Annotated in this window: 54 protein-coding genes, 4 tRNA genes and 3 pseudogenes (1 of these 61 running past the window's edge); 18 read left to right on the top strand and 43 right to left on the bottom strand. The window is 72.0% G+C overall.

Annotated elements, in window-relative coordinates:
* Positions 1-147 precede the first annotated feature (147 nt).
* The 19 genes from rplA to E1211_RS05140 form a co-directional block, all read right to left on the bottom strand.
* Complete coding sequence (gene rplA, locus E1211_RS05050; protein ID WP_132345889.1) at positions 148-864, bottom strand: 50S ribosomal protein L1; 717 nt, start codon at positions 862-864, stop codon at positions 148-150.
* Positions 865-944: 80 nt separating this feature from the next.
* Positions 945-1,376, bottom strand: coding sequence for a 50S ribosomal protein L11 (rplK, locus tag E1211_RS05055; protein ID WP_132345891.1), 432 nt, complete (start codon positions 1,374-1,376; stop codon positions 945-947).
* Positions 1,377-1,560: 184 nt separating this feature from the next.
* On the bottom strand, positions 1,561-2,283 hold the full coding sequence (gene nusG, locus E1211_RS05060) for a transcription termination/antitermination protein NusG (RefSeq protein ID WP_132345893.1): 723 nt from the start codon (positions 2,281-2,283) through the stop codon (positions 1,561-1,563).
* A gap of 38 nt (positions 2,284-2,321) precedes the next feature.
* Positions 2,322-2,714: a preprotein translocase subunit SecE gene (gene secE / locus E1211_RS05065; protein WP_076466683.1), complete on the bottom strand. Its 393-nt coding sequence runs from the start codon at positions 2,712-2,714 to the stop codon at positions 2,322-2,324.
* Between the two features lie 210 nt (positions 2,715-2,924).
* Positions 2,925-2,997, bottom strand: a tRNA-Trp gene (locus E1211_RS05070).
* Positions 2,998-3,149: 152 nt separating this feature from the next.
* Positions 3,150-3,542 carry a MaoC family dehydratase gene (locus tag E1211_RS05075; RefSeq protein WP_132345895.1) on the bottom strand — a complete coding sequence of 131 codons (393 nt, stop codon included), beginning with the start codon at positions 3,540-3,542 and terminating at the stop codon, positions 3,150-3,152.
* A gap of 1 nt (position 3,543) precedes the next feature.
* Positions 3,544-3,990, bottom strand: a complete 447-nt coding sequence (locus E1211_RS05080) for a MaoC family dehydratase N-terminal domain-containing protein (RefSeq protein ID WP_132345897.1) — start codon at positions 3,988-3,990, stop codon at positions 3,544-3,546.
* A 123-nt stretch (positions 3,991-4,113) separates the two neighbouring features.
* Positions 4,114-4,281, bottom strand: coding sequence for a 50S ribosomal protein L33 (rpmG, locus tag E1211_RS05085; RefSeq protein ID WP_007073056.1), 168 nt, complete (start codon positions 4,279-4,281; stop codon positions 4,114-4,116).
* A gap of 132 nt (positions 4,282-4,413) precedes the next feature.
* Positions 4,414-4,486, bottom strand: a tRNA-Met gene (locus tag E1211_RS05090).
* Between the two features lie 22 nt (positions 4,487-4,508).
* Positions 4,509-4,581 (bottom strand) — tRNA-Thr (locus E1211_RS05095).
* A gap of 94 nt (positions 4,582-4,675) precedes the next feature.
* A complete protein-coding gene (locus E1211_RS05100; protein WP_132345899.1) occupies positions 4,676-7,204 on the bottom strand; it encodes a bifunctional diguanylate cyclase/phosphodiesterase in 2,529 nt (842 codons plus the stop codon).
* Between the two features lie 30 nt (positions 7,205-7,234).
* The gene (locus E1211_RS05105; protein WP_132345901.1) at positions 7,235-7,603 is read right to left on the bottom strand and encodes a hypothetical protein; all 369 of its coding nucleotides are present in this window, start codon (positions 7,601-7,603) and stop codon (positions 7,235-7,237) included.
* Positions 7,604-8,299: 696 nt separating this feature from the next.
* Positions 8,300-8,836, bottom strand: coding sequence for a hypothetical protein (locus E1211_RS05110; protein WP_132345903.1), 537 nt, complete (start codon positions 8,834-8,836; stop codon positions 8,300-8,302).
* A gap of 59 nt (positions 8,837-8,895) precedes the next feature.
* Entirely contained in the window at positions 8,896-9,240 is a 345-nt protein-coding gene (locus E1211_RS05115) for a hypothetical protein (RefSeq protein ID WP_132345905.1), read from the bottom strand.
* A gap of 29 nt (positions 9,241-9,269) precedes the next feature.
* Positions 9,270-9,728: a hypothetical protein gene (locus tag E1211_RS05120; protein WP_132345907.1), complete on the bottom strand. Its 459-nt coding sequence runs from the start codon at positions 9,726-9,728 to the stop codon at positions 9,270-9,272.
* 56 nt (positions 9,729-9,784) lie between these two features.
* Positions 9,785-10,051 carry a hypothetical protein gene (locus E1211_RS05125; RefSeq protein WP_132345909.1) on the bottom strand — a complete coding sequence of 89 codons (267 nt, stop codon included), beginning with the start codon at positions 10,049-10,051 and terminating at the stop codon, positions 9,785-9,787.
* 540 nt (positions 10,052-10,591) lie between these two features.
* A complete protein-coding gene (locus tag E1211_RS05130) occupies positions 10,592-11,782 on the bottom strand; it encodes an ImmA/IrrE family metallo-endopeptidase (RefSeq protein ID WP_132345911.1) in 1,191 nt (396 codons plus the stop codon).
* A gap of 1,037 nt (positions 11,783-12,819) precedes the next feature.
* Positions 12,820-13,503 (bottom strand): HAD family hydrolase, encoded by a 684-nt coding sequence (locus E1211_RS05135; RefSeq protein ID WP_132345913.1) that lies wholly within the window; start codon positions 13,501-13,503, stop codon positions 12,820-12,822.
* A complete protein-coding gene (locus tag E1211_RS05140) occupies positions 13,500-14,366 on the bottom strand; it encodes a GntR family transcriptional regulator (protein WP_132345915.1) in 867 nt (288 codons plus the stop codon). The genes E1211_RS05135 and E1211_RS05140 overlap by 4 nt, the downstream gene beginning before the upstream one ends.
* Before the next feature lie 406 nt (positions 14,367-14,772).
* Here E1211_RS05140 and E1211_RS05145 point away from each other — a divergent pair, with 406 nt between their 5' ends.
* From E1211_RS05145 to E1211_RS05190, 11 genes are all read left to right on the top strand, one after another.
* Positions 14,773-15,018 carry a DUF6284 family protein gene (locus E1211_RS05145; protein ID WP_132345917.1) on the top strand — a complete coding sequence of 82 codons (246 nt, stop codon included), beginning with the start codon at positions 14,773-14,775 and terminating at the stop codon, positions 15,016-15,018.
* On the top strand, positions 15,018-15,392 hold the full coding sequence (locus E1211_RS05150) for an RRQRL motif-containing zinc-binding protein (protein ID WP_132345919.1): 375 nt from the start codon (positions 15,018-15,020) through the stop codon (positions 15,390-15,392). The genes E1211_RS05145 and E1211_RS05150 overlap by 1 nt, the downstream gene beginning before the upstream one ends.
* Positions 15,389-16,402: a hypothetical protein gene (locus E1211_RS05155; protein ID WP_132345921.1), complete on the top strand. Its 1,014-nt coding sequence runs from the start codon at positions 15,389-15,391 to the stop codon at positions 16,400-16,402. Before E1211_RS05150 ends, E1211_RS05155 begins: the two co-directional genes overlap by 4 nt.
* 91 nt (positions 16,403-16,493) lie before the next feature.
* Entirely contained in the window at positions 16,494-18,683 is a 2,190-nt protein-coding gene (locus E1211_RS05160) for a cell division protein FtsK (RefSeq protein WP_132345923.1), read from the top strand.
* Positions 18,684-18,823: 140 nt separating this feature from the next.
* A complete protein-coding gene (locus E1211_RS05165) occupies positions 18,824-19,075 on the top strand; it encodes a hypothetical protein (RefSeq protein WP_132345924.1) in 252 nt (83 codons plus the stop codon).
* Positions 19,072-19,362 carry a hypothetical protein gene (locus E1211_RS05170; protein ID WP_132345925.1) on the top strand — a complete coding sequence of 97 codons (291 nt, stop codon included), beginning with the start codon at positions 19,072-19,074 and terminating at the stop codon, positions 19,360-19,362. Before E1211_RS05165 ends, E1211_RS05170 begins: the two co-directional genes overlap by 4 nt.
* Positions 19,363-19,508: 146 nt before the next feature.
* On the top strand, positions 19,509-20,441 hold the full coding sequence (locus tag E1211_RS05175; protein WP_243709356.1) for a bifunctional DNA primase/polymerase: 933 nt from the start codon (positions 19,509-19,511) through the stop codon (positions 20,439-20,441).
* Entirely contained in the window at positions 20,438-22,036 is a 1,599-nt protein-coding gene (locus tag E1211_RS05180) for a YfjI family protein (protein WP_132345929.1), read from the top strand. Before E1211_RS05175 ends, E1211_RS05180 begins: the two co-directional genes overlap by 4 nt.
* A 356-nt stretch (positions 22,037-22,392) precedes the next feature.
* The gene (locus E1211_RS32340) at positions 22,393-22,560 is read left to right on the top strand and encodes a hypothetical protein (protein ID WP_165947177.1); all 168 of its coding nucleotides are present in this window, start codon (positions 22,393-22,395) and stop codon (positions 22,558-22,560) included.
* Positions 22,557-22,763, top strand: a complete 207-nt coding sequence (locus tag E1211_RS05185; protein WP_132345931.1) for an AlpA family transcriptional regulator — start codon at positions 22,557-22,559, stop codon at positions 22,761-22,763. Before E1211_RS32340 ends, E1211_RS05185 begins: the two co-directional genes overlap by 4 nt.
* Positions 22,760-24,151, top strand: coding sequence for a tyrosine-type recombinase/integrase (locus tag E1211_RS05190; protein ID WP_132345933.1), 1,392 nt, complete (start codon positions 22,760-22,762; stop codon positions 24,149-24,151). The genes E1211_RS05185 and E1211_RS05190 overlap by 4 nt, the downstream gene beginning before the upstream one ends.
* 649 nt (positions 24,152-24,800) lie before the next feature.
* On the opposite strand, the gene E1211_RS05195 is transcribed toward E1211_RS05190, so the two are convergent.
* Positions 24,801-24,884 (bottom strand) — tRNA-Tyr (locus tag E1211_RS05195).
* Between the two features lie 148 nt (positions 24,885-25,032).
* On the opposite strand from E1211_RS05195, the gene E1211_RS05200 reads away from it, so the two are divergent.
* A complete protein-coding gene (locus tag E1211_RS05200) occupies positions 25,033-25,527 on the top strand; it encodes a YajQ family cyclic di-GMP-binding protein (RefSeq protein ID WP_132345935.1) in 495 nt (164 codons plus the stop codon).
* Between the two features lie 486 nt (positions 25,528-26,013).
* Here E1211_RS05200 and E1211_RS05205 read toward each other — a convergent pair.
* From E1211_RS05205 to E1211_RS05245, 9 genes and pseudogenes are all read right to left on the bottom strand, one after another.
* A pseudogene (locus E1211_RS05205) lies at positions 26,014-26,882 on the bottom strand (GyrI-like domain-containing protein).
* A 139-nt stretch (positions 26,883-27,021) separates the two neighbouring features.
* A complete protein-coding gene (locus tag E1211_RS05210; protein WP_132345937.1) occupies positions 27,022-28,281 on the bottom strand; it encodes an MFS transporter in 1,260 nt (419 codons plus the stop codon).
* Positions 28,282-28,422: 141 nt separating this feature from the next.
* Positions 28,423-29,298 (bottom strand): zinc metalloprotease HtpX, encoded by an 876-nt coding sequence (gene htpX, locus E1211_RS05215; RefSeq protein WP_132345939.1) that lies wholly within the window; start codon positions 29,296-29,298, stop codon positions 28,423-28,425.
* Positions 29,299-29,443: 145 nt separating this feature from the next.
* Complete coding sequence (locus E1211_RS05220; protein ID WP_132345941.1) at positions 29,444-30,925, bottom strand: NADH-quinone oxidoreductase subunit N; 1,482 nt, start codon at positions 30,923-30,925, stop codon at positions 29,444-29,446.
* 106 nt (positions 30,926-31,031) lie between these two features.
* Positions 31,032-32,537: a NuoM family protein gene (locus E1211_RS05225; protein WP_132345943.1), complete on the bottom strand. Its 1,506-nt coding sequence runs from the start codon at positions 32,535-32,537 to the stop codon at positions 31,032-31,034.
* On the bottom strand, positions 32,534-34,507 hold the full coding sequence (locus E1211_RS05230) for an NADH-quinone oxidoreductase subunit L (RefSeq protein WP_132345945.1): 1,974 nt from the start codon (positions 34,505-34,507) through the stop codon (positions 32,534-32,536). Before E1211_RS05230 ends, E1211_RS05225 begins: the two co-directional genes overlap by 4 nt.
* The gene (gene nuoK / locus E1211_RS05235; RefSeq protein WP_132345947.1) at positions 34,504-34,848 is read right to left on the bottom strand and encodes an NADH-quinone oxidoreductase subunit NuoK; all 345 of its coding nucleotides are present in this window, start codon (positions 34,846-34,848) and stop codon (positions 34,504-34,506) included. Before nuoK ends, E1211_RS05230 begins: the two co-directional genes overlap by 4 nt.
* A complete protein-coding gene (locus E1211_RS05240; protein ID WP_132345950.1) occupies positions 34,845-35,381 on the bottom strand; it encodes an NADH-quinone oxidoreductase subunit J in 537 nt (178 codons plus the stop codon). Before E1211_RS05240 ends, nuoK begins: the two co-directional genes overlap by 4 nt.
* On the bottom strand, positions 35,378-35,995 hold the full coding sequence (locus tag E1211_RS05245; RefSeq protein ID WP_132345952.1) for an NADH-quinone oxidoreductase subunit I: 618 nt from the start codon (positions 35,993-35,995) through the stop codon (positions 35,378-35,380). Before E1211_RS05245 ends, E1211_RS05240 begins: the two co-directional genes overlap by 4 nt.
* A gap of 103 nt (positions 35,996-36,098) precedes the next feature.
* On the opposite strand from E1211_RS05245, the pseudogene E1211_RS33245 reads away from it, so the two are divergent.
* Together E1211_RS33245 and E1211_RS33690 are read left to right on the top strand one after the other, a co-directional pair.
* Positions 36,099-36,443: pseudogene (locus E1211_RS33245) on the top strand (Uma2 family endonuclease); the annotation flags it as partial.
* A 92-nt stretch (positions 36,444-36,535) separates the two neighbouring features.
* Positions 36,536-36,670, top strand: coding sequence for a hypothetical protein (locus E1211_RS33690; RefSeq protein WP_256371310.1), 135 nt, complete (start codon positions 36,536-36,538; stop codon positions 36,668-36,670).
* Here the strand turns inward: E1211_RS33690 and E1211_RS05255 are convergent.
* The gene (locus tag E1211_RS05255) at positions 36,651-37,082 is read right to left on the bottom strand and encodes an ester cyclase (RefSeq protein WP_132345954.1); all 432 of its coding nucleotides are present in this window, start codon (positions 37,080-37,082) and stop codon (positions 36,651-36,653) included. The genes E1211_RS33690 and E1211_RS05255 overlap by 20 nt on opposite strands.
* A 113-nt stretch (positions 37,083-37,195) precedes the next feature.
* Between E1211_RS05255 and E1211_RS05260 the strand changes: the two genes are divergently transcribed.
* Positions 37,196-38,260, top strand: coding sequence for a glutathione S-transferase family protein (locus tag E1211_RS05260; RefSeq protein ID WP_371686126.1), 1,065 nt, complete (start codon positions 37,196-37,198; stop codon positions 38,258-38,260).
* Positions 38,261-38,306: 46 nt separating this feature from the next.
* Here E1211_RS05260 and nuoH read toward each other — a convergent pair whose 3' ends face one another.
* Positions 38,307-39,269, bottom strand: coding sequence for an NADH-quinone oxidoreductase subunit NuoH (gene nuoH / locus E1211_RS05265; RefSeq protein WP_132345956.1), 963 nt, complete (start codon positions 39,267-39,269; stop codon positions 38,307-38,309).
* A 254-nt stretch (positions 39,270-39,523) separates the two neighbouring features.
* Positions 39,524-40,120: pseudogene (locus E1211_RS05270) on the bottom strand (NADH-quinone oxidoreductase subunit C); the annotation flags it as partial.
* Between the two features lie 250 nt (positions 40,121-40,370).
* Here E1211_RS05270 and E1211_RS05275 point away from each other — a divergent pair.
* Positions 40,371-41,417: a glucose 1-dehydrogenase gene (locus E1211_RS05275; protein WP_207915246.1), complete on the top strand. Its 1,047-nt coding sequence runs from the start codon at positions 40,371-40,373 to the stop codon at positions 41,415-41,417.
* Between the two features lie 31 nt (positions 41,418-41,448).
* Here E1211_RS05275 and E1211_RS05280 read toward each other — a convergent pair whose 3' ends face one another.
* From E1211_RS05280 to E1211_RS05300, 5 genes are all read right to left on the bottom strand, one after another.
* Positions 41,449-42,765 (bottom strand): DUF2252 domain-containing protein, encoded by a 1,317-nt coding sequence (locus E1211_RS05280; RefSeq protein ID WP_132345962.1) that lies wholly within the window; start codon positions 42,763-42,765, stop codon positions 41,449-41,451.
* Between the two features lie 97 nt (positions 42,766-42,862).
* Positions 42,863-43,444, bottom strand: a complete 582-nt coding sequence (locus E1211_RS05285) for an NADH-quinone oxidoreductase subunit B (RefSeq protein ID WP_132345964.1) — start codon at positions 43,442-43,444, stop codon at positions 42,863-42,865.
* 97 nt (positions 43,445-43,541) lie between these two features.
* Positions 43,542-45,026, bottom strand: a complete 1,485-nt coding sequence (locus tag E1211_RS05290) for an aminotransferase class V-fold PLP-dependent enzyme (protein WP_132345966.1) — start codon at positions 45,024-45,026, stop codon at positions 43,542-43,544.
* Between the two features lie 25 nt (positions 45,027-45,051).
* Positions 45,052-46,437, bottom strand: a complete 1,386-nt coding sequence (locus E1211_RS05295; RefSeq protein WP_132345968.1) for an MFS transporter — start codon at positions 46,435-46,437, stop codon at positions 45,052-45,054.
* Positions 46,438-46,469: 32 nt separating this feature from the next.
* Entirely contained in the window at positions 46,470-46,820 is a 351-nt protein-coding gene (locus E1211_RS05300) for an MGMT family protein (RefSeq protein ID WP_132345970.1), read from the bottom strand.
* A gap of 62 nt (positions 46,821-46,882) precedes the next feature.
* On the opposite strand from E1211_RS05300, the gene proB reads away from it, so the two are divergent.
* Together proB and E1211_RS05310 are read left to right on the top strand one after the other, a co-directional pair.
* Positions 46,883-47,992, top strand: a complete 1,110-nt coding sequence (proB, locus tag E1211_RS05305; RefSeq protein WP_207915248.1) for a glutamate 5-kinase — start codon at positions 46,883-46,885, stop codon at positions 47,990-47,992.
* A 191-nt stretch (positions 47,993-48,183) separates the two neighbouring features.
* A complete protein-coding gene (locus E1211_RS05310) occupies positions 48,184-49,428 on the top strand; it encodes a glutamate-5-semialdehyde dehydrogenase (RefSeq protein WP_132345974.1) in 1,245 nt (414 codons plus the stop codon).
* A 10-nt stretch (positions 49,429-49,438) separates the two neighbouring features.
* On the opposite strand, the gene E1211_RS05315 is transcribed toward E1211_RS05310, so the two are convergent.
* The 6 genes from E1211_RS05315 to E1211_RS05340 form a co-directional block, all read right to left on the bottom strand.
* Positions 49,439-50,281, bottom strand: coding sequence for a prenyltransferase/squalene oxidase repeat-containing protein (locus tag E1211_RS05315; RefSeq protein WP_132345976.1), 843 nt, complete (start codon positions 50,279-50,281; stop codon positions 49,439-49,441).
* Between the two features lie 91 nt (positions 50,282-50,372).
* On the bottom strand, positions 50,373-51,554 hold the full coding sequence (gene moeZ / locus E1211_RS05320; RefSeq protein WP_132345978.1) for an adenylyltransferase/sulfurtransferase MoeZ: 1,182 nt from the start codon (positions 51,552-51,554) through the stop codon (positions 50,373-50,375).
* Between the two features lie 169 nt (positions 51,555-51,723).
* On the bottom strand, positions 51,724-52,542 hold the full coding sequence (locus E1211_RS05325) for a DUF3152 domain-containing protein (RefSeq protein ID WP_132345981.1): 819 nt from the start codon (positions 52,540-52,542) through the stop codon (positions 51,724-51,726).
* Positions 52,543-52,672: 130 nt separating this feature from the next.
* Positions 52,673-53,506, bottom strand: a complete 834-nt coding sequence (locus tag E1211_RS05330; protein ID WP_243709355.1) for a DUF3152 domain-containing protein — start codon at positions 53,504-53,506, stop codon at positions 52,673-52,675.
* A 152-nt stretch (positions 53,507-53,658) separates the two neighbouring features.
* A complete protein-coding gene (locus E1211_RS05335; RefSeq protein WP_132345985.1) occupies positions 53,659-54,633 on the bottom strand; it encodes an alpha/beta fold hydrolase in 975 nt (324 codons plus the stop codon).
* A gap of 91 nt (positions 54,634-54,724) precedes the next feature.
* On the bottom strand, positions 54,725-57,179 hold the 3' portion of the coding sequence (locus E1211_RS05340) for a hypothetical protein (RefSeq protein WP_132345987.1). Its footprint extends 608 nt past the window's final position; 2,455 of the gene's 3,063 nt are visible here — the last part of the coding sequence; its start codon lies off the right edge, out of view; its stop codon occupies positions 54,725-54,727.

Consider the following 57,179-nt stretch of genomic DNA (forward strand, 5'->3'; position numbering starts at 1 on the left):
GAGGTGTATAAGAGACAGGGACCCACGGCCCCCGCCGGTGGTACCGGAGCCAGACGTTCTCCAGTCGCATGTCGCCGAGCCTGCCACATCGGAGACGCGACGGGGCGCCGCCACAGCCGTGGCGGCGCCCCGTACGAGTCGGTGGACTCAGGCCTCGGCCGAGCCCTCCTGCAGGTTCTTCACCACATTCGGGTCGACCGGGACGCCCGGGCCCATGGTGGTGGTGAGGATGACCTTCTTGAGGTACTTGCCCTTCGCGGCGGACGGCTTGGCCCGCAGCACCTCGTCCAGCACCGCCGCGTAGTTGTCGACCAGCTGCGCCTCGCTGAAGGAGGCCTTGCCGATGATCAGGTGCAGGTTCGAGTGCTTGTCCACCCGGAAGGTGATCTTGCCGCCCTTGATGTCCTGCACCGCCTTGGTGACGTCCATCGTCACCGTGCCGGTCTTCGGGTTCGGCATGAGACCGCGCGGGCCCAGGATCCGCGCGATCCGGCCGATCTTGGCCATCTGGTCCGGAGTGGCGATGGCCGCGTCGAAGTCGAGCCAGCCCTCCTGGATCCGGGCGACCAGCTCGTCGGTACCCACCTCGTCGGCACCCGCGGCGGCGGCCTCTTCGGCCTTCGCGCCGGCGGCGAAGACGATCACGCGGGCGGTCTTACCGGTGCCGTGCGGCAGGTTGACCGTGCCGCGGACCATCTGGTCCGCCTTGCGGGGGTCGACGCCGAGGCGCATCGCGACCTCGACCGTGGCGTCGAACTTGACGTTGGTGGTCTCCTTGGCCAGCTTCACGGCCTCGGCGGGGGTGTAGAGCTTGGACCGGTCGATGACCTCGGCGGCCTTGCGGTAGCTCTTGCTGCGCTGCATGTTCTGGTTACTCCTGTGGTCTCTGGCGGGCCGCTTCCGCGCGCCCTCCCACGATCCGTACGGGTTGCTGCCGGCTCTGATCAGTCGCCGACGGTGATGCCCATGGAGCGGGCGGTACCGGCGATGATCCGCTCGGCGTGGTCGAGGTCGTTGGCGTTGAGGTCGGCCATCTTCCGCTCGGCGATTTCTCGCACCTGGGCGCGGGTGACCGAACCGACCTTCTGCGTGTGCGGGACGCCCGAGCCCTTCTGCACACCGGCGGCCTTGATCAGCAGCCGGGCGGCGGGCGGGGTCTTCAGCACGAAGGTGAAGGACCGGTCCTCGTACACGCTGATCTCGGCGGGGACGATGTCGCCCCGCTGCGACTCGGTCTGCGCGTTGTAGGACTTGCAGAACTCCATGATGTTCACGCCGTGCTGACCGAGCGCGGGGCCGACCGGCGGCGCCGGGGTGGCCTGGCCCGCCGGCAGCTGAAGCGTGAACGTCTTGACGAGCTTCTTCTTCGGAGGCATGTCTCTTCCTGGGGCTTGACTGGATTGGTGCTCATCCGACAACCACCCTGCGGGCGCGCACGGTCAGCGCGGCGCGAGGCAGCGACGTTCAAGGGTAGCGCAGGCCGGACCCCGCCCGTTCGCCGAGGTCGAGCGGGAACGGCGTCGCCGGCGGCGGGACGCTGCCCACCGCCGGCGACCGGACTCAGATCTTGGCGACCTGGTTGAAGTTCAGCTCGACAGGCGTCTCCCGGCCGAAGATCGACACCAGCACCTTGAGCTTCTGCTGGTCGGCGTTGATCTCGCTGATCGTCGCCGGCAGCGACGCGAAGGCGCCGTCGGTGACGGTCACGGAGTCACCGACCTCGAAGTCGAGGACCTTGATCTCGGGCTTCGCCTTCTTCTGCTCGGTCTCGACCGCCGGGGCCAGCCACTTGAGCACCTCGTCGAGGGAGAGCGGTGCCGGCCGGTCGGCCCGGTCGGTGGCCCCCACGAAGCCGGTCACCCCCGGCGTGTTGCGCACGCAGGAGTAGGACTCGGCGGTCAGCTCCATCCGGACCAGGATGTAGCCCGGGAAGACCTTCGCCTGGACCTGGGACCGCTTGCCGTTCTTGACCTCGACCTCTTCCCGGGTCGGCACCTCGACCTGGTAGATGAAGTCCTCCATGTCGAGGCTGGTGATCCGGGTCTCGAGGTTGGTCTTGACCTTGTTCTCGTAGCCGGCGTACGAGTGCACCACGTACCAGTCGCCCGGCGCGTAGCGCAGCTTCTGGCGCAGCTCGGCGACCGGGTCGAAGTCCTCGTCCGACGGGGCTTCGGTGGTCGGGATTTCCGGCTCGCTGGCGGCCTCGACCGACTCGTCGTTCGCCGCCGTCGCCACCGTGGACTGCTCGTCCGCGGGACCGGCGGTCTCGTCGTACTCAGGCACGCTCGCTCACTTCCGTCACTATCGGCTGGTACAGCCGGTCAGCTGGGGTTGCCGAAGACCCACAGCACGCCCTTGGCGAAGCCGTAGTCCAGGACACCCACGATCGTCAACATCACCGCGACGAAGGTGACAACGACGGCGGTGTAGGTCAGCAACTCCTTGCGGGTCGGCCAGATGACCTTACGCAGTTCGGCCACGACCTCGCGGAAGAACCGGGCGATGCGGCCGAACAGGCCCACGCGGTCGGTCTCCGTCCGGGTCTTCGGCCGGCTGTCGGCCGACTCAGCCTTCGCGCGGGACCGCGTCGCGGTGCCGCCGCGGGAGACCGGCTCGTCCGCGTCGGTGGCGTCGTCGCCGGCAACGTCGTCGACGGTCTCGTCGTTCAGACGATCGTCGCCGGCATCCTCGCCGCGCCGCTTGCTCTCGGCCACTTCGCCCTCCGCGGGATCTCGGGTTCGCACGCCGGGCGGCGTGCGCGGCGCTGGTCACGCCGGCCGGGCCCAACCGTCCCGCGACGGGCCGCGGCCGGCGGATCGACCGGTGGCCCGAGCCTCCGAACCACCCCGCCGATGCCACCACCACGGGCCGGACGCCGCCTTCTCACGGCGGCGCGACCCACGGGAACGGTCAGGCCTGAGGCGCAGGGGTGACAGGACTTGAACCTGCAGCCTGCGGTTTTGGAGACCGCTGCTCTGCCAATTGAGCTACACCCCTGTGCGGCAACGTTCACCCCACCCGACCCGTGACAGGTCGAGCAGGGGTCACTTGCCCCACGGCGGACCAGTGTACGGGTAGCCGGCCGACTTTCCCAACCGGTCCACCCACAGCGCGTCGACGCCCCAGGTCAGCGCCGTCCGGCCGGAGGGTCAACCGGCCGTACGGACGGTCGCCCGAGCCTGCGAGAGCACCTTCTCACCGTGGCAGGTGGCCGTGACGTCGAGCCGGGTCAGACCCTCCTCGGTGACCTCGCGTACCACCGCCGTCACCTCGATCTCGGTGCCCTCGTCGTCGTCGGGCACCACGACCGGCCGGGTGAACCGGACCCCGTAGTCGACCACGGCGTCCGGTGAGCCGGCCCACTCCGTCACCGCGCGGCCGACCAGGGCCATGGTGAACATGCCGTGCGCGATGACGCCCGGCAGCCCCACCTTGGTGGCGATCCGGTCGCTCCAGTGGATCGGGTTGAAGTCGCCCGAGGCGCCGGCGTAGCGGACCAGGTCCGCGCGGGTCACCCGGAACGTCCTGGCTGGCAGCTCCATCTCAGGCCTCCCCACGTACGACGAGCTTGGACCAGACCGCGACGACCGGCTCGCCGGCGACGGTGGTGATGTCGGTGCGGGTGGTGAGGAAACCGTGCCCGCCCCGGCTGGTGATGTCCTCGATGGTGCTGACGCAGACCAGCTCGTCTCCGGCCACCACCGGCCGGGTGTACGCGAATCGCTGGTCGCCGTGCACGACGCGGCTGTAGTCGACGCCCACCGCCGGGTCCTCGACGATCTGCTGGTTGGCGGCCATCGTCAGCACGAAGGGAAAGGTGGGCGGCGCCACCACGTCGGCGTGACCGAGCGTGCGGGCGGCCTCGGGGTCGTGATGGGCCGGATCGGTGGCGCCGATGGCCGTCGCGAACTCACGGATCTTCTCTCGGCCCACCTGGTAGGGGGCGGTCGGCGGGTACGTCCGGCCGACGTAGGACGGGTCCAGGGACATGCCGCGAACCTACACGTAAAGCACGATCGCCGACCTGAGCGGCCGGCGGCGGCGAATGCCGCGCCGAAACGGTCAGATCGGCGATCGGGTGGAGCTTCGAGGCCGGACGGGGCCGGCCGGAGGTCAGCGGGTCTCGCGGTGGACCGTGTGCCGACCATCCCGGGGGCAGAACTTCTTCAGCTCGATGCGGTCCGGGTCGTTACGACGGTTCTTGCGCGTGATGTAGTTGCGCTCCTTGCACTCCACACACGCCAAAGTGATCTTCGGCCGGACATCGGTCGCCTTCGCCACGGCGGAGTGCCTTCCTCGCTACGGGTTACAACTACGACGCATCAGCCTACGCGATGCTGACGCGGACATGCAAAGTGGGCGCCTGCGGCGCCCTTCTCACTGACCACCGGGAACGCGCCCGGAGGACGAGAGTAGCGGTGGCCGGACTTGAACCGGCGACACAGCGATTATGAGCCGCTTGCTCTGCCATCTGAGCTACACCGCCGCGGTGGGTCAAGCGACCCTAGAGCCCCCTTACGGAATCGAACCGTAGACCTTCTCCTTACCATGGAGACGCTCTGCCGACTGAGCTAAGGGGGCCTGCGCGATCTTCCCCGTGGGGCGCGCAGAGGTAAGACTACACGGCCCTGCCCTGCACCGGAAATCGGATCCCCCGGGGCGGAGTTTCTCCAGGTCAGGGCACGACACGCAGCCGAGGGAGCTCCCCGCTGGAGATCGTCTCCGGGTCGACCTGGGCGCCGAACCACGCCTCCAGACGCTCGTACGGCAGCGGACGGCTGAACAGGAAGCCCTGGCCGATCTCGCAGCCGATGTCCTGGAGCAGCTCCAACGTCAGCTCGCTCTCCACCCCCTCGGCCACCACCGCCAGCCCGAACTGCTGGGAGAGGGTGACCACCGCGTTGACGATGGCCAGGTCCCCCGGGTCGGTCGCCATGCCCTGCACGAAGGAGCGGTCGACCTTCACCTCGTGTATCGGCAGCCGGCGCAGATGCGCCAGGGAGGAGTCGCCCGTACCGAAGTCGTCCACCGACAGGCGTACGCCGAGATCGCGCAGCCGGCGCAGCGTGGGGATCGGCCGTTCCGTGCCGTCGAGCACCCCGGCTTCGGTGATCTCCAGGGTCAACCGCTGCGGGGGCACGCCGTACTCGCCGAGCAGCTCCCGGACCCGGTCCGGGAAGTGTTGGTCGGTGAGGGAACGCGGGGAGATGTTGACCGCCACGGAGAGCGGCTGGTCGGCCTGGGCCCAGTCTCGGCTGCGCCGCAGCCCCTCACGGAGCACGAGCTCGGTGAGGCGGCCGAGCTGGCCGGTGTGCTCGGCCACGGCGACGAAGTCCTCCGGGGCCACCGTGCCGTGGGCCGGATGGTCCCAGCGGGCCAGGCACTCGACGCCGACCAGGCGCCGGTCCCGGAGCGTGACCTTGGGCTGGAAGTAGACCTCCAGCTTCCCCTCGTCCAGGGCTCGCCGCAGGTCACCGGCGAGGCCCAGCCGACGCAGCGACCGGGACTCCAGCGCCGGGACGAACAGCTGGACGTTGCCCGGAACCGACTTCGCCGCGCTGGCGGCCAGGTCGACCCGTTGCAGCAGCGTCGCCGCGTCACCGCCGTGGTCCGGGTACACGGCGACCCCGACCGCGGTGTCCACGTCCAGGGTGAGCGTGTCGAAGACCATCTCGTCGCGGATCTGCTCCCGTAGTTGGGCGGCGAGCTCCATCGCCGCCTCGACGCTCTCCAGCCGCATGGTCACCAGGAACTCGTCACCGCCCGCCCGGCCGACCAGGGCCGACGACGGCGCCGACGCCCGGAGCCGGGCGGCGACCTCGGCGAGCACCTTGTCGCCGGCGGCGTGCCCCAGCGACTCGTTGACCTGGCGCAGCCCGTCGACGTCGAAGAGGAGCAGCGCGACCACCTCGTCGGGCGCCCCGATCTTGACCGATTCGGCCAGGGCGCCGATGATCCGCCGCCGGTTGGGCAGCTTGGTCAGCGCGTCGTGGTACGCGTCGTGCCGCAGCCGGTCGACGAGCCGGGAGTTCTCCAGCGCGACGGCGGCGTGCGCCGCCACGGTCTCGAAGATCGGGATGTCGGCCGCCGTGAAGTGCCCGACGTCGCTGAGCCGGTTGACCACCTCGAGAGTGCCGATCACCGCCTGACCCGAGCGCAGCGGGACGACGATGAGGTCCTTGATCCGGTGCTCACCCAGCTCGCGGCGGACGCTGGGGTCGTCACCGAGGGTTCGGCCCGCCGCCAGCGTCCGGCCCGACGTGCGGACCCGCTGCCGCAGCAGCGCCGGAGTCAACGCCACGTCGAGCAGGCCCCGGTCGTCGACCCGGGCGCTCAACATGACCTCGGGATGGCGCCCCTGGGCGGGGAGCCACAACGTGGCGTACTCCGCCTGCATCAGCGCCCGGATCCGGCCGAGCAGGACGTCGGCCAGGTTGCCCTCCTGGCCGTTCTCGGTCATGGCCCGGGTCAGCTCGTACATCCGGCCGAGCGTGCGGTGCTGGCGCAGGAACTGCGCGTACGAGCGGTAGAGCAGGACGACGGCGATCGCCAGGGCCGTGATCAGGATGACCGACCACGGGGTCCACGCGATCGCCATCAGGACGACCAGGCCGATGGCCACGTTGATCGCGGACGCCAGCTGCGGGGCCGGGGCGTTGCGCACCAACTCCCACCCGGCCTGCCAGCCGTGCAGGAGGCAGATGACCGCCACGATGGCCGCCAGCGAGACCAGGGCGTTCACGCTGACGACCGCGAAGAGGACTGCCCACGTCCGGGGACCGACGCCCACGACCGGAGAGAGCGCGACGTAGACGATCCCGGCCAGGGAGGCGGCGGCCGCCGTCCTGGCCAGGTTGAACCAGACCTTGGCCGCGCTCAGGCGCCGGCGGATCTGACCGATCAGCGCGGCCAGCACCGCGATCACGACCACCGTCAGCGGTGGCAGGTAGAAGAACGCCAGTACCAGCGGGATCTCGGTGACGATGATCTCGAGCGCCTGCCGGCGCACGACGAAGTGCAGCACCTGCGTGCTGGCCGCCACCATGATCACGAAGATGATCGCGGCGATCGCGAGGTTGCCGGGTGGCGGCGGCGCCACCACCGCCAGGAAGAGCGAACAGACGATGGCCAGTAGGGCCAGTGGAGCGGTGATCAGCCAGGCCTGGTCCGTCGACCTGCGGATGGGGGGCGAGCCGGCTGTCATACCGCTCCCTCGCGTGGAACGGGGTATGCCTTACCGCGCGACGGGGACGCTGGCGCCGAACGACGGCGCACCCCAGCTGTAGTCCCCGTTCGTGTGGAACTCACCGTTCTTGCCGGGCGTACCCCAGCTGTAGTCACCGTCGTTCGCCCCCGAAGGCGAGACGCCCCAGCTGTAGTCGCCGTCGTTCGTTCCGAAGGACGACGAACCCCAGCTGTAGTCACCGTCGTTCGCCCCCGAAGGCGAGACGCCCCAGCTGTAGTCACCGTCGTTCGTCCCGGAGCCCCAGCTGTAGTCCGTGAGGTGAAGTCCGTTACTGGCGCCAACGGCCGCGCCCGCGAACGCGACGGCAGCCACGAGCGCAAGGACGGCGCCAAGCCGGCGAGGCGTCCGACCAGACATGAGTTGCTCCTGTCAGCAAAGGGGGGAACTAGGGGTGCCCTGATGGTGCCACAGCCCGCGCGGCCCGCAAAGCGGACGGACGGCCGAGCCAACCGGATGGGCCGACAAGGTCAAGCTCTGATCCGACAGGGCCGCAGCCCGCGGGTGGGCCAGCGCCCGTGTGCCGCGCAGATGACGTGCCTTCCGTCCAAGGCCGCAAATTGCGTTCTTTCGGAGAGAACTCCCGGAAGACCGGCGAGCGACACGTCCGGGACGACTCGGACGAGCCCCGCACCTCGCGAGCGAGTCGGCCGTTCCGCTGCGTTCCGATGCCGACGAAGAGATAGCGGTGGCTGCACCCCCCGATCGCCAACCGTTCATCCACAGGTGACCGTCCGGCGTCACCGGCTCCACAATGCGCCACGGCGGCGCAAATTACCAGTACCCGTCGACTTGCCGTCCCAGGCGACCCTAGGTCGCCGCCGACAAGCCGGGCCCATCGATGCTGACTGATCGGATGGACTCGCGCCATACCCTTGTCGGACCACCCCGGCGATCAGTGTCGGCAACACCGTCGGGCAACGAGCGAAGGAACATTCCGGCGTCGGCGCTGCAGCCGGACGACGGCCGCGACGAATCCCGGCTCGGCCCACGGCTCGTACGCCTACCCGGTTGGTGGCGGGACGTCCCCGCCGACGGGCACCTGCAGTCGCCGGGTCAGGCCACCTGCGCGAGGATCGCCCTGTCCTCGTCGTTCACCAGCGCACGATCAATCATGAGCACGCGCAGCAGCGACACGTGCTCGGCAAAGGCGGACCGGCACTGCGCACGCTCCGGATGAGCGGTGTCACTGCCCAGGAGCCGGACGGCACGCTCGTCGTCCTCCTCGACAGGCTGGCAGAGGGCCGCGGCGACGACGACGATGTCGAGCAGCGACTTTCGCACCGGCACGGTCTGGTCGGCAGCGAGTCGGAGCAGGAATGGCAGGGCCGCCGGCAACGCCGCGTTGATGTGAAAGACGCCGTCCATCAGGACATTCGTGAGGACCCGCTCGGCGTCGGGCGCACTGGCCTCATCGAGAAGCCCGCGGAACACCGCCGGAAGCCCAGCCGGACATCCGGAGAAATCGGACCAGCGGATCTCCGCACAGCCCCGCAGCGCGGGATGATCACTTCGATCCGTCCGGGTATGAGGATGCCGGTCGAGGAATTCGCTGACCGCAGCCTCCTTCGCCGCGGCATCGATCCCGCACATTCCCGTACTCCTGCTCTCCCGCCGTCGCCCGACCGTACGGCACCTTTCCAGAGGCGCATTCAGGGGAGCAAGCGCATTCGCCCGGCGGGCAATGGGGAGGTAGCCGACGGCAAGCAGCAGCACCTCGTCGAGGCGGAGACGATCGATCTCGTCGTGCAACAGGCGAAGCCCGTCCGAACCCGCCAGGCCGCTCTCCTCGAAGTCGAGCCCCGCGCCGTGAAATGGTCGGCCAACTCCGCCTCGCTGCGTCCGGCGGGGTGCAGGAGGTCCAGGTACGCCTTGTGTCCCGCCGTGAGGAGCACGACCAGGTCGTACGCCTCCTCGACGGGCGCCCACTCGACGTCGAACTCCGACCGCTCCAGGTCGACGCCCCGCTCCTCCAGGTACGCCAGGAGATGCAGCATGCAGGCACGGGAACCGTTCCGCGAGGCGCTCAGCCGCGGGCGCGTCGAGGCCGGCCCAGTGGCCCGAAGCGAGAGCCGGCCCAGAGCCAGCACAACGACAGCACCAGCCCGCCGGCACCCATCGTCACGATCACACCCCTGGGCAGCTCGGTGTTGACCGGCTCGGGCAGGCAGCCGTTCGGCGTGTGGTCGACGGTCAGCCGTTGGTGCGGCGCCGGCAAGCGCCCGTCGACAAAGGACCGCCGGCCGATGCTGCAAAGGACCGGGCCGTCGGCGGTCTCGGCGCGTACCACCACATACGCCTCCTGGCCGGCACGCGCCGGCTCCTCCCCCACGACCACCGCCGGCACCAGCACGCCCATCGGCGGAGGCGGTCGGCGGTCATCCGTCACACCCATCACCGCGATCAGGCTGCACGGCAGCAGCAGGGCGAGCGGGAGCGAGGGAAAGACCTTGGGAAGCGTTCCGCCCGCACGGTACGGCGCCATGCCGGCGAGAATAACCAGCGAGATCAATCATCCCGACCGGCAACGCCCTGGCCCGCCTAAGGGACCTCGACGCCGACCTCCATGATCCGCAAGCGCACGCCGGCGACGTTCTGCTCCACCATCTGCTTCAACGCCCGCGCGTCACCCAACGAGTCCAGCATCACGAGAACGTGCATGACCTCCGGATCGGTGTCGTCCGCTCCCCACCAGCCACGGACGAAACCCGGACTCTGCCGGGTCACCTCCGCCATGTGCTCGAACTGAGCCGGCCGCTCCCCGGCATCCGTCGACAGGCCGCGCTGCTCTCCGATCACCACCCACATTCGGCCGACGCTACAGGGATCCATCTATTCCCACCGGCCGGTCGGGTGCAAGGCCCGCGCGGGCGAGCGTGTCGTCGAGGCGCGCCGCCTGTTCTCCGGCACCACCGCGAACGGCTGACGTATGCGTGGTCCGCCGAGGGCGTCTCCAAGCGCGTCAAGGCGGCAGGATCGAACGCCCACATTTCTGCCCAAGACCAGCCGTCAGCGGCGGGACTCAGCCGGACTCGACTAGCTCAACGACAACGGCCCCTGATCAGCATTTCTGCTGGTCAGGGGCCGTTGGTGCACCTGGTGGCGGGTAGAGGATTCGAACCTCTGTAGCTTTCGCGACGGATTTACAGAGCGCCCAGCCCAGCCTCCTGAGCTGGGCACACGCTCTTAGCCGAGCCGTTGACGACACGTGCGCGACACGCGCCGGCTCCTCGTGGTGGGAAGGACTGGGCAAGCCACTGCCCATCCCTCAACAGGAGGGCGTACGTGCATGCCAGGTTGTGATGCGGCACCGCCGCCAAGGCCGAACGACATGCCAAGCAGGGGCCATCAGACGTCCACCTGCCGAATCGATGCCCTCGCCTGCGGGATCCTGCCATGGACCTCATTCATGAGGCGTAACAAGTGGTCAGCAGCGTGCAGTACTCCCACTGGCTTCTGAGGCCCGGAGAAGGTCTGGCTCGCCCACCTGTTCAACGCCACTGCGGCGAACGTCGAGAGCTGCGAAAGGAAGGCCATGGGATGGTCACCCTGGTCACCCGTTGGCCGATCACTGCACAGCATCTCCGTCAATTTGTGGACCATGTTGAACCGTGTAGTGAATCCCGGATGCGTTGCGGCGCTATCAAGCTCCACCCAAGATTCAGTGACATGGGCGTGTGTCACTAGCGCAAGTGTCGACCCAGCCACAGCTCTGTACAGGTCAGAAAATTGAGGCGCCCCTTCCAGCGCTTGGGCAACAATCAGATAGGCCAGAATGTCGGCCTGGAGCTCCTCACGTTGCGATTGGTTGAACTGAGACATCGCGTAAAAGAGGCCAAGGCGCTCGATCACCTCGTCAACCGCGTCCTTGGCCTTTCGCTTGTCCCGCCTGGAGACGGTGTGTCCGAGAAGATGATGGGCCAACTCGTGTGCGATGACGAAGGACTCGGCGGCGTCGACCATGTCTTCATGCAGCGATTCCCGACCCTTCGCCCAACGAGCAGCGACGGGGTTAGCCACTACTAGCAGTCGCCGGTCCACCCAGCCAGACCGTGCGGTATCGAGCTGCTCCCAAGGTTCAGCGAATCGCTTGTCTAGCTCATGCACCATAGATTCGAGTCCAGGACGCTTCGCCGCAACATCCCCGACGAACGACTTGAGATTATGGAAGAACTCATCATAGGCGGCCGCATACGCACTCAGGGTGAAGGTGTACTGAATATTCATTTCAATGACGCCGGCTTGGCGCTCAGTCCAAGCCATAGCGTTCAAGTCGCCCTTAAGCACCCTACCTACGAAAAGGTTATTTGCCAGTGCTCGCCACTCATCCGGTACCGATCTAATCAAATGCTCGATCGTGATTGTCAACTGCGGACAGTTTGACCGCTCTGGCTTCCACTCCAATGCCCGCGCCATCACCTTCTCATCGACCGGAAGGGGGCGACCGGCGTAACGGAAAAAGAAGATCCAGAAGTTTAAGTCTGGCGGCATCTTATGTTCGTGAAAGAATTTACCCCGGGAGTTTTTAAGAGTGGCCACAAGGCGTCACTTTACCGACCATAGGGAATACCAGCCGAGCATCGACACGCGCCTGAGTCCGGCTAATCCAGGTATGTCTGTTTACTCTTTGGGTGCCCATAAGTCGCAGGCACGCGCGGCGCCTCTAGTCGCCAGCGCATCCCCCTTCACTTCACGGCCACCCGCCGCAAGATGCCCTTGGGGCACTGCCCGGCCCGCCTTCGTCGAAGAGCACCTGCAACAATGCGGCGTGGCCGGATTCGACTTCGAGTTCACGTACAAGGAAGCACAAGAGCCTATCGTTCGGGTATGTCAAGCTGCGGCGAGAGCGCGAGCACGAAGGCTCGGCATCTCATGGCGGTGGAGGACTCTCGATACCCGGCACATCCTCGTAACTGTCGACGGCAACTCTCGGCGTACCGACCTGCTCGGCTACCGGCTAGAGCGCGATCTCCCCCTGGTCGCCGAAGGCTGCGAGGCGACCGGGCTCTCGCCCTCTAAGCGAGCCCGGTTGGGGCGAGGCTTCGCTGATTTGATGCTGCGCGGGAGGGATGTCGATCAGGAGAGCCCGATGCCGCTTCGTGGAGTCACCGATACTCGGTACTACTATCCGCCGTATGAGTATGAGTGCCCCGAGACACCACGACTTCACTCGCGCCTATCAATAACGTCCGAACTGATAGTAGGATGGAACTTCGGGGAGGTTGCGGGCGAAGTTCTCTTGGAAGAATTACATACGGCATGTGAACTTGTCTTGGAGGAACTGGTCAACAGACGCTCCAAGAAACTTTCGTTCGCCCAACTCGTCACATCCGCCGACTCCGCAGGGCTTTTGCAGAGCTATTTTGATGAACGGCCGCCTACGATCCTCCTTACCGAATTGAAGGATCTGCGAAAGAACGTACGACACCGAGCTGCCGAGGGCGCAGACGTATGGCTGAAGGAATATTGGGAGGATGTCGCCATACTAATCGAACGTCTAGTATATCGGCTTAATCGCATGCAAACGTCGCCACCTAGGCCATCTAAGACCGCCCTGCCGCAGCGGAGACAGTAAATCAAGCCAGCAACGCAGTTGCTATTTCACCCATGCTCGCAACGACAGCATCGGCCGCAGCACTCCGAAATGTGTCCATCTTTCGGGGACGATTGGCATATCCAATAACGCGAATGCCAGCTGCCCGGGCTCCCTCGATGTCGGTTATAGCGTCACCAATTAGGACACAACGCGTCGGCTCGATGTCGAGGTGATGCACTGCTTCGAGGATGGGCCAAGGATTGGGCTTCATCTTGTCCGGATCAGCGTAGGCGCGCCCAACAACCGGCGAAATATAGCAGGCGAGCCGATGCGCTTCGAGGTAGGCGTATACAGCGCCGGCTGAGTTATTGCTGACTACTGCCACCGGCATCCCAGCCTGTCGAGCCGCAACAATCACCTCCCGACCATATGGCGTGGGTTCGGCGGTCTCGGCGGCCCTGCGCTCGGCGGCGCAGAGCGCGTCCTCCGTCGCGCGCGTTACGCCCTGGTCGCCGGCCGCCCCGGCGTGGCGCAGCACCTCAAGGGGATCCGGCTCGCTGGCGAGCTCCGCCGGCACGTCGACCCCGTGCCGCCGCAGCACGTCGACCAGCTTGGCGGCAATCTGCGGCGCCGGGTATCGGGCGAAGATGCTGCACACTGGCCCGTCGAAGTCGAGCAACACCGCGTCGACCTCGCCGAGCAGTGCGCGGAGGTCGGCGCTCATCCGTCGTACCGGTAGGCGATGGTCGACCACACCGAGTCGAACCACTGGCGGGATGCCTCCACGAACTGTGTGCCGTGTGAGGTGTCGTCGTCGGTCACCGCATAGTGGAACAGCGGCACGTCCTTGCCCATCAGGTCGTAGATCGCCATCGGCTCACCCTTGATGGAGACGGTCCGCTCTACGACCGGGTAGAAGCCGTAGAAGACCTCTTCGCCGTTGAGAATGTAGAGCTTGAACAGCGGGGACGCCCGGTGCATCCGGACCTCGACGGCGGTCGACCGGATCAGGCCGAGGTCGCCGAGCTCGGTGACCTGATCGATGACGCCGTCTGCCGCCCGGCGGGTGATCCGCTCTGCCCGTTCGCGTACGGCCGGATCGTCCGCCTGTGTCTCGGCGCGTGAGGGCAGCGCCATCGGCACGGTCATGTCGGAGATCAGCACTCGCACGGCGATCGTCTCTGGCGCGAGCCGGCCGACCCGCACCTTGTCGAGCGCTTCGGCGAGCGCGTCGCGCAGCGTCTCGCCGGAGAAGCCGGCGAAGTCGATGGTGACGTGGGGCCGCTCGAACGCGGCTTCGATGTGCGGGCGCAGCTCGACGGCCCGCTGCGTCTGCGCACGGACGAATGCGCCGCTGCCCTGCCGGGTCACGATTAGCCGCTCTGTTCGGAGCAGGTCTAGGGCTCGCTTGACGGTCTCGCGCGCGACGCCGTAGCGGGTGGCTAGCTCCGGCTGTGATGGCAGCTTGTCGCCGGGGGCGAGTCGGCGCGTGAGGATGGCCGCGCGCAGCTTGTTCGCGATCTGCTGCGACGCCTGTTTCGGGTCGTCGGGATCCAGCTGGCCGAGGAAGTCGAGGTTCTCGCTCACCCGCTCACGGTAGCGCTGACTAGCCAAGTTAGGAAAGCTCGCCGCGTCGTCTTGACCTGACTAGCCAAGCCGCCCTACGGTCATCTCGTCGCACCTGACTAGCCAGGCCCGACAAGCCGAGCGGAAGCCGGGGAAGGTGGCGCTTTGCGCTGCGCGCCCACGGGCCGGTCGTGTGGTCGTTCATTGAGAACTGAACAGCAGAAGCGCCGCGTAGATCCGTCTGCGGCATCCCCGCCTTGAGCCACAAGGTGGTCGACCCCGGCAGGTCCCGGGCGAGCGGGGCGAGCGGACCGGATTTGGCGCGCGGTTTGGGCTTCTGCCTCTTGATCCTGTTCGTCCCGGTGCGGCCGGTCTGGTCGCAGCCCGGGACTTCCCCCAATCACATCGACTCCCCCGGAGGTTTCCCGTGAGGAAGCGCCTTGCCCCGATCACCGCCGAACCGACCGCCGCCGACCTGGCCGCGATCGACGCGGAGTGGCCGCTGATCGCGGCCGAACTGGACGTACTGGACGCCGAGATCATGATGCTCTACGCCGAGGATCGCGGCGGCCCGACCGTGCTGGACTGGCGGCGGTTGCGCCGCGCCGAGGCCGGCGTCACCCGCGCCGCCGCCGAGCTGGCCGCCCGCACCAACCCGCGCCGCGCGGCCTGATGTCCCGCATCCGCGCCGCCTACTACGACCCCGACGGCGCGCGGTACGGCATCCCCACCTACTGGTGGAAGGGTGCCCCGCCCGGCTACGCCACCCGCCGTCAACTGACCGCCGCCGGCCTACGCCCCGGCGGACAACCGATCGCCGCGCAAATCCTCTGGCGCGGTGTCGGCGGTACCCGCGCCGCCTATCTGTACCGGGTCGACCTGGCCCGACCCAAGCGCACCGCCACCCCCGCACAGCTACACGCCGTCCGGGCCGCGCTGACGGCTCGCCGAACCTGCCGCGTCTGCGGCGTTGTCCGGCCTTACTACATCCCGCGCTCGCTCGGCGAGTGCCTTGACTGCGCATACCCGATGGAGGTTGCCGCATGACCGCGATGGAGTTCACCCGGCATGGTGCCCTGTTGGTGCCGACCGGGACCCTGCCCGCCCCGAACGAGCCGAGCGAGGATGACCGGCCGGCCACGGCCGATCCCGCGCCCGAGCCGGCCGCCCCGCCGCAGCAGCCGCCGGCCCGGTCGAGTCGAGCCGAGCAGCGGCGAGCACGCCGCGACGCCGACGCGCGGGCCGCCCGCGACGCGGTGCTGGCCGGGGAGACGAAGAAGGTGCAGCGGTGGGCCGCACGGGCGGCCGAGGCCCGCCACCTGCGCCGGCTGCTGCTCGACCCGGACGTGCAGGCCGTGCGGCTGATGCGCCAACGGGCGCGCTGGTCGGTCATGGCGTGGTCGGCGCTGGTGTTCGCGCTGCTGTTCACCATGGTCAACGTGCAGCGGTTCGCCGCCGGTCACGCCGAACCGTGGTCGCCCATGTGGGTCGTGGCGTGGCTGGTCGACCCCGCGTTCTCGATCCTGCTGGTCGGTCTGCTGATCGCCCGAGGGCACCTGTCGGCCGTCATGCGGCAGGTCACCGAACCGATCGTCAAGCGCGTCGAATACGGGCTGCTCGCCGCCACCACGGCGATGAACGTGGCCCCGGAGTTGGTGCACCGGTTCCCCGGCGGGCTGGCCGAACAGGTCGCCTCAATCGTGTTGCACCTGTTGGTGCCGCTGCTGGCGTTCGCCGCCGCGAGCGTGATCACGCTGATTCAGGACCACTTCGCCGCCGCGATCGCCGCCCTCACCACCCCGCCGGACGGCGACCGTCCGACCGGCATCAACCTGCACGAACACCCCGACACCGACCCCGCGATGGTCGAGCTTTCCGCCGACGACCGGAAGGTTCTGGACGCCGCGCGCCACGCCATCGCCACCGGGGACCTCGACCCCGACCCGAGCGGCTACGCCATCTACCGCCGCGTCATGGGCGGCCGGGGCGACAAGACCCGCGCCTACCGCATCGCCACCGCCGTCAACGGCTGGCGCCCCGCGCTGCACGCCGCCTGACTTCGCCCGGCGGCACGGCCCCTGGCTTCCCAACCTGCGCCGTGCCGCCGGTCCCCCTTCCGATCTCCCGACCGTTGGAGGAACCCCCATCATGACGTCCCCCCGAGACGATGACCGTTTCGACTGGCAGGCCGCCGAACGCGACCTGCACACCACCGGCCCCGACGCCGAGGTGGTCGACCTGGACGCCGCCCGTTCCCGACGGGCCGGCAATACCGCCGACGAGACGCCCGGCAGTGAGCCGGGCGAGCGCCGGTTGGTCGACTCGGCGGCCGCGCAGAGGTCCCCGCGGTTCACGGTGGCCGGTTTGCAGGACGCGAAGCGGCGGCCGATCGTGCCGGCGTGGCTGCGGTCCCGCGCCGAGCTGCGCGACGCCGCCCGATGGACCATCGGGCACCTGTTCCACGCGGGCGCCTACCACCTGACCCGCATGCCGAAGTACGCCGGCAAGTTGGCGTGGCGCGCCCCACGCGGCGGATACCGGCTGCTGTCGGGGTGGGGCCGCTGGCTGTTTGACCTGCAAGGCGAGCACGTGCGCCAACTGATGGCGGACAAGGGCGACGCCGAGATGTACCTCAAGGCGTCACGCCTGCGGGACCAGCGCGTCCGGTGGCGCGGTTTCGTCACCGCCGCCGTGGTCCTCGGCGTGCTCCCCGCCCTCGGCATCGCCTACGCGCTCGCCCCGTCCGGCGCCCGCTACGCCACCCTCGCCGCCCTGGTCGCCGCCCTCGGCGCGTTGGGCCGACCGGCGGACAAGCCGCTACTCGACACCGCCGTCATGGTCCCCAAGGTCCAGAAACTCACCTCTGATGTGGTCGTGCGGGCGCTGGGCAACCTCCGAATCACCGGCATCAACCAAGCGATCGCCAAGGGCGACCGGGGCAAGGATTGGTTCCCCGCCCCGATCACCCGCGACGGCCCCGGCTGGCGCGCCGACGTGGAATTGCCCAACGCGGTCACCGCCACCGAGGTCATCGAGCAGCGGGAGAAGCTGGCCGCCGGCCTGTCCCGGCCGCTCGGGTGCGTGTGGCCCGAGGGCAACCCGGAGATCCACCCCGGCCGTCTCGTGCTGTGGGTGGGCGATCAGGACATGTCCAAGGCCCGCAAGCCGGCGTGGCCACTTCTCAAGTCCGGCACCGTGGACCTGTTCCGGGCACAGCCGTTCGGCACCGACCCGCGCGGCCGGTGGGTCGACCTCACGCTGATGTTCACCGCGATGGTCATCGGCTCGATCCCGCGCATGGGCAAGACGTTCACGCTGCGGGAAGTGCTGCTCATCGCCGCCCTGGACCCGCGTGCGGAGATCCACGCCTACGACCTCAAGGGCACCGGTGACTTGTCCGCGTTGGAGCAGGTAGCCCACCGCTACCGCGCCGGTGAGGAAGACGACGACATCGAATACGCCGTAGCGGCGATGCGGGAACTGCGCGACGAGCTGCGCCGCCGCGCCAAGGTGATCCGCGACCTGCCCCGGGACCTGTGCCCGGAAAACAAGGTCACCCCCGAACTGGCGTCCAAGAAGTCCCTCGGCCTGCACCCCCTGGTCGTGGGCGTGGACGAGTGCCAGGTGTGGTTCGAGCACCCCGAGTACGGCAAGGAACTGGAAGGCATCTGCGTCGACCTGGTCAAGCGCGGCCCCGCACTCGGGATCGTGACCGTGTTCGCCACCCAGCGGCCGGACGCCAAGAGCCTGCCCACCGGCATCAGCGCGAACGCATCCACCCGGTTCTGCCTCAAGGTCATGGGGCAGACCGAGAACGACATGGTGCTCGGCACGTCCAAGTACAAGCAGGGCATCCGCGCCACCATGTTCGCGTGGGGTGACAAGGGCACCGGCTACTTCGTCGGTGAGGGAGCAGACGCCCGGATCACCAACACGGTGTTCATCGACGGACCGATGGCCGAGCGGATCGCCGCCCGCGCCCGCGCCGCCCGCGAGGCCGCCGGTCGGCTCACCGGGCACGCCCTCGGCGAGCGACCCACCACCGCCCCGGCGCTCTCGTTCAACCTCCTGGACGACATTGCCGCCGTGGTCCCCGCCAGTGAGGCCAAGGTGTGGTGCCGCACGGTCGCCGCACGGCTCGCCGAGCTGCGGCCCGAGGTCTACAGCGGGTGGGATGCCGAGCAGGTGACCGTCGCGCTCAAGCCGTTCGGCGTGAAGGTCGGGCAGACGTGGGGCACCGACCCGGGCACCGGCAAGGGAGCCAACCGGGGCGGGTTCGAACGCGCCGCCATCATCGCTGCGATCGCGGAGCGTAACCGAAAGCGGGACGCGAGCTAACCCGCGATCGGTCCTAGGTCTAGGACCAGAGGGCTCCTAGACCTAGGACCACCCCTAGGAACCAATCCGAACCCTGATCAGGACGCTAGGAATCTAGCGGCCTCCCCGAACAAACCCCGAAACCGGCCCTGGAGGCTGTCATGACCCCCCACAACCTACTAGCCGCCGCCCCCTGTCTCATCCTGCCCGCACTCACGCTCGGTTACCTCGGCCTGTGCGTGATCGCGCCGTTCGGACGCTGCCGCTCCTGCGATGGCAACGGCCGGAAGCGCTCACCGCTGGGCCGCATCCGCCGAGAGTGCCGCAACTGCGCCGGCACCGGCCTGCGCCTGCGCGTCGGTCGACACGTCATCAACCACATCAAAGACGAGTACGAGACGGCCAAGCGATGAACCGCCCCGCCGGACACACCGACTGGTGCGGACGCGATCACCGCTGCGGCCTCGGTGAGCACCGCTCGCCGGAAATCGTGGTCGACGCCGGCCACGCCCGCGCCGTGCTGGTGCGCGTCCGCACCGCCGCCGGCCGGGAGCACGCCGAGGTGCGCATCCGGGTCGCGCTCGCCCCGACCGAGGTGGCCGCGCGCCGTCAGTTGGTCGGGCTGCTCGGCGACGTGCGGCAGGCCGCCACCCGCGCCGCGATCGCCGCCCGGCCCCGTCCGGGGCGGGCGACCCGGTGACCGGCGGGTGGTGCGGCCACTGGATCGGCACCGCCGGCCGCTACTGCCACACCACCGAACGCATCCGCCCTTACCTGCAAGGGCCGCGCTGCCCCGCCCACACGCCCGCCGCCGTGGCGGGGCAGCTCGAAGCCCCCTCGACACCACTGCACCCGTTCACACAGGAAGGGAGGCACTTCGTGCCTACCGCCGACCTGCTCGCCGCCGCGCTCGCCCACGCCGAACGCGGCTGGCACGTCTTCCCGCTGCGTCCCAACGACAAACGACCGGCTTTTCCCGATCACGCGGCCGACGACTGCACCGGCCGCGACCCGCGCTGCCGGGCCGGACACGTCGGGTGGGAGCCCCGCGCCACCACCGACCCGACCCGTATTCGCCGCGCGTGGTCGACTCGCCCCTACGGCATCGGCATCGCGTGCGGGCCGTCCCGCCTTGTGGTAGTCGACCTGGACGTCCCCAAGGACGACACCACCGACCGGACCGGGCTGGACACGCTCGCCGAGCTGGCCGCCGCGCACGGCGCGGTCATCGCCCCGACCTACACCGTGACCACCGGCCGGGGTGGCACGCACCTCTACTACCGCCACCCCGACCACGGCCCGACGCTGCGGAACACCGCCGGCACCGTCGGGCCGATGGTCGACACCCGCGCGACCGGCGGCTACGTGGTCGCCCCCGGCAGCACGGTGGCAGGGCGGCCGTACACGGTCGATCTGGACACCGACCCCGCCCCGTTGCCCGGGTGGCTTGCCGGGTTGCTGGCACCCGCACCGTTGCCGCCGCAGCGGCCGATCATGGTCGCACTGCCCGGCGGGCGGGAACGCGCCTATGTGCGGGCCGCTGTCGAGCGGGAGTGCGCGCGGGTAGTCAACGCGCCGGACCACCACAACGACAACCTCTACCGCGCGGCGGTGGCCCTCGGTCAGCTTGTCGCGGGTGGCGCGCTGTCCGTCGACGAGGCGTCCACTGCGCTGGAACACGCGGGGATCACGGCCGGGCTGCGGCACGGCGCGGTGCTGCGGACCATCGCGTCAGGCTTCCGGGCCGGCGCCGCACGTCCCCGGCAGGTGGCCGCATGAGCGCCGCCCGTCTACACCTGGTCACCGACGGCCCGACGGCCACCGGCGAGGAAGCCGCGGGCGGCCCACTGTGGGATGTTCCAGTGCCGTTGACCGGCCCGAACACCGCACCGCCGCCGTTCCCGGTCGACGTGTTCCCGCGCTGGCTGGCCGACATGGTGACCGGCGTCGCCCGCTTCACCCAGACCGACCCGGCAATGGCCGGCACCCTCGCCGTCGCGGTGCTGTCCGCCTGCGCGGGCGGCAGGCTGGAAGTCGAGCCGGTGGCCGGGTGGCGGGAGCCGGTGAACGTGTTCGCCGCCGTCATCGCCGGCCCCGGCGAACGCAAGTCACCCGTTCACCGAGCGATGACCGCGCCGCTGTTCGCGGCACAGTCAACGCTCGCCGAGGCGATGCGGCCAAGAATCGCCGAGGCGGCAGCGCTGCGGGATATCGCCGACCGGCAAGCCGAGCAAGCCAAAGCCGCAGCGGCCAAAGCCACCGAACCCGGCAAACGCGATGAGGCCGCCGCCGAGGCGGTAGCCGCCGCCATCGCCGCCGAGGCGATCACCGTTCCGACCCTGCCCAAACTGATCGTGGACGACGCCACCCCGGAAGCCCTCATCGGGCTGATGGCCGCCAACGGCGGACGCATGGCGATCATCAGCGATGAGGGCGGCATCTTCGACACCCTCGCCGGCCGCTACTCGGGTGCTCCGAACCTTGACCCCTACCTGAAAGGGCACGCGGGGCAGCCGATGAGCAACGAACGGCAGACCCGCGAGGGTGCCTCGGTCGAGAAACCGGCGCTGACGGTGTGCGTGATGGCGCAACCGACCGTGCTGCGCAAGTTCGGCGGGAACGCCGACCTCGCGGGGCGCGGACTCCCGGCCCGGTTCCTGTTTGCCCTGCCCCGATCCCTCGCCGGCTATCGGGCGGTCGACAGCGAACCGGTGCCCGAGGCGGTCACGGCCGGCTACGCCCACCGGGTTCACGACCTGGCCGCCACCCTCGCCGAATGGGAAGACCCCGCCGTCGTCGTCCTCACCCCCGAGGCCGGGCAGGTGCGCCGGGCCGCCGCCGAGCAGGTCGAGACGGAACTACGGCCCGGCGGCAGCCTCTACGACATGCGGGAATGGGGCAACAAACTCTCCGGCGCAACGCTGCGCCTGGCCGGACTGCTGCATGTCGCACACCACCCCGCCGACGCGTGGCGCCGGCCGATCGACGCCGACCGCATGGCCGACGCCGTGAGGCTGGCCGAGTTCTTCGCCGCGCACTACCGGGCCGCGCTCACCACCATCGGCACCGACACCGCGATGGAGAACGCCCGCTACGTGCTCGGCGTGCTCACCGCCAAGGGCATGACCACCTTCACCCGCCGGGAACTACACCGCCGGGTAGCCCGCCGGCTGCCCAAGTCCGACGAGGTGTCGGCGGTGCTCGCCGAACTGGCCGCCCTCGGGTGGGTCCGCAACGGCGCGGATGGCCGGTACGAACTGCACCCCCGTGCCGTCGCCGAGGTGCCCGGAAGCGTTGACACGCTGACAGCGGCCGATTCTGGGGACGTTTCGGCAGTTCAGGATGCCCGCGAGGGTGTCAACGGGGTGCGTTGACAGCCGTTGACAGGCGTTGACACCGCGGCCGCTGTCAACGGGTGTCAACGCCTGTCAGCGCGGGGCGTTGACACCCCGACACCGGCTTTCATCTGCGGAAACGTGCCGCAGATGGCCGATTGTCAGCGTGTCAGCGCTACCCGGCCCATCCCGGTCGCGCCCGGCCCGCCGACCGGGCCACCGGCGCCCACGAAACGGCCCGCTGAGAGCCCCTGAGCCAGATCGCCCTACGCCTTACACCGGGCCACCCCGGATCTTGGCTCTACGGCGATCTCAGCGGACCGTTCTAAGCCCTTCTGAGGTAATGCCTCCCCATCCCTCCACAAGTATCCCGCCCGCACCGAAAGGCCCTCAACGTGCGAATCAGGCTGCACGGCACCCCCGCAGAGACAGCCGCAGCGCTCGCCGCCATCGCCCAAATGCTGCGCATCCGCACCATCAGCCGGCCCTACCCCGACCGCCGATTTCCGATGTTCCAGCGCATCTACCTCGACGCCACCCCGAGGGAGGACACCCGCCGATGACCACCCGCCGCACCCCGACCGGGAACCTGCTCACCCTCGCCGAAGTCCTGGACGAACTCCGCGTACCCCGGTCGACCTTCTTCCGCTGGAAGGCCACCGGCCGCGCACCTCGAACCATCAAGTACCCCAACGGCAGCCTGTACGTCCGCCGCCGCGACCTGGACGCCTGGCTTAACGAACATGAAGAAGGAGCAGCCGCTTGAGCACGTACGACGTACGCGTACACGGCATCCTGAAGAATCAACTCGCCAAGGGCTACTCGTACGTGGTCCGGTGGAAGGTCGCAGGCCGGGCGTTCCGCAAGACGTTCGCGACTCGCGCCCTGGCCGAAAGCTTCCGGTCCAAGCTGGTCGTAGCCCAACGGGAAGGCGTCGCCTTCGATGAGGCCAGCGGCCTGCCCGAACCGATGGCGCGGGCGCTCAACACCCGATCTTGGTACGAGCACGCCGTCGCCTACGCCGACATGAAGTGGCCCCGCGCGTCGGCGAAGCACCGCAAGGGCATCGCCGAAACACTGGCCACCGTCACCCCGGCCCTGCTCGCGACGGACCGGGGAGTACCCAGCGACAAGGTGCTACGGGCCGCGCTCTACGGGTGGGTGTTCAACAAGGCTCGCCGTGACGCCGGAGGGCCGCCCGCCGACCTCGCCGCCGCCGTGCGCTGGTTGGAGGTCAACACGGTCGACCTGGCCGCGCTCGCCGACGCCGCGCTGGTCCGGAAGGCTCTCGACACGCTTGCCCTCCGGATGGACGGCGCTCCCGCGTCGCCCAGCACGATCGCCCGGAAACGGGCCGTCTTCTCCGGCGCCCTCAAGTACGCGGTTGAACTGCGGCTACTCGACGCGCACCCGATGTCTGTGGTGAGCTGGACCGCGCCGAAGACGGCCGATGAGGTGGACCGCCGTGCGGTGGTCAACCCCGATCAGGCACGGGCGCTGCTCGCCGAGGTGGGACGTACCGTGCCCGAGTTGGAAGCGTTCTTCGGCTGCATGTACTACGCCGCGCTACGGCCCGAAGAGGTGCTCCACCTACGGGAAGTCGAGTACGAGCGGCCCGCCCAGCCCGGCGGGTGGGGCGTGCTGCACCTGACCGGTTCGACGGTGGCCGTTGGCCGAGACTGGGGCGACGGAGACGACACCGCCGAGGACCGAGGGCTGAAACATCGGGCAAAGGCAGCGACTCGGGATGTACCCGTGCCACCGCCGCTCGTGCGGCTACTCGATCGCCACATCAAGGAGTACCCGCCCGGATCGAACGGCAAGCTGTTCGTCACCCGACGCGGCCCCGGCGGACGGTACGTGCCCACCGCCGGCCAACCGATCCCGAACAACACCTACGGCAAGGCATGGCGCGACGCGCGGGCAAAGGTGCTCACGCCGGCCCAGCAAAGCTCACCGCTGGCCCGGCGTCCCTACGACCTACGGCACGCCGCCGTGTCGCTCTGGCTCAACGCCGGAGTACCGGCCACCCAGGTCGCCGAGTGGGCTGGGCACAGCGTGCACGTCCTGATGCGGGTGTACGCGAAGTGCGTCTACGGCCAGGAGGAGGCCGCGTGCCGACGAATCGAGGCGGCACTCAAAGAGGGTTTTTAGAATGTGTCCGAAGTCACTATTGACTGCCGGCGCGTCACTCAGAGTCCCGGCCCCCGAGGCAACTATGCTGCCGCGATGCAGCGAAGCGGTCGCATCGCGGCAGCGTCTGTCAAGCGGTAATCGGCGATGAATACCCGCCAAAATCGGACGGACCCCGGTAACTGTCCGTGCACTTCTATAGCGCGCTATATGACTCTCCGTGCTTGCAACGCGTGGCCTGACGCGCTCCAATCAATGGGCGACGCGGAGAGTCGGCAAGGCTGCGACCACAAAAAGCGGCACCCGGCTGGACCCCGGATGCCGCTCCGGCACTCTGCTTCGAAATGCCCTGGTGAGGTCATGAGAGCAAGGAGGCCGCGTGCCGAAGCTAGCAAGACCGGTGACACGAAGCAATGTGCAGCGTCGCCGGAGCAACAGACGGTGTAGTCACCCGACCGACTGGGTGAAGGCGCTACCGGGAGCACTCACCGGCCTCGCGATGGTGATCGGGGCCGTGACCGGTCTCCTGCGGCTGTTCCTCTAGCTACCGGTCGGCGACACGCATGCGACACAGCCAGCGAGATTGAGCGAGCTGAAGCAGGACCGAGTGAGACTCAAGAAAGAGGCCCCTGACCGGCGTTCGCGCTGGTCAGGGGCCTCTTTATGCACCTGGTGGCGGGTAGAGGATTCGAACCTCTGTAGCTTTCGCGACGGATTTACAGTCCGCTCCCATTGGCCGCTCGGGCAACCCGCCAGGGCGCGTCCCCGCGTCAGGACGCGGCGACGGAAGCAAGGATAGCGGCTCCCCCCGGCGCGGGCGCAAGCGGGTACCGTCAGAGGGTCGTGCCGCTGGTCAGCGGTGACGGCATGCCAGTGGACCGCCGGACAGCAGGAGCATGAGCATGGCAGCGAACCCGTCGTTCGACATCGTGAGCAAGGTTGATCGCCAGGAGGTCGACAACGCTCTCCGCCAGGCGGAGAAGGAGCTCGCGACTCGGTTCGACTTCCGGGGGACGGGCGCCGAGATCTCCTGGGCGGGCGAGGAGGCGATCTCCCTGCAGGCGGAGACCGAGGAGCGGGTTCGGGCCGCGCTGGAGGTCTTCCGGGAGAAGCTGGTCAAGCGGAACATCTCGCTGAAGTCGCTGGAGGCCGGTGACCCGCGGCCGTCGGGCAAGATCTTCAAGATCGACGGCAAGATCATCCAGGGCATCGAATCGGACAAGGCCAAGGCGATCAGCAAGAAGATCCGCGATGAGGGCCCGAAGGGCGTACAGGCTCAGATCCAGGGCGACCAGCTCCGGGTCACCGGCAAGAAAAGGGACGACCTCCAGGCCGTCATCGCGATGCTCAAGGGCGAGGACTTCGGCGTCGCGCTCCAGTTCACCAACTACCGGTAGGGCGACGCCCTGGTCCCGGGCGGTCGCCGAGATCCGCCGCTGGTTGCCGGTCTTCAGCCGCCCCGACTCGGAGCGCCGGCCGGAGGGGCGGTGACCGCGCTACCGGGACCGGCCTGCGCTCCCTCACGTCGTGCTCCCTCGGGCGGTGGCCGCGCTGGTCGACCGGCTGGCCTCGGGACGTACGGGTCGGCGGCAGCGCCGGCAGGACGCGGGGTGTACGGCAGGCCGTCAGATACCCGGTCGACGGTTCATCCTCTGCGGTGGCCTGCGGGGTCCCCGGGCCGGCCGTTCGACACCGGGCGTGACCGCGCAGAGCGAAGCGACCGTACGGGCGTCGACGGCCGGCGAGTGATGCAAGGGCGTCGAGCAAGGCGCCGGCCCCGCCGTGGGCCTGATCTCGTCGAAGTGGACATGCCCGGTGCCCCGCCCGGGTCGGTGCGGCCCACCGACCCGGGCGGCCGGCCCCGTGCGGGTCCGGAGGGCCCGTCAGGCCGGTTCGACCGGCAGCCAGAGCTCGCAGGTCGCGGTGCTGAAGTCGGGCGCGCGGTCGAGCACCGCGACGATCGAGGGGCCTGGCCTCAGTCGCCACGGGTTGGAGGGGACCACTCGGTGGCGGTCGCGGCCCAGGTGCTCTGCAGCGCCTGCGGGTAGGGCCCCGCCGTGCGGAAGACCGCCCAGGTGCCGGCCGGGACCTCGATGGCGTCGAGGTCGTCCGGAGCCGGCGTCTCCCCGGAGAGGGCGACGCCGTGCAGGTAGGTCAGCTCGCTGCCTTCGACCGCGTCGGGATCGACGTCGTCGCAGACCTGCAGCAGACCCGCGGGTTCGGTGTCGCTGAGGGCCTTCAACCGCAGGTGCTCCTCCGGCGGCAACGCGGCGATGTGCTGCTGGATGTGCGGGTTGACGCCCTGGTGGATCAGCGGGACCCGGGTCGCGTGGCCGGCGAGCCGGAACGCGGGGCGGTCGGCGATGCGGGTGTCCATGGGGATGCTCCCTTCGACGGTCAGGTGGAACCTGAGTTGTGGTTGTGCCCGAAGGGGACCCCCGTCCCGGCGTACGTCACCGGGGCCGGCGCCGTGGACGGCGCGGAACGCACGACCGAACGCCTCGGTCGAGCCGTACCCGTACCGGACGGCGATGGTCAGCAGATCGTCCTCGCCTCGGACGACGTCGGCGGCGGCGACGGTCATCCGGCGCCGGCGCAGGTACTCCGAGAGCGGCATACCGGCCAGCGACGAGAACATCCGGCGCAGGTGGTACTCGGTCGTGCCGCATTCCACGACGAGTCCGTGCACGTCGAACTCGTCGGTGAGGCGCTCTTCGACGAGGTCGACGAGCCTGTTGAGTGCCGAGATCACGAGGCCCCCTTTCGACGTCGAGCCTGGCCGATGCCGCACCGCCCGCGCCCGATCGCGCCGGCCCGATCCGGTCGGCTGCCCGGAGCGCAGCGGTGCCGAGGCGACGAGAACCCGCCGCCCGGAGGGGCCGGGCCACCGGTCAGGCGGGCACGGGCTCCTCGAGGCGTACCGAAGCGGTCTCCGCGCGACGGATGGGCCCGGCGGGCAGCGCCGCGACCCCGGCCCCGACGGCGACCGCGGCCCCGGCGAAGAGGAAGGCCCAGGGCACCCCGCCCGCGTGGTCGACGATCAGCCCGGCCACCGCGCCGCCGGCCGCGCTCGCCGCCACGGACATGGTGACCACCCAGGTGTACGCCTCGTTCAGCATGCCCGCCGGGGCGATCCTCCCGACCAGGGTGTTCTCCAGGGTCAGCGCGGGCGCGATGGTGGCCCCGCCGACGACCAGGGCGATGCCCAGCGCCAGCGGTGTCGGCATCACCGCGAAGATGGCGAAACTGCCGGCCAGCGCGGCGAGCAGCCCGGCGAACTGGCGGGTCATGTTCAGCGCCGGCTTGCGTACCCCGAACCAGAACCCGCCGACGGCGCTGCCGATGCCCCAGACCGCGAGCAGCACGCCGGCCAGGCTCTCCGCGTCGGCGGCGCGGTAGTTGCCGGCGAAGGCCGGCACGATGACCCCGGCGGCGCCGAAGGCGATGCCGAGGCCGGCCACGCAGACCAGCAGGGCCGGGAAGCCGGCGACCCGGAGCGGGCCGAGGCCGCGGGCGTGGTGTTCCCGCGGGTGCGGCTGCCAGCCGCGCATCACCCGACCGAGGGCCACCGCCGTCGTGCCGACGAGGGTGACCACCGCGGCACCGACCAGTGCGGCGGTCGCGTCGGCCACCAGGACGAAGCCGGCCACCAGCAGCGGGCCCAGCACGAAGACGATCTCGAAGAGTGACGTCTCCGCGGCCAGCGCCGTGTTGCGGAGGTGGTACCGGCCGGACGCCGCAGCGGTGAGGTCGTTCCAGGCGCCACGGATGGCCGCGGTCAGCGGCGGGTACGTGGCACCGGCCACCGCGGCGGTCAGGTAGATCGCGACCAGCCCGTCGGCCCCGGAGCGGCTCGCCAGCAGCAGCCCGACGAGCGCCAGCGGGTGCGCGACGGCGGTGGTGAGCAGCACCGGGCTGGGCCCGATCCGGTCGGCGATCCGGCCGGCCACGGGGCTCAACGCGGCACCCGCCACGGCGTAGATCCCGCCGGCGACGGCGGCGAGGGAGTACCGGCCGGTCACCTGTTCGACGACGAGCAGCAGCGCCAGCGGGGTCATGCCGATCCCGAGCCTGCCGATGATGCCGGTGATCAGCAGCATCGGCGCACCGGGAATCCGCCAGACACCCAGATACTGGCGCAGCGCGGTCACGCGAACCTCCAAGGATGTAATGAGCGGGAAACCTTCCGACCCTAACGCCGTGGGTCGACCGGATGAAGCGGATATCCCGCACACACGCAGCGGCCCGCACCCGGGATGCCGGGTGCGGGCGCGCGGGTTGCGGTCGGCCGGTCAGCGGAGGTACTGCACCGGACCGGAGCTGCGGGCCATCTGCTCCAGCCGGGCGACGCGCTCCTCCATCTTGGGGTGGGTGGAGAAGAGCGCCGCGATGCCGCCGCCCCGGAACGGGTTGGCGATCATCAGGTGTGCGGCGCTGGTCAGGTTCCCCTGCGCCGGCAGCGGGCGCCGGCGGGCCACCGCGTCGATCTTGCGCAGCGCGTTGGCCAGGGCCAGCGGGTCGTTGGTCAGCCGGGCGCCGGAGGCGTCGGCCTGGAACTCGCGGCTACGGCTGATCGCCAGCTGGATGATCGTCGCGGCGATCGGGCCGAGGATGATGGTGAGCAGCAGCACGGCCGGGTTCGGCGCGTCCTCGTCGTCGCCGCTGGTCAGCGGGATGAACCAGGCGATGTTCGCCAGCGTGGTGATGATGCCGGCCAGCCCGGCGGCCACGCTGGAGATCAGGATGTCCCGGTTGTAGACGTGGGACAGCTCGTGCCCGATCACACCGCGCAGTTCCCGGTAGTCGAGGACCTCGGTGATGCCCTGTGTGACGCAGACCGCCGCGTGCTGCGGGTTACGGCCCGTGGCGAACGCGTTGGGCTGCGCGGTCGGGCTGACGTACAGGCGCGGCATGGGCTGGCCGGCCTGGGTGGCCAACTCGCGCACCATCCGGTACAGCTCGGGGAACTGTGCCTCGCTGACCGGTTGCGCCCCCATCGCGCGGAGGGCGAGCTTGTCGGAGTAGAAGTAGCTGATGCCGTTCATCAGCAGCGAGATGATGACGGCGATGACCAGACCACCACTGCCGCCGAACCAGTAGCCCACCCCGAGGATCAGCGCGGTGAGCAGGCCGAGCAGCGCGGCGGTCTTGAGACGGTTGTGGTGCACAGTCACTCCTTCGGTGTACGGATCGCCGGGATCCGTCGACCGGTTCAACACTGTGGTACCCGCCAACCATCCGCCATATGGCTGTGAGTTGCCTGGGAGCGCGTCCAGCGTGGGCGGCACGGGGTTCCGGGACGGGACCTGGATCTCACCGGGCCGCGAGCTCCAGCACGAGCTGCGGAGCGAACCCCACCACCACGGCGGCCACCGTCGCGACCGCCAGCACCACGGCCACCGCCCGGGCCGCACCGGCGGCGGGCGCCGGGCGCGCGGAGGCCGGGGCGGCGTAGAGGCCTGCGCCGAACCGCAGGTAGTAGGCCAGGCCGATGACCGCGTTCACCGCCACGACGAGCGCGAGCCAGCCGCTGCCCCCGTCCAGCAGCGAGCGGACCACCGTCACCTTGGCGAAGAGGCCGGCCAGGCCGGGCGGCAGCCCGGCGAGCCCGACCAGGGCCAGCCCCAGCGCCGCACCGAGCCACGGGTGCCGGCGGGCCGCGCCGCGCAGCTCGTCCAGGGTGCCACCGTCGGCGTCCGCCGGGCGCAGGGCGGTCACCCCGGCGAACGCCGCGAACTCCAGCAGCACGAAGAAGACGGCGTACGCCAGGGCGGCCGCGTACGCGCCGGTCCGGGCCTCACCGGTGCGTCCGGCCGCCAGCGCCAACGCGCCGAGCGGGGCGAGGATGTAGCCGGCCTGGGCCACCGACGACCAGGCGAGCAGCCGGACCGTACGCCGCTGACGCAGCGCCACCAGGTTGCCGACGGTCATCGTGAGCACCGCGAGCAGGGCGAGCACCGGACCGGTCAGGTCGGCCGGGAGCGCCGCGGAGACCACCGCGAGCAACGCCACCACGCCACCGAGCTTCGACGCCGTCGAAAGGTACGCGGCCACCGGCAGCGGCGCGCCGTCGTAGGTGGCCGGCGCCCAGGCGTGGAACGGCACGGCGGCGACCTTGAACGCCAGCCCGAGCAGCAGCAGCGCCCCCGCTGTCGCGGTCAACGGCAGGTCGTGCAGATCCTGCCGCGCGGCGAGCAGCGCGCCGAGCCGCCCCAGGTGCAGCTCACCGGTCACCGCGTAGAGCAGCGCCGCGCCGAGCAGGCTCACCGTGGTGGCCACCACGCTGACCACGAAGAACGTGACAGCCGCCTCGGCGCTGGCGAGGCTGCCCCGGCGCAGGCCGACCAGCACGTAGAGCGGCAGGGTGAGGGTCTCCAGCGCCACGATCAGGGTGATCAGGTCGCCCGCCGCGCCGAGCACCACACCACCGGTCATCGAGCAGGTGAGGAGGAAGCAGTATTCCCCCACCGGCGCGCGACCGGCCCGCAGGTGCCCACCGGAGAGGCCGAGCACCCCGAGGGTCAGCAGGGCGAAGAGCCCGCCGACCACTGCCGCCCGCCCACCGAAGACGTACGAGCAGTCCGCCGCCGCGCAGAAGGTGCCCCGCTCCTCACCCGCGCCGACCACTGCCGCCCCGACGGCCGTGGCGATCGCCCCCAGCGCCGCCACGGCCAGCGTGACCCGCGAGCGGGCCAGCAGCAGGTCGGTGACGAGCACCAGCACGGCCGTGCCGGCGGCCAGGTACGCCGGCAGCAGCGCCACATGGTCGACGCTCTGCACCACGCTCTGGTTCACCGGCGCCCCCTCACGATCGCGGCCGCGGGGCTCGCGAGCTCACTCCTCGCACTCACGGCCCCCCTCGCGTTCGCGGCCGCGGGGCTCGCGAACTCGCTCCGCGCGCTCACGGGAGGACCTCCACCAGGGCGTTCACGGGGGCCTCCGCGACCCCGAGCACCAGCGCCGGGGCCAGCCCGATGGCCAGCGCGAGCAGCACCAGCGGCGTCCAGGCGGTCAGCTCCCCGCCGGCCAGCGTCGGGGCCAGCCGGCCCACCGGCGGGCTCGGCCGGCCGTGGGTGACCTGACGCAGCAGCCGCAGGAAGTACGCGGCGGTGAGTGCCCCGCCGACGGCGGCCAGCACACCGAGGGTGGTCCAGAGCGGCCCGCCCACCTCGACCGCGGCGATCACCGCGAACGCCTCGCCCCAGAACCCGGCCAGCCCGGGCAGGCCGAGCGAGGCGATCGCGGCGAAGCCGAGCAGGCCGGCGAGTCGGGGCGCGGTCTCCCGCAGCCCGGAGAGCTCGGCGAGCACCCCGGTGTGGGTACGGTCCTTCACCGCCCCGGCGAGGAAGAAGAGCAGACCGGTGATCACCCCGTGGGCGACGTTGCCGATCAGCGCCGCCTGGATGCCCGTGCTGGTGAGCGTGGCGACCCCGAGCAGCACGAAGCCCATGTGTCCCACGCTGGAGTACGCGATGAGCCGCTTCAACTCGGTCTGGGCCAGGCAGACCAGCGCGCCGACGAGGATCGCCGCGACGGCGAGCGTGCCGAGCACCGGCGCGGCCCAGCGGGCCCCTTCCGGGGCCACCCCGATCGCCACCCGGATCAACCCGTACGTGCCCATCTTCAGCAGCACCCCGGCGAGGACCACGCTGCCCACGGTGGGCGCCTGGGTGTGCGCGTCCGGCAGCCAGGAGTGCAGCGGCCAGAGCGGGCTCTTCACCGCGAAGGCGAGGGCGAGCAGGGTGAAGGCGAAGAGCTGGGTGTTCCGGGAGAGCCCGGCGCCGCCGGTGAGCGCCACGATGTCGGCGGTGCCGGCGGCGGCCACCACCACGTACACGCCGACCAGCAGGAGCACCGAACCGAAGAGCGTGTAGAGGACGAACTTCCGGGCCGCCCGGCGCCGGTCATCGCCGCCCCAGCCGGCGATGACCGCGTACATGGGCAGCAGGACGACCTCGAAGAAGAGGAAGAAGAGGACCAGATCCAGGGCGAGGAAGGTGCCCAGGATGCCGACCTCGATCACCAGCAGCAACGCGACCAGCGCCCGGCCGCTGCCACCGGCCGGCACCCGGTGCAGGCTGTAGGCGCAGCAGAGCAGGGTCAGCAGCGCGGTCAGCACCACCAGCGGATAGGAGATGCCGTCCACCCCGAGGTGGAAGCGCAGCTCCAGCCCGGGCACCCACGGCAGGTCGAGCTGGTGCCAGGGGCGTACCGCGGGCGTGCCCGCCGACCAGGCGAACCAGCCCCGGTCGCCGAGCGCGAGCGGCAGCGCGGCGAGCAGGGTGAGCCCGGCGGTCACCGTGCCGACCAGCCGGGCCGCCCGGTCGGCCGGGGTGGCGACCACCGCCACCGCGCCGAGCGCCGGCAACGCCACGACGGCGACCAGCAGGAACTGCCCGAAGGTCATGCGTTCGCTCCGATCAGCGCGGCGGCCAGCCCGATCAGCAGCGCACCGGCCAGCACCGCCGCGGCGGCCCGGGGCAGCGCCGCCCGGTGCAACGCGGCCAGCCCGGCCCCGAGCCCGGAGGCGGCCCGCCCGGAGCCTTCCACCGCGCCGTCCACCACCCGCTCGTCGCCGGCGCGCGCCACTCGGGCGAGCGCCCGGAAGGGACGTACCACCACTGCGCGCTGGAGGTCGTCGAGCCGGAACGCCGCGGCGAGGACCGGCCGCAGCGGACCCAGCGCGGCCGCCGGATCGGCGGCCGGGTCGCGGCGCCAGCGGGCCCAGGCCAGACCCGCCCCGAGCAGCAGCAGCGCCAGCGGCAGCAGCACCGACGGCGCCAGGTGGACCAGCGGCTCGGGCGGCAACAGATCCGACGGGTGCTCCGCGGTCGCCGGCACGGACGGCCGCAGCCGGTCGGCGAACGGACCGGCGAAGCCGGCGAACCCGAGCAGCGCCGCCGGTACGGCGAGCAGCAGCACCGGCCAGCGGAGGGTGCCCGGCGGGTCGTGCGGGTGGCCGAGCGGGGTCCGGGTCTCGCCGAGGAAGGCGCGCAGCAGGAGCCGGGTGGCGTACCAGGCGGTGAGCGCGACGCCGACCAGCCCGGAGAGCCAGACCAGCCAGGCCGTCCAGGCCGGCGTCGGACCGGCGCCCTCCACCGCGGCCGCCTGCGCCGCCGCGAGTACGCCGTCCTTGCTCCAGAAGCCGGCCAGTGGCGGCAGCCCGGCCAGCGCGCCGAGGCCGACCACCGTGCACCAGAAGACGACCGGCATGCCGCGCCGCAGTCCGCCCATCCTCGACATCAGCGTGGTGCCGACGGCGTGGATCACCGCCCCGGCGGCGAGGAAGAGCAGCGCCTTGAACGCGGCGTGGGTGAGCAGGTGGAACAGCGCCGCGTCCGGTGCGCCGACGGCGAGCGCGCCGGTCATGTAGCCGATCTGGGAGACCGTCGACCAGGCGAGCACCCGCTTGATGTCGTCCTGGGCGGTCGCCGCGAGCGCGCCGAGCAGCAGCGTGATCGAGGCGAGCACCCCGAGCACGGTCAACGCGACCGGCGCGGCCTCGAAGAGGGGGTAGAGCCGGGTGACCGCGTACACGCCGGCCGCGACCATCGTGGCGGCGTGGATCAGCGCGCTGATCGGCGTCGGGCCGGCCATCGCGTCGGGCAGCCAGGTGTGCAGCGGGAACTGCGCGCTCTTGCCGGCCACCCCGGCGAGCAGCAGCAGGCAGGCGGCGGTGAGCGTGCCGGGCGAGTGCTCGGCGGCCAGCACGTCGGCGATCCGGAAGCTGCCCGCGGAGACGCCGAGCAGCGCGATGCCGAGCAGGAAACCGACGTCACCCACCCGGGTGACCAGGAATGCCTTCACCGCGGCGGCGGGCGCCTCGGGCAGCCGGCGGTCGTGCGCGATGAGCAGGTACGAACAGAGGCCCATCACCTCCCAGCCGACCAGGAGCAGGAGCAGGTCTCCCGACACCACCACGAGCAGCATCGCGGCGGTGAAGAGGCTGATCTGGGCGGCGTACGGCGGGTAGCGGTGGTCGACGTCGACGTCGTCGTGCGGACCGCGCTTCAGGTAGCCGATCGAGTAGACCTGCACGGCCAGCGCGACCGCGCCGACCGCCACCGCGACCAGCGCGGCGGCACCGTCCAGCCGGACGCCGAGGCTGACGTCCAGCCCACCCAGCTTTACCCAGGTGGTGCTCGCCTCGGCCGGCGAGTCCAGCGTGGCCAGCAGGGTGACCGCGAGCGCCAGGGCACCTGCCGCGCCGGTCACGCCGAGGGCGATCGCCGCCCGCCGGGCCCACGTCTCGCCGGCCGCCGCGTCCCCGTCGTGCGCCGCGAGGCCACGCGGCGAGGGCGGCAGGAGCAGACCGAGCAGGCCGGCCACCAGCGGTACGACCGGCAGCAGCGCGCCGAGCAGGGTGATCGTGCTCACCGGGCCTCCCGTGCGTCGGCGTCCACCGTCGCCGGCGGCTCGGTCAGCGGCACCTCGTCCACGGCGACACCGGCCCGCAGCCGGTAGAGCTGGAGCACGATCGCCAGCCCCACCCCGATCTCGGCGGCGGCGAGGACGATGACGAAGAGCGCGAAGACCTGGCCGCTGTGCGGCAGTGTCGCCCGCACCGTGGTGTCGGCGGTGACGAGGATCAGGTTGACGGCGTTGAGCATCAGCTCGACGGCCATCAACACGAGCACCGCGTTGCGGCGGCGCAGCACGCCGTAGGCCCCGAGGCCGAAGAGCAGCGCCGCGGTCACGTACGGGATGACCGGCCTCACCGGCCCGCCTCCGTACGCCCCGGCCGCGACGCGGCCGGCCGCCCGATGTCCGGCCGGGAGAGCACCACCGCGCCGACCAGGGCGGAGAGCAGCAGCACCGAGAGGACCTCGAAGGGGAGCACCCAGCTGCCGAAGATCTGCCCGCCGATCCGCTCGGCCGTGCCCGCGTCGGGCAGGTCGACAACGGTCCACCGGTAGGCGTCGACGAGGAGCGCGGTCAGTCCCAGCGCGACGCCCCCGCCGATCAGCGCGGCCGGCCAACCGGGCCGGTCCAGGTCGTCGGAGGCGCCGACCGGCGCCCGGGTGAGCATCACCGCGAAGAGCAGCAGCACCACCACGGCGCCCACGTAGATGAGCACCTGGACCCAGGCCACCAGTTCCGCGGTGAGCACCAGGTAGTCGGCGGCCAGCGCGCCCAGGCAGACGACCAGGTAGAGGCCCGCCCGGACCAGGTGCTTCGTGGTGACCACCAGCACGCCCGAGCCGACCGCCACCGCGCCGAGCGCGAGCAGCAGCACGTCCACACCGGTCATGTCGTCGCCTCGCCGGACGGGCCCGGCTCGCGGCGTACGCCCGGGGCGGTGGGCCGGGCCGCGGGGACCGCCGCCTTGCGGGCGGCGCTGGTCTCCTCCTTCGCCGGCTCGCCGTTCGGGTCGTGCGCCGGCGGCGGCGGGACGGTGTCCATCCACTCCCCGAGGTGGTCCTTGTCGTGCAGCAGGTCCTTGATGTCGTACTCGGCGTACTCGAACTCGGGCGACCAGTAGAGCGCGTCGAACGGGCAGACCTCGATGCAGATCCCGCAGTACATGCAGAGCGAGAAGTCGATGTCGAACCGGTCGAGCACGTTGCGTTGGCGGGGGCGGGCGGCGCCGGGCACCGCCACCTCCTCCTTGTGCGAGTCGATGTAGATGCACCAGTCCGGACACTCGCGGGCGCAGAGCATGCAGACCGTGCAGTTCTCCTCGAGCAGGGCGATCACCCCGCGCGAGCGGGGCGGCAGCTCAGGGGCCACGTCCGGGTACTGCTGGGTGGTGGAGCGCCGGGTCATCGTCTTCAGCGTGACCGCCAGCCCCTTGACCAGACCCGCACCGGGCAGGCCGCGGTCACCGGTGACGTCGTCCGGCGTGCGCTCGCTGCGGTCGCTCATGCGACCATCCTGCCCTGTGGCCCCGGCGCGCGCGACCGCCCCCCGAGCCCGACCGGGCGTACGGTGTCGACGGGGAGAACGGCGCACCGGGAAGGGCCCGCGAATGACCGCCGCGCTGCACGGCGACCAGCCGGCGGCGGGCGAGTGGACGGCGGACGATCTCGACCGCCTGCCCGACGACGGCCGCCGCTACGAGCTCCTGGACGGAATCCTCATCATGTCGCGCTCCCCCACGCGACTGCACCAGTCCATCGCCGGCCGGCTCATGGCCGCGCTCGACGAGAGCTGCCCCGCCGATCTCGACGTCACCCAGGGCGTCGAGGTGCGGATCTCCCGGACCCGTTCGTTCATCCCGGATGGGTTGGTCACCGAGTTCGCCGCGGCGGCACGCAACCCGTCGCACTATCGGCCGAACGAGGTGATGCTGGTGGTCGAGATCGTCTCGGAGGGGTCCTGGAGCATCGACCGGGTGCTCAAGCCGGCGCTCTACGCCGAGGCGGACATCCCTACTTCTGGCGGGTCGAGACCGAGGCGGGCATCGTGGTGCACGCGCACAAGCTCGACCCGTCGAAGCGGATCTACGTCGAGACGGCCCGGATGCCCGACGGCATCCTGCTGCCGGAGCCGTGGGAGATCGACATCCCGCTGGCCCGGATCACGCCGCGGGGCCGCTGACGCCGCCGGGCGGCGGGATCATCTCGACGCCGAGCTGCTGGAGCACCTGGAACAGCTCGTTGACGCTCCACACGTCGACGATCCGCCCGCTCGCGTCGAAGCGCAGGAACGACGCGCCGGAGTAGCTGACCACCCGCCCCGTCGGCGGCACCGGGCCGAACGGCCCGACCTGGGTGCCGGCCGCCCGCCAGCGCACCGCCGCCCGGTCCCCGGTGGCGACCAGGTCGACGATCTTGTAGCGAAGGTCGGGGAAGGCCGCCCGCCGGTCCCGGTGCCAGGCCAGGGTCGCCTCCGGGCCGGTGCCGCCCAGCCCGGGGCACTCCGGCGCGATCAGCTCGTACGCCGACTCCTCGCGACCGGCGTTCCACACGTCGCTGACGAGTCGCCGCGCCGCCGCCTCCGTGTCGATCACAGGGGCAGCGTAGCCCCGAGCCCGCGCGGCGCCCGCCGCCGCTCGCGGCGGTCGGCCAGCCGGTGACGGGTCGAGCCGCCAGAATGGGACGAGGCGACAGGAGCGGAGGCGGCGTGGGTACCAGCAGCGAGGCCGACAGGACCGAGACCGACGACGAGGTGCTGCAACGCACCGGCGGAAAGTACGTGGAGCCGGGTGGCGAGTTCACCCGCGACCAGCGCTACATAGCGACCCGGATCACCGCCGACGGGCGGGACGGCTACCCGGTGGAACCCGGCCGGTACCGGCTCGCGGTCAGCCGGGCCTGCCCGTGGGCGAACCGGCTGATCATCGTCCGCCGGCTGCTCGGCCTGGAGGACGTCCTGTCGATGGCGGTGGCCGGCCCGACGCACGACAAGCGGAGCTGGACGTTCGACCTCGACCCGGGCGGGCGGGACCCGGTGCTCGGGATCGAGCGGCTCGCCGAGGCGTACTTCAAGCGGTTCCCCGGCTACGACCGGGGCATCACGGTGCCGGCGATCGTGGACGTGCCGACCGGGCGGGTGGTGACCAACGACTACGCGCAGATGAGCCTCGACCTCTCGACCGAGTGGACGGCGTACCACCGCGAGGGTGCGCCGGACCTCTACCCGCAGCGGCTGCGCGACGAGATCGACGAGGTCAACGACGCGGTGTTCCGCGACGTCAACAACGGCGTCTACCGGTGCGGGTTCGCCGGCAGCCAGGAGGCGTACGAGGCGGCGTACCACCGGCTCTTCGACCGGCTGGACTGGCTGAGCGAGCGGCTGGCCGGCCAGCGCTACCTGGTCGGCGACACCCTCACCGAGGCCGACGTGCGGCTCTTCACCACACTGGTCCGTTTCGACCCGGTCTACCACGGCCACTTCAAGTGCAACCGGCAGAAGCTCGCGGAGATGCCGGTGCTGTGGGCGTACGCCCGGGACCTGTTCCAGACCCCCGGCTTCGGCGACACGATCGACTTCGACCACATCAAGCGGCACTACTACGAGGTGCACCGGGACATCAACCCGACAGGCATCGTGCCGCTCGGGCCCGACCTGGCCAACTGGCTCACGCCGCACGGTCGGGAGGAGCTCGGCGGCCGTCCGTTCGGCGACGGCACCCCGCCCCCGCCGCCGGCGGAGCGGGTCGACCCCGCGCACACCCCGCTGCGCTGACCGGGATCGCCGGTGCGGGCCCCCTCCGGCCGGAGGGGGCCCGCCGTCACAGGGCGACGCGGACGGCGACGGTGAGGACGAGCTGCGCCAGGGACGCCGGAACGAGGACCAGCCAGCAGAGGCGCTGGAGCTGGTCCTCCCGCAGCCGTGGGTACGACACCCGGAGCCAGATGATCACGAAGGCGACGGCGAAGATCTTGAGCAGCGTCCAGAGCCAGCCGAGCTGGTCGTCGGCGAACGGCCCGTGCCAGCCGCCGAGGAAGAGCACTGTGGTGAGCGCCGCGATCACGACGATGCCGACGTACTCGGCGAGCAGGAAGAACGCGAAACGCAGCCCGGTGTACTCGGTCATGTAGCCGAAGACCAGCTCGGAGTCCGCGACCGGCATGTCGAACGGCGGGCGGCGGATCTCGGCGAGCCCGGCCACGAAGAAGACGATCATCGCGGGCGCCTGCCAGAGCAGCCACCAGGGCCGCCACGCCTCCACGATGCCCGAGAGGCTGAGCGTGCCGGCCGCCATCGCCACCGACGCGGCGGACAGCACCAACGGCAGCTCGTAACCGAGCAGCTGCGCGGCACCCCGCACCCCGCCGAGCAGGCTGTACTTGTTGGCCGAGGCCCAGGCCGACATCAGCACCGCCAGCACCCCGACCCCCACCACCGCGAGGACGAAGAAGAGCCCGACGTCCAGCGGCTGCCCGACCAGGTCGTTCGGGCCGAGCGGGATCACCAGGAGCACGAGCAGGTACGGCAGCAGCGCGACCACCGGAGCCAGCCGGAAGACCGAACGGTCCGCCTCGCGCGGGGTGACGTCCTCTTTCTGCACGAACTTGAGCCCGTCGGCGACGAGCTGCGCCCAGCCGTGGAACGCGCCCGCGTACATCGGCCCGAGCCGGCCCTGCATGTGCGCCATCACCTTGTGCTCGGCCTGCCCGACCAGCAGCGGCAGGACGAGGAAGGCGACGAGCACCGCGGCGACCCGGATCAGCAGCTCCACCCAGACCGGCATCAGGAGCCGGCCCCGTCGTCGTCGGCCCGGTCGGCCGCGCCGGGTGGCGGCACCGGACGCGCCGGTCCCGGACCACCAGCCGTCGGGCTCGACCCCTCGGCGTCGGTCGCCGGCCCCGAAGCACCGGACGCCGCCGGGTCGCCGCCGCTCCGGGCCGGTCGGGCGGTACGCGCGGGCCGGGCTCCCGGCGCCGGTCGCGCGGGCCGGTCACCGGCCGGGCGGGCCGGAGTCCCGCCACGCGCCCGCTCCCCCACGCCACCGGCCCCGGCCGGGGTGGGCGTGGTGCCCCACTCCCCCGGCGCGGGCACGCCCGGCGGGCGGATCGGCCGCCGGCCGCCGCCGGCCTCGGACTCGCCCGGCTCCTTCGCGCCCGGCCAGGGCTTGGCCACCCGGGAGGCCAGCACGAACTCCTTGCGCAGCGGGTGCCCCTCGAACTCCGGCGGCAGCAGCAGCGGGCGCAGGTCGGCGTGGCCGGCGAAGTCGACGCCGAACATCTCGTGCGTCTCCCGCTCGTGCCAGTCGGCCCCGGGGTAGAGGTCGACCACCGAGGCGACCGTTGACGCCTCGCGCGGCACCCGGGTACGCAGCAGCAGGCCGTGCCGCTGCCGGGTCGACCAGAGGTGGGCGACCACGTCGAACCCGTCGGCGAGTTCGTCCACCGCCGAGAGCCAGTCGAAGAAGTCGCAGTCCAGCTCCGCGTCGTCGCGGGCCGCCCGGACGGCGTCGCGCCAGCTCGTCGCCGGCACGTCCACCGCGGCGCGGGCGTGCCGGCCGCCACCGGAGACCGACGGGGTGGTCTCGGCCGGCGCGAGCAACTCGGCCACCCGGCTGCCGACCTCTTCCGGAGTCATGCGCTGATCCTAGGGCCTGGTTCCCGGGGCCCGCCCGAGCGAGCCGGGCCCCGGGCGGCGGTCCGGCACGGCCGGGCACGGTCATGGAAGGGCCCTACGGCCGCCGCCCGCCGCCTGTTCGAGCCCGCCCGGGGCGGTCCCCGAGGCTCGCGTCGGTCACCGGCGGACTCGTCCGCCGCGACGTGTCACTCGGGGAATCTTCTGCCGCTTTGCACAGCGGGAGTCCGGCGGAGGGGTGAGGATGAGAGTCGTGCGCGCCGTGACTGTCATCCCCGGGACCGCCGACTCCCTGGAGCTGGTCGAGGACTACCCGGAACCGGCCTCCGAGGAGGGGGCGATCCTTGTCGAGTCCCTGGCCGTCGGCGTCTGCGGTACCGACCACGAGATCATCGCCGGGGAGTACGGCGAGGCGCCCCCGGGCGAACGGCGCCTGGTGCTCGGGCACGAGTCGCTGGGCCGGGTCCTCGAGGACCCGACCGGCACCCTCCAGCCGGGCGACCTGGTGGCCGGGATCGTCCGGCACCCGGATCCGGTGCCCTGCCCGAACTGCGCGGTCGGCGAGTGGGACATGTGCCGCAACGGCCGCTACACGGAGCACGGCATCAAGGCGCTGCCCGGGTTCGCCCGGGAACGCTGGCGGATCCAGCCCCCGTACGCCGTCCCGCTGGACCGGGCGCTCGGTCAGGTCGGCATGCTGCTCGAACCGACCAGCATCGTCGCGAAGGCGTGGGACCACATCGAACGTATCGGGCAGCGGGCGGTGTGGCAGCCGCGGGTCGTGCTGGTCACCGGGGCCGGCCCGATCGGCCTGCTCGCCGCTCTGCTCGCCGCCCAGCGCGGGTTCGCCGTGCACGTGCTCGACCTCGCCACCAGCGGCCCGAAGCCGGAGCTGGTCAACGCGCTGGGCGCGACCTACCACTCGGTCCGCGTCGACGAGCTGGACTTCGAGCCGGACGTCGTGCTGGAGTGCACCGGGGCGCCCCAGGTGGTGCTCGACGTGATGTGCAAGGCGGCGCCGAACGGCATCGTCTGCCTGGCCGGGGTCTCCAGCGGCGGCCGGACTATCGACTTCGACGCGGGGGCCCTCAACCGCGAGCTCGTGCTGGAGAACAACGTGGTCTTCGGCTCGGTGAACGCCAACCGGCGGCACTGGGAACTGGCCGCCGACGCGCTCCGCCGGGCCGACCCGCTCTGGCTCAGCTCGCTGATCAGCCGACGGGTGGCCGTGTCGGGGTACGCCGACGCATACACGAGCGGGCCGGAGGACATCAAGGTGGTGCTGGAGTTCGCGGTCTGAGTCCGCGCCCGGCCCGTTCCCGGCCGCCGACTCAGATGCCGGGCAGCCGGCCGTTGCGGAAGACGTCCACGAAGAGCTGGTGGTCCTCCCGGGCGCGCAGCCCGTACCCGTGGGCGAACTCCACCAGGTGGCGTACGAAGCCCGGCTCGTCCCGCTCGACCGCCGCGACGATCGCCTCCTCCGTGGAGTAGTCGACCAGGTCGTGGCTGGACTCGTCGTCGGCCACCGAGTGCATCCGGGCCACCGCCCGGCCCAGGTCGGCCAGCACCCCGGCCAGTTCCTCGGGCTCGTTGACGTCCGCCCAGTCCAGGTCGGCGGCGTACGGCGAGACCTCGGCGACGAGTTGGCCGACCCCGCCCAGCTCGGTGAAGCCCAGCCACGGGTCGGCGTGCGCCTGCAACGCCCGCTGCGACTCGGCCGTCCGGTGCCCCTGGTGCTGGAAGTAGGCACGGATCGACTCGTCGGCGATGTGCCGGGCCACCGCGGGCACCTGGGCCTGCTTCATGTAGATGACCACGTCGTTCTCCAGCGCCTGCGTGTGCCCCTCCAGCAGGAGGTTGTACGACGGCAGCCCGGCCGAGCCGATGCCCACGCCCTTGCGCAGCACCACGTCCTTGATCCGGGTCTCGACCGGACGCAGCCGGGACGAGGAGACCGGCAGCGTGCCGAGGTACGCCGTGAAGGCCTCGGTCACCAGTCGGCGCGTCTCGTCGTCGACCTCGTACACGCCGTCGCCGAGGGAGAACCGCCGCTCGTAGTTGTCGACGGTGGTCTGCGCGGCGAGCAGGTCGACGCGGGTGGAGAGCCGGGCCTGCTGGAGCACCCGGCGCAGCACCCCGTCGGCGTTGTCGAGCGTGATCGAGCCGATGGCGTCGTCGCCGCCCGCGGCGATCGCACGCAGCTCGGTGAGGTACGAGTGGGCGAAGCCGGTGACCAGCTCGGTGATCACCCGGTCGGAGAGCGCCTTGGCGTAGCCGAGCAGCGCCACGCTGGCCGCGAAGCGCTTCAGGTCCCAGGTGAAGGGCCCCACGTACGCCTCGTCGAAGTCGTTGACGTTGAACACCAGCTGCCCGGAGGCGTTCATGTAGGTGCCGAAGTTCTCGGCGTGCAGGTCACCGTGGATCCACACCCGGCTGGTGCGCTCGTCGAGGAACCGGTCGTCGGCGAAGTCGCCGCGCTGGTCGGCGTAGAAGAGCGCGGCGCTGCCCCGGTAGAAGGCGAACGGAGAGGCGGCCATCTTGCGGAACTTGCGGCGGAAGGCGGCGGGGTCGAGCGCCATCGAAGCCCCGAACTCCGCGATCAACACGTCGACGATGTGGGCGGCGCGACGCTGCCCTGAGCTGCTCATGTGCGCAGGTTAGTCCCCGCCCGCCAGGACCGGCTCGGCCGAGCGGGCAGCACCGGGACCGCCCCGGACCGGCGGCGGTGCCCGGCGGTGTCCGCCGTCAGCCGGCGGCGGGTGGGCGTACCGGCGGGGCGGTGAGCGACGCGACCGAGCGCGCAACGGCGCCGTCGCTCGGCGGGGCGTCGACGGGAGCGGCGAGCAGGTCGGGACGGGACACTCCGCCGGGGCCGGACTGCTCGGCGGCGATCTTCTCCTGGAGGCGCAGGATGGCATGCAGCAGCGCCTCCGGCCGGGGCGGGCAGCCGGGCACGTAGACGTCGACCGGGATGAGCTGGTCGACGCCCTTGGTCACCGAGTACGAGTCCCAGTACGGGCCGCCGCAGTTGGAGCAGGCGCCGAACGAGATGACGTACTTCGGCTCGGGCATCTGGTCGTAGAGCCGCTTGATCGCGGGCGCCATCTTGTCGGTCACCGTGCCGGAGACCACCATGAGGTCTGCCTGGCGGGGGCCGTGCGCGAACGGGATCACCCCGAGCCGCATGAAGTCGTGCCGGCTCATGCTCGTCGCGATGAACTCGATAGCGCAGCAGGCCAGGCCGAAGTTGAAGACCCAGAGCGAGTAGCGGCGGCCCCAGTTCAGCACGAACCGGATCGGCTCTCCGAGCACTGCCGGTAGCTGCACGAACGCCCCCTTCCCGAACCTCCGGCCCAGTCAACCACAGCAGCCGGCCGCACCGAGAGGGCGGACGGCACCCCGCCGGGCGGCGGGATGCGGGCGGTCACCAGCTGGGTCGCTGGAGCAGACCCACGAACTCCACCAGCAGCCGCTCGCGCAGCGCGGGCGCGGCGGCGTCGAGCAGGGTGTTCACCGCCGCCATCCGGTCCGGAGGGGCGCCGGTCGGGCCGCCCAGACCCAGGCCGGCGGCGAGCCCGCCGACCAGGTCCGGGGTGAGGGCGTCCGGGGTGAGCGTCCCGGCGAGCGCGCGCAGTTCCGCAGGCAGCACCACCGGGCCGGCCGCCCGGGCGGCCTTCGCCGCTTCGGCCAGCGCCGGACCGAACTCACCCACCCGGGGCGCCATCGCGGCGGTCACCGTGAGGTGCACGCTGGCCGGCAGGCCGGCGTACGACAGCTGCGGCTGGGTGTGCCAGCCCCGGGCGGTCAGCTCGTCGACCAGCACGAACAGGTCGAGCTCCGGGTCGGTGGCGGTGAAACAGACGACCGTCGACTCCGGCTCCGCCATCAGTCGCAGCCCGGGCAGGCCGCGAACGGCCTCGGCGAGCCCGGCGACGGCCTCCCGGGTCGCCGCCGCCAGCCGCAGGTAGCCGTCGTCGCCCAGGTGCCGCAGGGTGGCGTACGCGGCGGCGATCGGGCCGCCGGAGCGGGTCGAGGCGACCGTCGGGTTGATCATCGTGTAGCCGGGCCAGTCGGCGTACGCGAAGTACTGCGGGGCGCGCAGCGCCGGATCACGGTGCAGCAGCACCGAGACGCCCTTCGGGGCGTACGCGTACTTGTGCAGGTCGACCGAGATCGAGGTGACCCCGGGCACCGCGAAGTCGAACGGCGGCACGGGCGCGCCGAGCCGACGCAGGTACGGCAGGGTCCAGCCGCCGAAGCAGGCGTCCACGTGGCAGCGCACCCCCGCCGCCGCGGCGGCAGCGGCGATCTCGGCGACCGGGTCGATCACCCCGTGCGCGTACGACGGGGCGGAGCAGGCCACGAGCACCGTGTCCGGCCCGATGGCGGCGGCGGTCGCGGCCGGGTCGGGGCGCAGCGTGGCCGGGTCGACCGGCACCACGTCGAGCGCCACCCGCAGGTAGTGGGCCGCCTTGGCGAAGGCCGCGTGCCCGCTCGCCGGCACCACCAGCCGGGGCGCGGCGATCTCCGGACGCGCGTCCCGGGCCGCCTTGACGGCCAGGATCAGCGACTCGGTGCCGCCGCTGGTGACGCTGCCGACCACGTCCGGCGCGATGCTGCCGGGTCCACCGCCGAGCAGCCCGGCCGCCGCGCCGACCAGTGCGTTCTCCATGGCGAGCAGGGACGGGAACGCGGTCGGGTCCAGCCCGTTGACGTGCGCGCTCGCCGCGTGCGCCGCGGCGGCCAGCTCGTCCAGGCCGGGGACGGCCGGGTCGTAGACGTACGCGAAGAGCTGCCCTCCGTGCGTCGGTCGGTCCCCGGCCCGCAGTGCCCGGATCTCGTCGAGCACCCGCTCGGCGGGCAACCCCCGCTCCGGCAGCGCGCTGCCGCCGGTCCGCTCCTCGTTCATGGCTCGTCGACCCTCTCCGTGTGGCTCAGCGGCTTTCGTTCCCCACCACGGCCGGCCGGTCGGCGCCGGCGGCCACGGCGGGCAGGTCGTAGCGGCGCAGAAGGACGAGTGGCGCAGCCACCAGAAGGGCGGGGAGCACGGTGAAGCCGAGCAGGATGCCGAGGCGGGCGGTGCCGGTCTGCGCCGCGGCCGTACCGGTGTCGGAGGAGACGTAGCCCGCCAACTGGAGCACCAGCCCGTAGATGCCCGGGCCGAGCGCCAGCCCGAAAGTCTCGCCCGCCGTCCAGACCCCGGTGAGGACACCGGCCTGCCGCCGGCCGGTGCGCGCCTCGTCCCAGCTGATGCAGTCGGGCAGCATGGCGAGCGCGAAGACCTGCTGGCCCGCGTACCCGGCGCCGACGAGCGCGACCACCGGGTAGACCGGGGCCGCCGGCAGCAACGGGGCGGCCACCAGGGCCGACACCCCCACCGCGAGCAGCAGTGACGCCGCGACGAGGGCCCGGAGCTTGCCGACCCGGGCGCCGATCCGGGCCCAGAGCGGCATCACCAGCAGCGCCGGCCCGACGAAGCAGGCGAAGAGCAGGGTCGCCCCGGTCCGCGGGTCCCGCAGGATCTGGTCGGCGAAGTAGTTGACCCCGGCCAGAATGGTCGCCACGCCCGCGGACTGCACCACGAAGCAGAGCAGCAGCACCCGGAACGGGCGGTTCCGGGCGGCGACCGCCAGCTGGGCGCGGAGCGTGGGTTCGCTCTCGCGTACCCGCCCGGTCGGCGCGGCGCCGGTGCCGGCGAACGCCCCGATCGCGCCCAGCGCGATCAGCGCCGCGACGAAGAGGCCCATCCACCGGTGCCCGGCGAGCCCTTCGCCGCCCGCCGCCACCACGATCGGGGCGACCGCTCCGGAGACCAGGATGGCGAGGGCCAGCACGGCGATCCGCCAGGTCATCAGCCGGGTGCGTTCGGCGTAGTCCTCGGTCAGCTCGGCCGGCATCGCCACGTAGGGCACCTGGAAGAAGGCGAACGCGGTGGCCGTGGCGAGGAAGACGACCGCGACGTACACCGCCGCCGGGCTCCCCGCCCCGAACGGCGCGGCGAAGATGGCGGCGAAGAGCAGGGCGAGCGCCAGCCCGCCGAAGAGCAGGTAGGGGCGGCGCGGGCCCCAGCGCGACCCGGTGCGGTCGGAGATGCGGCCGGCCACGGGGTTGACCAGCACGTCCCACGCCTTCGGCACGAGCACCAGCAGCGCGGCCACCCCGGCGGCCACCCCCAGCGTGTCGGTGAGGTAGGGCAGCAACAGCAGGCCGGGCACGGTGCCGAAGGCGCCGGTGGCGAGCGAGCCGAGCGCGTAGCCGAGGTGCACCCGACGCGGCAGGCCGCCCGGGACGGGGACCGGGCCGGCCGGCGGGGCGTCCATGGCGCCGAATGCTACTCACGTTATGGCGCCGGTCACATCCCCTCTTCCGGCGGCCACGCGCCCTCACCCGTACCGGCCGGAGCCGGTGACCAGGCGGCCGCCGCCAGGTCCACGCCGGACGCACGCAGCGGCGTCCCCTCGGCGCGCAACCGGGCTCGGGCCTCCCGCTCGTGCCCCGGCGGCAACCGCCCGGCCGAGTTGACCACGCGATGCCAGGGCACCGCCCCGCCGTGCCGGGCCATGATGTTGCCCACCAGCCGGGCCGAGTTGCGACCCGAGCGCTCGGCGAGCGCGTCGGCGACCGCCCCGTACGACATCACCCGGCCCGGCGGGATGCGCTCGACCAGCTCCAGCACCGCCTCGACGTACTCGTCAGGTGTCACAGCCGGCCACACTATGGGAACGCGACGCAGCGGCGCCGCCGTGACCACGCAGAATGGTCGGTGTGCGTGAAGCGGTAACGGCAGCCCGACGGGTCGTCGTCAAGATCGGGTCTTCCTCGCTGACCACCGCGACCGGCGGTCTGGCCGGCGAGCGGGTCGACACGCTGGTCGACACCCTCGCGGCGCTCGCGGCTGGCGGCCGGGAAGTGGTGCTCGTCTCCTCCGGCGCGATCGCGGCCGGCCTGGCCCCGCTGGGGCTGTCCCGCCGCCCGCGCGACCTGGCCAGCCAGCAGGCCGCGGCCAGCGTCGGGCAGGGCCAACTGATCGGCCGGTACGCGGCCAGCTTCGCCCGGCACCAGCGGACCGTGGGGCAGGTGCTGCTCACCGTCGACGACGTGACCCGGCGGGCGCACTACCGCAACGCGTACCGGACCCTGCGCAAGCTGCTCGACCTGCGAGCGGTGCCGATCGTCAACGAGAACGACACGGTGGCCACCGAGGAGATCCGGTTCGGCGACAACGACCGGTTGGCCGCCCTGGTCGCCGCGCTCGTCCAGGCCGACCTGCTCGTGCTCCTCTCCGACGTCGACGCGCTCTGGACGGGCGACCCCCGCCGACCCGACTCCACCCGGATCGCCGAGGTGCGCGGCGAGGAGGACCTGGCGGGTGTCATGATCGGCGGCGCCGGCCGCGCCGGGGTCGGTACCGGTGGCATGGCGACGAAGGTCGAGGCGGCCCGGATCGCCACCGGGTTCGGCATCCCGGTCGTGCTCACCGCCGCACCGCTGGCCGCCCCGGCGCTGGCGGGCGAGGAGGTCGGCACCTTCTTCCACCCGCAGCGTCAGCGCCCGGCCGCGCGGCTGTTCTGGCTCGCGCACGCGACCTCGCCCCGGGGCCGGCTGCACCTGGACGAGGGGGCGGTCGCCGCGGTGGTCGGGCGGCGCAAGTCGCTGCTGCCGGCCGGCATCACGGCGGTCGACGGCGCGTTCACCGCCGGAGACCCGGTGGACCTGGTGGACTCCCAGGGGGCACCGGTGGCCCGGGGACTGGTCAACTACGACGCGGTGGAGCTGCCCGGGCTGCTCGGTCGCTCCACTCCGGAGCTCGCCGCAGCGCTCGGCCCGGCGTACGAACGTGAGGTCGTCCACCGCGACGACCTGGTACTGCTGTGAACGGCTCGGTGGACCGCAGGGAGGTGCCGGCATGAGCGAGCGGCAGCGAGCGAATCATCAACGCAGCGCGGTAGAGCCTCATGACGGCGCCGACCGCAGGGAGGTGCCGGCATGAGCGAGCGGCAGCGAGCGAATCATCAACGCAGCGCGGTAGAGCCTCATGACGGCGCCGACCGCAGGGAGGTGCCGGCATGAGTGTGACCGAACAGGCGCGGCGGGCGCGGGTGGCGGCGGAGGCGCTGGCCGTGGCGACGCGGACGACAAAGGACGTCGCCCTGCACGCGATGGCCGACGCGCTGGTGGCGCGTACCCCCGAGATCCTGACCGCGAACGCGGCGGACCTGGCGGCGGGGCGGGAGGCCGGGCTGAGCGCGGCCGTGCTGGACCGGCTCGCCCTCGACGCGGACCGGGTGGCCGGCATCGCCGACGCGCTGCGGCAGATGGCCGCGCTGCCCGATCCGGTCGGTGAGGTGGTACGTGGCTCGACCCTGCCCAACGGGCTGCAGCTGCGGCAGATCCGGGTGCCGTTCGGGGTGGTCGGGATCATCTACGAGGCCCGCCCGAACGTGACAGTCGACGCCGCCGGGATCTGCCTGAAGTCCGGCAACGCGGCGCTGCTGCGCGGCTCCTCCTCCGCCGCCGGCTCCAACGCGGCGCTGGTCGCGGTGCTGCGCGACGCGGTCGCCGGGGCGGGACTGCCGGCCGACGCCGTCCAGTTGCTCGACGCCGCCTCCCGCGACTCGGTCAAGGAACTGATGCGTGCCCGTGGGCTGGTCGACGTGTTGATCCCGCGCGGCGGCGCGTCGCTGATCCGCACCGTGGTCGAGGAATCGACGGTTCCGGTGATCGAGACCGGGGTCGGCAACTGCCACGTGTACGTCGATGCCGCCGCCGACGTGTCGAAGGCCGTGGCGATCACGCTGAACGCGAAGACCCAGCGGCTCTCCACCTGCAACACCGCCGAGTCGCTGCTCGTGCACGCGGCGGTCGCGGACGCCTTCCTGCCGCCCATGCTGGCCGCGTTCGCCGAGGCCGGGGTGACGGTGCACGGCGACGAGCGGGTGGCCGCGCACTCCGCCGCCGTGCTGCCGGTGACCGAGGAGGACTTCGCCACCGAGTACCTCTCCGCGGACATCTCGGTCGCCGTGGTGGACTCCCTCGACACGGCCGTCGGGCACATCCGGCGCTACGGCACCGGGCACACCGAGGCGATCGTCACCGACTCGACCACGGCGGCCCGCGAGTTCGTGGCCCGGGTGGACGCGGCGGCGGTGATGGTGAACGCCTCCACCCGTTTCACCGACGGGGGCGAGTTCGGTTTCGGCGCCGAGATCGGGATCTCCACGCAGAAGCTGCACGCTCGCGGCCCGATGGGCCTGCCGGAACTCACCAGCACCAAGTACGTGGTGACCGGCGACGGCCACCTGCGCGGCTGACGGCGGCCGGTCAGTCTTGCCCGGTGGTCGGGGTGAGGCAGGCGCGGACCGCCCGTAGCGTGGTGTGCACGTCGAACTGGTGGCCGTCGTCGCTCTCCCAACCACCGTCGCTGCGCTGGGTCTCGGCGAGGCGACGCCGGGCGGAGACGAGGAGCCACTGTTCCTCGCCGACCTCGACGCGGCGCAGCGTCGCGGCGAGCCAGGCCGCGTCCGCTCCGGACAGCTCCGGGAGCCGCTCGGCCAGCACCGCCTGGATCCGCGCCGACTCGTCGTACATGCCCTGCCGGTGCAGCACGGCCGCGCTCAGCCAACCGGCCGGCAGGAACGACGGCCAGCTCCCGTCGGGGCCGAGGCGCTCGGCGACGGCCTGGGCCGCCGCCTGCACCACCCCGGCGTACGCCCCGCCGACCCGGTGGTCGAGCGGGCCGGCGGACCGAGCGTCGAGCCCGGCGACGGTCAGCCAGAAGCCGGCGTTGGCGGTGAGGTAGAAGCCGGCCGCCGGGTCGCCGGGCCGGGCCCACTCCGGCGCGACCTCGGCCAGCGCCGGGTCCTCCTCCCAGCCACCGTCGGCGAGCTGCCGGGTGGCGAGCCAGTCCAGGGCGTGCCGGGCCGCCGGTCGGCCGAGCGCGCCCAGGTCGTCCAGCTCGGCGAGGCGGAAGCAGGTCGCGTCGACCGAGCCGATCGGACCGTCGAGGGTCGCCGGCCAGCCGCCCTCGGCCGTCTGCCCGAACTCGGCCCGCTCGATCAGCTCGACCGGTACCGGCGCTCCGGTGCGCAGCCGGGAGAGGCGGGCGCGTTCCACCGCGTCACCGTGAGCCACCACGAAGCCGATGGCGGCGTCCAAGTCGATCACGGCGGAGACGCTACCTGGGCAAACGCGATCCCGCCTCGGAGAATCGGCCGGGGTCGGCGCGGTTCAGCCCGCCCCGCCCCCGGCCGGTCGGTCAGTACGCGGGCAACGACGGATCGATCTGCTTGATCCAGGAGAGCACGCCGCCCTGGACGTGCACCGCGTCGCGGAATCCGGCGGCCTTGAGCGCGGCGAGCGCCTCGGCCGAGCGGACGCCGGACTTGCAGTGCAGCACGATCTGCCGGTCCTGCGGGAGGCGGGAGAGCGCCTCACCGGAGAGGATGTCGCCCTTGGGGATCAAGGTCGCGCCGGGGATGCGGACGATCTCGTACTCGGCCGGCTCCCGGACGTCGACCAGGAAGATGTCCTTGCCGGCGTCCTGCCACTCCTTGAGCTCCAGCGCGGTGATGGTCGAGTCGACGACCGCCTCCTGGGCCTCCTCCGACACCGCGCCGCAGAAGTCCTCGTAGTCCTCCAGCAGGTCGGTGACTGTCGGGTTCTCGCCGCAGAGCGCGCAGTTCGGGTCCTTGCGTACCTTGATCTTGCGGTAGGACATCTCCAGGGCGTCGTAGACCATCAGCCCGCCGACCAGCGGCTCACCGATACCAGTGATCAGCTTGATCGCCTCGTTGACCTGGATCGAGCCGATCGAGGCGCAGAGCACGCCGAGCACGCCGCCCTCCGCGCAGGAGGGGACCATGCCGGGCGGCGGGGGCTCCGGGTAGAGGCACCGGTAGCAGGGGCCGTGCTCGGACCAGAAGACCGAGGCCTGGCCGTCGAAGCGGTAGATCGACCCCCAAACGTACGGCTTGCCGAGCAGCACCGCCGCGTCGTTGACCATGTAGCGGGTGGCGAAGTTGTCGGTGCCGTCGACGATCAGGTCGTACTGGGCGAAGATGTCGCGGACGTTGTCCCGGTCGAGCGCGGTGTTGTGGATCTCCACCTGGACCAGCGGGTTGATCTCGCGGATGCTCGCCGCGGCCGACTCGGCCTTGGAGCGTCCGACGTCGGAGACGCCGTGGATGATCTGGCGCTGCAGGTTGGACTCGTCGACGGTGTCGAAGTCGATGATGCCGAGCGTGCCGACACCGGCGGCGGCGAGGTACAGGAGGGCCGGCGAGCCGAGGCCGCCGGCGCCCACGCAGAGCACCCGGGCGTTCTTCAGCCGCTTCTGCCCCTCGACTCCGACGTCGGGGATGATCAGGTGGCGCGAGTAGCGGCGGATCTCGTCAACGGTCAGCTCGGCGGCGGGCTCGACGAGCGGGGGCAACGACACGATGGACTCCCCGGGATCGGCGGTGCGAACCGAGCCATTGTCACTCGGTACCCGGCGGGTCGGCCATGAGGGAGGACACGACGCCCGTCATTCGGGAGGGGAATAGAACCGCCGGTCGCCACGCCTCGTCGTCGATGGCGCCGCCACCGCGCCCGACGTCGCGCTCGCCCTACGGGATGATCTCGCCCGCGTAGCGACGGCCGTCGAGGTAGGGCCAGGCGTTGGCGAGACAGCCCTCCAGCCCGTACGTCTGCTGCTGCATGACCGGTGCCGGGCTGCCCGGGGCGGGGCAGGACTCGTGCCCCTCGCCGAACTCGTGTCCGATCTCGTGGTTGATCACGTATGTCCGGTAGACCGAGAGCGGCGCGCCGTAGTCGGGCACCGCCTCCATCCAGCGGGCCAGGTTGATGATGACCTGCCCGGGCAGCCGGCAGGAGGTGTACCCCTCCGTACTGAGGCCACCCTCGGCGCACATGCGTTCCGAGGTGACCGGGGTGGCGAGGTAGACGGTGAAGTCCGCGTCCGCCGCCTCCGCCACCCGCTGCACCCGTAGCTCGCCCGAGGCGATCCAGCTGCGCGGGTCGGCGAGAGTCTCGTCCACGCTGGCCGCGAAGGCGTCCACGTCCTGGCCGCTCCCCTCCTCCACGACCACGCGGTAGCGGTGCAGCGGGCCGCCGTCGCCGACGACGGGCGTGCCGCCGTCGGCGGCGACGAACCGGCCGGGACCGTACGAGGGAACGACGACGGGCGGCTCCGGCCGCGGCTCGGCATGCGCCCCCACCCCGCCGCCGTCGGGCAGCCGGTCGGCCACCGACGAGGGCCTCGACGGCTCGTCGTCGCTGCTCACGACGATTCCGGTGGCGGTCGCGAGAAGCAGCAGCGCCAGCCCGAGCAGGACGGCACCGCGCCGTCGCGCGAAGATCCCGAGGAGAGCGGAGAACCGCCGTCGTCGGGGGGCAGGCGGGTCGTAAGGGGACGACGGCGTCATGTCCTCAGCGTGCCAGACCTATCGCTCGTTTCCGGGCGTTCAAGGCTAATACCCAGGGGAATCAGCGTTGCCTATAATCGGGCAAAACGTGTGAAAGACACGTTTTGGAGCAAGCTTCCAAGGCGGAGCATCAGAGCGGCGGGCCGGCGTAACGGCGGCCGTCGCGGTACGGCCAGGGATTGGCCACGCAGCCGTTGAGGAAGAGCGTCTGCTGCATCATCACCGGTGCCAGCCTGCCCTTGCCGGGACAGCGCTCGTGGCGGTGCCCCAGCTGGTGCCCCACCTCGTGATTGACCACGTAGAGCCGGTACACCGACAGCGGCACCTTCGCCCGTACGAAGTGCGGGACGGAGAGCCGCCACCGGTCGAGGTTGATGACGACTCTCCCCGGCGCCCGACAAGACGTGTACGGAAGCCCGCCGACCCGGATGTCCACCCCGCCCTGCGCGCACATCCGCCCGGCGGTGCGGGCCGTCGCCAGGTAGACGGTGAAGTCGGCATCCGCCCCGCCGGGCACCTGGCGTAGCCGCAGCCGGCCACTGTCGACCCAGCTGCCCGGCCCGGCGAGCGCGACCTGCACGGCCCGGCCGAACTCGTCCGCCTCCTCGCGACTGCCCGCCTCGACGGCGACCCGGTACTGCTGGACCCGGCCGGCCCGGCCCAGTACCGGCCCGGTCCGGTCGTCGTAGCCGAACCGGCCGGAGCCGGCCGAGGGCACCGGCCCCGGCAACCGCAACACCGGAGACGGCGACGGAGACGGCGCGGCGGTGGCCGGCGACGACCCGAGCAACGGCAGCGGGCCTCCGGTCGTCGGCGGCTCGGCCACGCCGGCCGGCACCGGCCGGGCCGTGACCTCCTGGTGCCGCACAATCACGGTGACCACCGCCCCGATCGCGAGCAGCACCGTCGAGAGCTGGGCGATCAGCTGGAACCGGCGGCCGAGGCGATGTCGGCGCCCCGCCACCGCGACGCCACGGCGGCCCAAATCACCCGGCCGCCCGCGCACTGCCCCGCCCCCGTACGGCTGCGGCGGAGGCACCGGCGTCGCGGCCGGGTGCCCGCCGGGCCGGACGATCGGGTCGCCGGTGGGGCGAGGCGTGGAGCGGGGCATCCGGCTCAGCGTGCCAGATCGTGACGCTCCGCACCCTCCCCCGTTTCGGTGAGTAGTCCCAGCACCGCCCGGGCGACCAGCCGGGGCGCCTCGAGCTGCGCCACGTGACCCACCCCGCCGAGCATCAGCAGCCGGCTGTCCGGAATCGCCCGGGCGGCCTGCGGGGCGACGCGGACGTCCACCAGCCGGTCCCGTCCACCACCCACGACCAGGGTGGGCGCGCGCACCGACCGGGCCAGCCGCCAGAGCGACCCCGGTCCGGGCAGGTACGACCGCAGGAAGCTGGAGACGAGCCCGCGGAACGTCCGGACGTACGCGGCCGCGTAGTGCTCGGCCTCGTAGCGCACCCGGATCTCCTCCAACGCCTCCCGCCGGCGCTGCTCGCAGATCCGGCTGAGGTCGGCCACGCACGCCTCCAGCAGCTTCTCGACCATCGCCTCGGGCGCCAGCTCGGTCAGCCGCCGGGCGGCCAACCGCTCCGCCTGGGGCAGGGCGAGCAGCGGCAGCAACCGGCCCTGCAACGAGCGGCGGAAGTTGAGGAAGGGCAGAGCCGGGGAGATCAGGGTGAGGGTGCGTACCAGGTCGGGGCGGAGCGCGGCGACCTGCACGGTGATCGCGCCACCGAGCGAGTTGCCGAAGAGGTGCACCGGCCCCCGGTCGGAGTGCTCGAGGTAGCGGACCAGCCGCGCGGCGAACGCCGGCACCGTGTAGCGGAGGCCGGGCTCACTGCGTCCGAAGCCGGGCAGGTCGATCGCCTGGCCCGCCAGCCGGCCGGCGAGCAGCCCGGCCAGGTCGGTCCAGTTCTGCGAGGAGCCGCCCAGGCCGTGCACGTACAGGGCCGGCTCCGCGCCGGGGGCGGTCGCCGGGGTCTCCCGGACGTAGCTGACCATGCCGTCGAGCCGGACCTCCCGGCCCGGCCACGGTGGCGGAACCCCGTGCTCCGGGAGCAGGCGCTCCGGGCAGAGGGTGGCGCGCTTCATCGCCTCAGTCTGCCCCCGAACGGCCCGGTCGGCAGCGCGTCGCCGGGAGCCGGCCACCCTCGGGCCCGGCCCGGCCGGGCTTGCCGGCCGGTCAGGCCAGCAGCGCCTCGAGTCGACGGTTCACCGCGGCCAGGGTGGCCCGGACGACCGCCTGCCGCGGGTCACCCGCGACGAGCGCCGACCCGGCCAGCTGCTCGACCCAGCCGTCGCAGACCAGCAGCACCACCACGGTGGCCACCTCGCAGTTGCCGAACGGCACGACGGCGGCGTGCTCGACGAAGCACCGCCCGCCCTCGGCGCGGGCCGGGCGGCGCAGCAGCTCGTCCACGGCCGCCGCCGCGGCCACCCCGCAGAGCCGCAGGACGTAGCCGTCGACGGCCGGCCCCGTGGCGTATCCGGCGGCGGTCTCGCCGGCGGCGACGAGCCGCACCTCCACGTTGGCGTCGAGGCCGAACGTGCTCACCTGTACGTGGTCGATCACCACCCGCGGGCCGGGGACGCCGCCGGTGTCCAGCGGACGCGACGGCCCGCTCTCCGTGGTGGTCAGCTGCGCGCCCGAGTACGAGGCCCCGAGGTTCACCGGGCTTCCGGTGGCCGCGCCGGAGAGCGCCTCGTCCACCGTCGCCCGACCCCGCTGCGGCCCGGGCGGACGGCGCCGGCGGGGCGGCTCCGGCTCGGAACGCGAGGGCCGGCCGGGAGCCTCTCCGGCCGCCCCCGCCTCGGTCCCGGCGGGCCGGTCCTCGCGGACCTCGCGGGCGGCACCGGCGGACTGCGCGGGCTCCGGGTCGCGTACGGCCTTGCGGCGGCGGACCGGCGTCGGGGGCGCGGCCGGCAGGCCCGGCACGTTCTGCGGTGCGGCGGCGAGCCCCATCCGCTCCTGGAGCAGGCGGGCGACCTGCCGGCTCACCTCGGCCGGGTCCGCGCCGTCGGCCAGATCGAGGCGGAGGCTGTGCGCACCCGCCGGGGTACGCCGCAGTGACGCGTCGCGGACCCCCGCCACTTCCCGTACCGCGCCGAGGATCGCGTTGACGTCGAATCCCTCGGGCCGTTCCTGCGGCGCCGCGGGCTCGTCGTCACGACGCAGGTGGGTGGCGATGCGGGCGAGTTGCGGCGTCTCGGCGGGTGGTTCCACGGCTGGCGGCTCCGGCACGACGGGCACGTCCGGCTCGGCGGGGACGCGCTGCGGCAGCACCGCCGACGTCGGGTCCGGTCGCCGGCCGACGGACTGGTCGGCCGTGGGCACCGGGTCGGGCGCGGATCGGCGGGCCGCGTATCCAGGCGCGCCCGCCGGAGCGGGCGTGGCGGGGGCGTGGTCGTGGCGACCGGCTCCGCTCGTGGCGGAGGCGGCGGGACCGGTCGGGACCTGGGCGTCACGGGTCACGCCCGGCGTCGGGTCGGGGACGTGGCGGCCGGCGGTCGGGGACTCCGGCGCCGTCCGGTTCGCCGCGTCCGCGTCGACCGGGCGGCGGCGGAAGGCCTCGGCGGCGCGGCGCGGAGTCGGCTCGGGGCGGTCCGCGGGGCTCGCCTCGCGGACGACCGGCGGGACGCTCGTCGGGCGGGTCGCGGCCCAGGACGGCCGGTCGGGCGCGGGCTCCCCCGATCCGCCCGCCCAGGCGGGCCGGCCGGCAGCGGCCGGACCGGATGGCGGGCCGGCGGGTGCCACCGGCGGCGCGCCGGTCGGCGCCCCCGGTGGCGGGCTCGTCGCCTCGGACCCGGCGGCCCAGGCCGGCCGCTCCGGCGTCGCCGATGGCGGGCTCGTCGCCTCGGACCCGGCGGCCCAGCCCGGCCGCTCCGGCGTCGCCGGTGAGCCGGACGGCTCGGACCCGGGCACTCGTCGCTCGGCGGCCCAGGCCGGCCGCTCCGCCGGGGTCGAGGTCGGCTCCTGCGGCGGCGCGGCGGCCGGCGCGGGCGGCCTGTGCTCCGCCGCCCAGGCAGGACGGTCCGCCTCGGCGGAGTGGCCGGTCTCGGAGGTCGCGTCGTACGGGTGGGACGGTTCCCCGGGGACCGCCTCGGAGGGGCGGCTCGGCTCCATCCGGACCGGCTCGTACGGCCGATGCTGCTCCGCCGCCCAGGCCGGCGCGTTCTGCCCGCGCGCCCGCCGCCCGCCCGGCCCGTCGGCCTCGTGGCCCTGCCGCGCGGCGGCTTCCTGGCGCGGAACCGGCTCGTCGAGCTCACGATCCAGGTGTCCGGTTGGCGCGGCGGGCCCGCTCGGGCGGCGGCCGACCGACTCGTCGTCCTCCCTGCCGCGGCGGCCGACCGGCTCGCCGGGCCCGGCCGACAGGTGGCCCGACGGCGGCTCGGCCTCGCCGGCCGCCTCGTCGCCCTCCCGGGCACGCCGGCGAGCCGGCTCCTCATCCTGCCGCGACCAGGACGGCGCCCAGGCCGATCCCCAGCTCGGCCGGTTCCAGCTGGGACCGGACCAGTCGGGCTCGCCGGCCGGCGGCTCGGCGGGCGCCCACGACTGGGCGGGGCCCGGCTCGGCTGCGGTCGGGTACCCGTCGGCCCAGCCGTGCTGATCGGCCTGCCGCTCGTCGGTCGACGCGTCG

Origin of the sequence: Micromonospora sp. 15K316, assembly GCF_004348525.1 — a bacterium.
GTDB lineage: Bacteria > Actinomycetota > Actinomycetes > Mycobacteriales > Micromonosporaceae > Micromonospora.

What these genes read in the sequence shown, in the direction of transcription:
- E1211_RS05160 (WP_132345923.1), top strand. Translation starts at nt 16,494, where the DNA reads ATGACGTCCCCCCGAGACGATGACCGTTTCGACTGGCAGGCCGCCGAA.
- E1211_RS05240 (WP_132345950.1), bottom strand. Translation starts at nt 35,381, where the DNA reads ATGACCGGTGTGGACGTGCTGCTGCTCGCGCTCGGCGCGGTGGCGGTC.
- E1211_RS05150 (WP_132345919.1), top strand. Translation starts at nt 15,018, where the DNA reads ATGTCCCGCATCCGCGCCGCCTACTACGACCCCGACGGCGCGCGGTAC.
- E1211_RS05185 (WP_132345931.1), top strand. Translation starts at nt 22,557, where the DNA reads ATGACCACCCGCCGCACCCCGACCGGGAACCTGCTCACCCTCGCCGAA.
- E1211_RS05295 (WP_132345968.1), bottom strand. Translation starts at nt 46,437, where the DNA reads ATGGACGCCCCGCCGGCCGGCCCGGTCCCCGTCCCGGGCGGCCTGCCG.
- E1211_RS05080 (WP_132345897.1), bottom strand. Translation starts at nt 3,990, where the DNA reads ATGTCCCTGGACCCGTCCTACGTCGGCCGGACGTACCCGCCGACCGCC.
- E1211_RS05225 (WP_132345943.1), bottom strand. Translation starts at nt 32,537, where the DNA reads ATGACCTTCGGGCAGTTCCTGCTGGTCGCCGTCGTGGCGTTGCCGGCG.
- E1211_RS05170 (WP_132345925.1), top strand. Translation starts at nt 19,072, where the DNA reads ATGAACCGCCCCGCCGGACACACCGACTGGTGCGGACGCGATCACCGC.
- E1211_RS05100 (WP_132345899.1), bottom strand. Translation starts at nt 7,204, where the DNA reads ATGACAGCCGGCTCGCCCCCCATCCGCAGGTCGACGGACCAGGCCTGG.
- E1211_RS05245 (WP_132345952.1), bottom strand. Translation starts at nt 35,995, where the DNA reads ATGAGCGACCGCAGCGAGCGCACGCCGGACGACGTCACCGGTGACCGC.
- E1211_RS05335 (WP_132345985.1), bottom strand. Translation starts at nt 54,633, where the DNA reads ATGAAGCGCGCCACCCTCTGCCCGGAGCGCCTGCTCCCGGAGCACGGG.
- E1211_RS05075 (WP_132345895.1), bottom strand. Translation starts at nt 3,542, where the DNA reads ATGGAGCTGCCAGCCAGGACGTTCCGGGTGACCCGCGCGGACCTGGTC.
- E1211_RS05310 (WP_132345974.1), top strand. Translation starts at nt 48,184, where the DNA reads ATGAGTGTGACCGAACAGGCGCGGCGGGCGCGGGTGGCGGCGGAGGCG.
- rplA (WP_132345889.1), bottom strand. Translation starts at nt 864, where the DNA reads ATGCAGCGCAGCAAGAGCTACCGCAAGGCCGCCGAGGTCATCGACCGG.
- E1211_RS05110 (WP_132345903.1), bottom strand. Translation starts at nt 8,836, where the DNA reads ATGTGCGGGATCGATGCCGCGGCGAAGGAGGCTGCGGTCAGCGAATTC.
- E1211_RS05120 (WP_132345907.1), bottom strand. Translation starts at nt 9,728, where the DNA reads ATGGCGCCGTACCGTGCGGGCGGAACGCTTCCCAAGGTCTTTCCCTCG.
- E1211_RS05290 (WP_132345966.1), bottom strand. Translation starts at nt 45,026, where the DNA reads ATGAACGAGGAGCGGACCGGCGGCAGCGCGCTGCCGGAGCGGGGGTTG.
- E1211_RS05115 (WP_132345905.1), bottom strand. Translation starts at nt 9,240, where the DNA reads ATGCTGCATCTCCTGGCGTACCTGGAGGAGCGGGGCGTCGACCTGGAG.
- E1211_RS05125 (WP_132345909.1), bottom strand. Translation starts at nt 10,051, where the DNA reads ATGTGGGTGGTGATCGGAGAGCAGCGCGGCCTGTCGACGGATGCCGGG.
- E1211_RS05180 (WP_132345929.1), top strand. Translation starts at nt 20,438, where the DNA reads ATGAGCGCCGCCCGTCTACACCTGGTCACCGACGGCCCGACGGCCACC.
- E1211_RS05135 (WP_132345913.1), bottom strand. Translation starts at nt 13,503, where the DNA reads ATGAGCGCCGACCTCCGCGCACTGCTCGGCGAGGTCGACGCGGTGTTG.
- rplK (WP_132345891.1), bottom strand. Translation starts at nt 1,376, where the DNA reads ATGCCTCCGAAGAAGAAGCTCGTCAAGACGTTCACGCTTCAGCTGCCG.
- E1211_RS05155 (WP_132345921.1), top strand. Translation starts at nt 15,389, where the DNA reads ATGACCGCGATGGAGTTCACCCGGCATGGTGCCCTGTTGGTGCCGACC.
- E1211_RS05325 (WP_132345981.1), bottom strand. Translation starts at nt 52,542, where the DNA reads ATGACGCCGTCGTCCCCTTACGACCCGCCTGCCCCCCGACGACGGCGG.
- E1211_RS05280 (WP_132345962.1), bottom strand. Translation starts at nt 42,765, where the DNA reads ATGAGCAGCTCAGGGCAGCGTCGCGCCGCCCACATCGTCGACGTGTTG.
- E1211_RS05200 (WP_132345935.1), top strand. Translation starts at nt 25,033, where the DNA reads ATGGCAGCGAACCCGTCGTTCGACATCGTGAGCAAGGTTGATCGCCAG.
- E1211_RS05105 (WP_132345901.1), bottom strand. Translation starts at nt 7,603, where the DNA reads ATGTCTGGTCGGACGCCTCGCCGGCTTGGCGCCGTCCTTGCGCTCGTG.
- E1211_RS05165 (WP_132345924.1), top strand. Translation starts at nt 18,824, where the DNA reads ATGACCCCCCACAACCTACTAGCCGCCGCCCCCTGTCTCATCCTGCCC.
- nuoH (WP_132345956.1), bottom strand. Translation starts at nt 39,269, where the DNA reads ATGCCGGTCTGGGTGGAGCTGCTGATCCGGGTCGCCGCGGTGCTCGTC.